General features: G+C 56.0%; 48 protein-coding genes and 1 tRNA gene (1 of these 49 running past the window's edge). 20 read left to right on the forward strand and 29 right to left on the reverse strand.

Annotated features, from left to right (window positions below; all coding sequences use genetic code 11):
- Together ARC85_RS06895 and ARC85_RS06900 are read left to right on the forward strand one after the other, a co-directional pair.
- On the forward strand, positions 1-1033 hold the 3' portion of the coding sequence (locus ARC85_RS06895) for a uroporphyrinogen-III C-methyltransferase (RefSeq protein WP_206769614.1). Its footprint begins 83 nt before the window's first position; the window shows 1033 of its 1116 coding nt (coding positions 84-1116); the start codon falls outside the window, past its left edge; its stop codon occupies positions 1031-1033.
- Positions 1030-2271 (forward strand): heme biosynthesis HemY N-terminal domain-containing protein, encoded by a 1242-nt coding sequence (locus tag ARC85_RS06900; RefSeq protein WP_022992123.1) that lies wholly within the window; start codon positions 1030-1032, stop codon positions 2269-2271. The genes ARC85_RS06895 and ARC85_RS06900 overlap by 4 nt, the downstream gene beginning before the upstream one ends.
- 79 nt (positions 2272-2350) lie before the next feature.
- Here the strand turns inward: ARC85_RS06900 and ARC85_RS06905 are convergent, their stop codons facing one another.
- From ARC85_RS06905 to rho, 3 genes are all read right to left on the reverse strand, one after another.
- Positions 2351-3343, reverse strand: coding sequence for a 2Fe-2S iron-sulfur cluster-binding protein (locus ARC85_RS06905; RefSeq protein ID WP_272999260.1), 993 nt, complete (start codon positions 3341-3343; stop codon positions 2351-2353).
- Positions 3344-3357: 14 nt separating this feature from the next.
- Positions 3358-4845 carry a 4-hydroxy-3-polyprenylbenzoate decarboxylase gene (ubiD, locus tag ARC85_RS06910; protein WP_011784027.1) on the reverse strand — a complete coding sequence of 496 codons (1488 nt, stop codon included), beginning with the start codon at positions 4843-4845 and terminating at the stop codon, positions 3358-3360.
- A gap of 165 nt (positions 4846-5010) precedes the next feature.
- Positions 5011-6273 (reverse strand): transcription termination factor Rho, encoded by a 1263-nt coding sequence (rho, locus tag ARC85_RS06915; protein WP_023011768.1) that lies wholly within the window; start codon positions 6271-6273, stop codon positions 5011-5013.
- Between the two features lie 355 nt (positions 6274-6628).
- Between rho and moaB the strand changes: the two genes are divergently transcribed.
- From moaB to ARC85_RS06935, 4 genes are read left to right on the forward strand one after another with little or no spacing between them, the layout of a single operon-like run.
- On the forward strand, positions 6629-7201 hold the full coding sequence (gene moaB, locus ARC85_RS06920; protein WP_183580079.1) for a molybdenum cofactor biosynthesis protein B: 573 nt from the start codon (positions 6629-6631) through the stop codon (positions 7199-7201).
- Between the two features lie 12 nt (positions 7202-7213).
- Entirely contained in the window at positions 7214-8428 is a 1215-nt protein-coding gene (locus tag ARC85_RS06925; protein WP_022992120.1) for a molybdopterin molybdotransferase MoeA, read from the forward strand.
- 2 nt (positions 8429-8430) lie between these two features.
- Positions 8431-8691 carry a molybdopterin converting factor subunit 1 gene (gene moaD, locus ARC85_RS06930; RefSeq protein WP_022992119.1) on the forward strand — a complete coding sequence of 87 codons (261 nt, stop codon included), beginning with the start codon at positions 8431-8433 and terminating at the stop codon, positions 8689-8691.
- A 1-nt stretch (position 8692) separates the two neighbouring features.
- On the forward strand, positions 8693-9139 hold the full coding sequence (locus ARC85_RS06935; RefSeq protein WP_273031232.1) for a molybdenum cofactor biosynthesis protein MoaE: 447 nt from the start codon (positions 8693-8695) through the stop codon (positions 9137-9139).
- Between the two features lie 171 nt (positions 9140-9310).
- On the opposite strand, the gene mobA is transcribed toward ARC85_RS06935, so the two are convergent.
- Complete coding sequence (gene mobA, locus ARC85_RS06940) at positions 9311-9901, reverse strand: molybdenum cofactor guanylyltransferase MobA (RefSeq protein WP_273031234.1); 591 nt, start codon at positions 9899-9901, stop codon at positions 9311-9313.
- A 57-nt stretch (positions 9902-9958) separates the two neighbouring features.
- Positions 9959-10285: a thioredoxin TrxA gene (gene trxA, locus ARC85_RS06945; RefSeq protein WP_014420340.1), complete on the reverse strand. Its 327-nt coding sequence runs from the start codon at positions 10283-10285 to the stop codon at positions 9959-9961.
- Positions 10286-10603: 318 nt separating this feature from the next.
- Here trxA and ppx point away from each other — a divergent pair, with 318 nt between their 5' ends.
- Positions 10604-12085 carry an exopolyphosphatase gene (gene ppx / locus ARC85_RS06950; protein ID WP_286714622.1) on the forward strand — a complete coding sequence of 494 codons (1482 nt, stop codon included), beginning with the start codon at positions 10604-10606 and terminating at the stop codon, positions 12083-12085.
- A gap of 12 nt (positions 12086-12097) precedes the next feature.
- Here ppx and abc-f read toward each other — a convergent pair whose 3' ends face one another.
- Positions 12098-14044, reverse strand: coding sequence for a ribosomal protection-like ABC-F family protein (gene abc-f, locus ARC85_RS06955; protein WP_222197664.1), 1947 nt, complete (start codon positions 14042-14044; stop codon positions 12098-12100).
- A 42-nt stretch (positions 14045-14086) separates the two neighbouring features.
- On the opposite strand from abc-f, the gene ARC85_RS06960 reads away from it, so the two are divergent.
- The 3 genes from ARC85_RS06960 to bamJ all read left to right on the forward strand — a co-directional run bounded on the left by ARC85_RS06960 (position 14087) and on the right by bamJ (position 15868).
- On the forward strand, positions 14087-14629 hold the full coding sequence (locus ARC85_RS06960; RefSeq protein ID WP_286714579.1) for a DUF2390 domain-containing protein: 543 nt from the start codon (positions 14087-14089) through the stop codon (positions 14627-14629).
- Positions 14620-15000 carry a DUF4124 domain-containing protein gene (locus ARC85_RS06965; RefSeq protein ID WP_023011771.1) on the forward strand — a complete coding sequence of 127 codons (381 nt, stop codon included), beginning with the start codon at positions 14620-14622 and terminating at the stop codon, positions 14998-15000. The genes ARC85_RS06960 and ARC85_RS06965 overlap by 10 nt, the downstream gene beginning before the upstream one ends.
- 136 nt (positions 15001-15136) lie before the next feature.
- A complete protein-coding gene (gene bamJ / locus ARC85_RS06970; RefSeq protein ID WP_022992112.1) occupies positions 15137-15868 on the forward strand; it encodes a BamJ family beta-barrel-assembly machinery protein in 732 nt (243 codons plus the stop codon).
- A 93-nt stretch (positions 15869-15961) separates the two neighbouring features.
- On the opposite strand, the gene ARC85_RS06975 is transcribed toward bamJ, so the two are convergent.
- Complete coding sequence (locus ARC85_RS06975) at positions 15962-16441, reverse strand: Rsd/AlgQ family anti-sigma factor (RefSeq protein ID WP_014420335.1); 480 nt, start codon at positions 16439-16441, stop codon at positions 15962-15964.
- 105 nt (positions 16442-16546) lie between these two features.
- A complete protein-coding gene (locus ARC85_RS06980) occupies positions 16547-17053 on the reverse strand; it encodes a disulfide bond formation protein B (protein ID WP_011784013.1) in 507 nt (168 codons plus the stop codon).
- A 102-nt stretch (positions 17054-17155) separates the two neighbouring features.
- Here ARC85_RS06980 and ARC85_RS06985 point away from each other — a divergent pair, with 102 nt between their 5' ends.
- Positions 17156-17611: a flagellar basal body-associated FliL family protein gene (locus tag ARC85_RS06985; protein ID WP_011784012.1), complete on the forward strand. Its 456-nt coding sequence runs from the start codon at positions 17156-17158 to the stop codon at positions 17609-17611.
- Between the two features lie 30 nt (positions 17612-17641).
- On the opposite strand, the gene rmf is transcribed toward ARC85_RS06985, so the two are convergent.
- From rmf to ARC85_RS07005, 4 genes are all read right to left on the reverse strand, one after another.
- A complete protein-coding gene (gene rmf, locus ARC85_RS06990) occupies positions 17642-17857 on the reverse strand; it encodes a ribosome modulation factor (protein ID WP_011784011.1) in 216 nt (71 codons plus the stop codon).
- A gap of 111 nt (positions 17858-17968) precedes the next feature.
- Entirely contained in the window at positions 17969-19525 is a 1557-nt protein-coding gene (gene gshA / locus ARC85_RS06995; protein WP_278351183.1) for a glutamate--cysteine ligase, read from the reverse strand.
- Between the two features lie 65 nt (positions 19526-19590).
- Positions 19591-21915: a Tex family protein gene (locus ARC85_RS07000; RefSeq protein ID WP_022992109.1), complete on the reverse strand. Its 2325-nt coding sequence runs from the start codon at positions 21913-21915 to the stop codon at positions 19591-19593.
- A gap of 52 nt (positions 21916-21967) precedes the next feature.
- A complete protein-coding gene (locus tag ARC85_RS07005) occupies positions 21968-23701 on the reverse strand; it encodes a GGDEF/EAL domain-containing response regulator (protein ID WP_286714580.1) in 1734 nt (577 codons plus the stop codon).
- A 146-nt stretch (positions 23702-23847) separates the two neighbouring features.
- On the opposite strand from ARC85_RS07005, the gene rep reads away from it, so the two are divergent.
- Complete coding sequence (gene rep, locus ARC85_RS07010; RefSeq protein WP_011784007.1) at positions 23848-25866, forward strand: DNA helicase Rep; 2019 nt, start codon at positions 23848-23850, stop codon at positions 25864-25866.
- 60 nt (positions 25867-25926) lie between these two features.
- Here the strand turns inward: rep and ARC85_RS07015 are convergent, their stop codons facing one another.
- Positions 25927-26340 carry a c-type cytochrome gene (locus ARC85_RS07015; protein WP_286714581.1) on the reverse strand — a complete coding sequence of 138 codons (414 nt, stop codon included), beginning with the start codon at positions 26338-26340 and terminating at the stop codon, positions 25927-25929.
- A gap of 197 nt (positions 26341-26537) precedes the next feature.
- Here ARC85_RS07015 and ARC85_RS07020 point away from each other — a divergent pair, with 197 nt between their 5' ends.
- Both ARC85_RS07020 and ARC85_RS07025 read left to right on the forward strand, forming a co-directional pair.
- Complete coding sequence (locus tag ARC85_RS07020; RefSeq protein ID WP_286714582.1) at positions 26538-26879, forward strand: hypothetical protein; 342 nt, start codon at positions 26538-26540, stop codon at positions 26877-26879.
- A 9-nt stretch (positions 26880-26888) separates the two neighbouring features.
- The gene (locus ARC85_RS07025; RefSeq protein ID WP_286714583.1) at positions 26889-27986 is read left to right on the forward strand and encodes a phospholipase A; all 1098 of its coding nucleotides are present in this window, start codon (positions 26889-26891) and stop codon (positions 27984-27986) included.
- A gap of 258 nt (positions 27987-28244) precedes the next feature.
- Here ARC85_RS07025 and ARC85_RS07030 read toward each other — a convergent pair whose 3' ends face one another.
- The 12 genes from ARC85_RS07030 to ARC85_RS07085 form a co-directional block, all read right to left on the reverse strand.
- Positions 28245-29597, reverse strand: a complete 1353-nt coding sequence (locus tag ARC85_RS07030; RefSeq protein ID WP_286714584.1) for a phosphohexomutase domain-containing protein — start codon at positions 29595-29597, stop codon at positions 28245-28247.
- 179 nt (positions 29598-29776) lie between these two features.
- Positions 29777-30253, reverse strand: coding sequence for a bacterioferritin (bfr, locus tag ARC85_RS07035; protein WP_014420324.1), 477 nt, complete (start codon positions 30251-30253; stop codon positions 29777-29779).
- A gap of 116 nt (positions 30254-30369) precedes the next feature.
- A complete protein-coding gene (locus ARC85_RS07040) occupies positions 30370-30576 on the reverse strand; it encodes a bacterioferritin-associated ferredoxin (protein ID WP_011784001.1) in 207 nt (68 codons plus the stop codon).
- Positions 30577-30675: 99 nt separating this feature from the next.
- Positions 30676-31965 (reverse strand): Xaa-Pro dipeptidase, encoded by a 1290-nt coding sequence (gene pepQ, locus ARC85_RS07045; protein WP_286714585.1) that lies wholly within the window; start codon positions 31963-31965, stop codon positions 30676-30678.
- 1 nt (position 31966) lies between these two features.
- Positions 31967-32752: a LysR family transcriptional regulator gene (locus ARC85_RS07050; RefSeq protein ID WP_273031250.1), complete on the reverse strand. Its 786-nt coding sequence runs from the start codon at positions 32750-32752 to the stop codon at positions 31967-31969.
- A gap of 75 nt (positions 32753-32827) precedes the next feature.
- Positions 32828-33838, reverse strand: coding sequence for an ABC transporter ATP-binding protein (locus ARC85_RS07055; RefSeq protein ID WP_113879518.1), 1011 nt, complete (start codon positions 33836-33838; stop codon positions 32828-32830).
- Positions 33835-34833 (reverse strand): ABC transporter ATP-binding protein, encoded by a 999-nt coding sequence (locus ARC85_RS07060; protein ID WP_278351177.1) that lies wholly within the window; start codon positions 34831-34833, stop codon positions 33835-33837. The genes ARC85_RS07055 and ARC85_RS07060 overlap by 4 nt, the downstream gene beginning before the upstream one ends.
- Before the next feature lie 4 nt (positions 34834-34837).
- The gene (locus ARC85_RS07065; RefSeq protein WP_011783996.1) at positions 34838-35770 is read right to left on the reverse strand and encodes an ABC transporter permease; all 933 of its coding nucleotides are present in this window, start codon (positions 35768-35770) and stop codon (positions 34838-34840) included.
- Positions 35767-36816 carry an ABC transporter permease gene (locus tag ARC85_RS07070; protein WP_011783995.1) on the reverse strand — a complete coding sequence of 350 codons (1050 nt, stop codon included), beginning with the start codon at positions 36814-36816 and terminating at the stop codon, positions 35767-35769. Before ARC85_RS07070 ends, ARC85_RS07065 begins: the two co-directional genes overlap by 4 nt.
- A gap of 81 nt (positions 36817-36897) precedes the next feature.
- Positions 36898-38460, reverse strand: coding sequence for an ABC transporter substrate-binding protein (locus ARC85_RS07075; RefSeq protein ID WP_011783994.1), 1563 nt, complete (start codon positions 38458-38460; stop codon positions 36898-36900).
- A gap of 156 nt (positions 38461-38616) precedes the next feature.
- Complete coding sequence (locus ARC85_RS07080) at positions 38617-39339, reverse strand: LrgB family protein (protein ID WP_286714586.1); 723 nt, start codon at positions 39337-39339, stop codon at positions 38617-38619.
- A complete protein-coding gene (locus ARC85_RS07085; protein ID WP_011783992.1) occupies positions 39332-39697 on the reverse strand; it encodes a CidA/LrgA family protein in 366 nt (121 codons plus the stop codon). The genes ARC85_RS07080 and ARC85_RS07085 overlap by 8 nt, the downstream gene beginning before the upstream one ends.
- A gap of 78 nt (positions 39698-39775) precedes the next feature.
- Here ARC85_RS07085 and ARC85_RS07090 point away from each other — a divergent pair, with 78 nt between their 5' ends.
- The 5 genes from ARC85_RS07090 (at position 39776) to ARC85_RS07110 (ending at position 49975) form a co-directional block, all read left to right on the forward strand.
- On the forward strand, positions 39776-40321 hold the full coding sequence (locus ARC85_RS07090) for a YaeQ family protein (protein WP_286714587.1): 546 nt from the start codon (positions 39776-39778) through the stop codon (positions 40319-40321).
- A 194-nt stretch (positions 40322-40515) separates the two neighbouring features.
- Positions 40516-40592 (forward strand) — tRNA-Arg (locus ARC85_RS07095).
- Between the two features lie 673 nt (positions 40593-41265).
- Positions 41266-43098 carry a hypothetical protein gene (locus ARC85_RS07100; RefSeq protein WP_286714588.1) on the forward strand — a complete coding sequence of 611 codons (1833 nt, stop codon included), beginning with the start codon at positions 41266-41268 and terminating at the stop codon, positions 43096-43098.
- Positions 43095-44627 carry a hypothetical protein gene (locus tag ARC85_RS07105; RefSeq protein ID WP_286714589.1) on the forward strand — a complete coding sequence of 511 codons (1533 nt, stop codon included), beginning with the start codon at positions 43095-43097 and terminating at the stop codon, positions 44625-44627. The genes ARC85_RS07100 and ARC85_RS07105 overlap by 4 nt, the downstream gene beginning before the upstream one ends.
- Positions 44624-49975 carry an FtsK/SpoIIIE domain-containing protein gene (locus ARC85_RS07110; RefSeq protein WP_286714590.1) on the forward strand — a complete coding sequence of 1784 codons (5352 nt, stop codon included), beginning with the start codon at positions 44624-44626 and terminating at the stop codon, positions 49973-49975. The genes ARC85_RS07105 and ARC85_RS07110 overlap by 4 nt, the downstream gene beginning before the upstream one ends.
- Here ARC85_RS07110 and ARC85_RS07115 read toward each other — a convergent pair whose 3' ends face one another.
- Genes ARC85_RS07115 through ARC85_RS07130 form a run of 4 tightly spaced genes read right to left on the reverse strand, consistent with a single transcriptional unit; the run spans position 49976 to position 56302 of the window.
- A complete protein-coding gene (locus tag ARC85_RS07115; RefSeq protein ID WP_286714591.1) occupies positions 49976-51079 on the reverse strand; it encodes a TIR domain-containing protein in 1104 nt (367 codons plus the stop codon).
- A 36-nt stretch (positions 51080-51115) separates the two neighbouring features.
- Positions 51116-51952: a phosphoadenosine phosphosulfate reductase family protein gene (locus tag ARC85_RS07120; protein WP_008940479.1), complete on the reverse strand. Its 837-nt coding sequence runs from the start codon at positions 51950-51952 to the stop codon at positions 51116-51118.
- 4 nt (positions 51953-51956) lie between these two features.
- Positions 51957-55352, reverse strand: a complete 3396-nt coding sequence (locus ARC85_RS07125) for an ATP-binding protein (protein WP_286714592.1) — start codon at positions 55350-55352, stop codon at positions 51957-51959.
- Positions 55352-56302 (reverse strand): DUF4007 family protein, encoded by a 951-nt coding sequence (locus tag ARC85_RS07130; RefSeq protein WP_286714593.1) that lies wholly within the window; start codon positions 56300-56302, stop codon positions 55352-55354. Before ARC85_RS07130 ends, ARC85_RS07125 begins: the two co-directional genes overlap by 1 nt.
- 162 nt (positions 56303-56464) lie before the next feature.
- On the opposite strand from ARC85_RS07130, the gene ARC85_RS07135 reads away from it, so the two are divergent.
- Positions 56465-57646, forward strand: coding sequence for a cysteine desulfurase family protein (locus ARC85_RS07135; RefSeq protein WP_286714594.1), 1182 nt, complete (start codon positions 56465-56467; stop codon positions 57644-57646).
- Positions 57647-57671: the final 25 nt, after the last annotated feature.

Consider the following 57671-nt stretch of genomic DNA (forward strand, 5'->3'; position numbering starts at 1 on the left):
GATTGTGGCGGTTCTCGCGCTGATTCTGGCGATTGCCCTTGGGCTCTGGAACTGGCAACAGTGGCAGAAGCACCAGGCCACCCTGCAGGTGGTTCAGGACCTCCGGCAGGATACCAACCAGCTGGAAAGCCTTTACGGCAACCGCGGCAGCGAACAGAGCGAGCGGCTTCAGGCACTGGAAAACCGCGTGGCGGAACAGCGGGAGCTGATTGCCACCCAGCAACGCCAGATCGATCACACCGCCCGCGAATTGCTGGAAGCCGGCAACCGCACCCGCACCGACTGGCTGCTGGCGGAAGCCGAATATCTGCTGCGTATTGCCAACCAGCGCCTGCTGATTGAAAAAGACATCCGCGGTTCACTGTCCGCCTTGGAATCGGCCGACGAGGTGTTGCGGGAATCCGACGATATCGGGGTTTATCCGGTACGCCAGCAACTGGCACGGGAAATCCAGTCCTTGAGAGGCATTCAGGGTGTCGACCGCACCGGGCTATACCTGAGACTGGAGGCTGCCATCGCCAGCGTCAACGATCTCACCGACCAGGCCCTGATCAGTGATCAGGCGCCGGGATTCGACATGGTCGAAGACCAGAATGCGCCGTCTGACGGCAGCAACATGTTCACCAGAGGCTGGAACCGGTTCCTGGGCACCCTCAAGGAAGTCGTTGTGATCCGCCGGATGGACGAACCGGTAAAACCCCTGTTGTCTCCGGACCAGAGCGCCTGGGCCCGTCTCAACCTGCAACTGATGCTGGAAGAAGCTGAAATGGCGGTCTTGCGGGGCAATCAGCCACTGTATGAACGCGCTCTGAACAAGGCCATCACCACCATCAACGACTGGTATGACGGCACCAACCCGGCCATTCGCGGGCTCAACGAGACCCTGAACGAACTGGCCGAGCGCAACGTAGACCCCGAACTGCCGGATATCAGCCAGTCCCTGAGCCTGCTGAAGGAGCGGTTGGCGGGGCGCCTGGCCACAGGCGACAACGATGCCGACAGCAAGGCGGCCAACGGGGGCGATGAGTCATGATCCGCGTATTGCTGATCCTGCTGCTTGCCCTTCTGGTGGGCACCGGGCTTTCCCTGGGGTTGACCTACGACCTGGGCTATATCCGCATCAGCCTGGGCAACTACCTGATTGAAACCAATTTCTGGGTCGGGTTGGGGCTGATTCTGGTGATCATCCTGCTGACCGTCACCCTCATCAACACGGTGCGCCGCTTCCGCCAGGGCACCGGTGTGATGGCGGGTTGGATTGCCCGCGGTAATGAGCGCCGGGCCCGGCGCCGGACCACACGAGGCCTCCTGGCTCTGGCCGAAGGCAACTGGCCCCGCGCCCGTAAGCTACTGTCCAGCTCTGCCAGCCATGCCGACACCCCCCTGATCAACTATCTCGCGGCGGCCCAGGCCGCGTTCGAGTCCGGCGACCATGAAGCGGTCGATGAACTGCTGCGCAAGGCCTTTGAAAGCACACCTGGCTCCAGCATGGCGGTGGGGTTGACCCAGGCCCAGCTGCAACTGGCCGGCAACCGGCCCGAGCAGGCTTTGGCGACCCTGCTGCGCCTACGCAAGGAATCTCCACATCACCCGTTTGTCCTCAAGCTGCTGAAGAACGCCTATCTGCGTCTGGAGGACTGGCGCGAGCTGTCCCGTCTTATTCCGGAACTGCGCAAGCGCAGTGTGGTGCCAGAGAGCGAACTGAACGAACTGGAACGTCAGGTCTGGCAAAACCTGCTGGAACAGGCCGCCGAGGAATGCCAACGCAGCCGCAAGGAAAACCCCGAAGCCAGCCTGGAACCGCTGACTCGCCTGTGGGACGAACTGCCGGGCTTTGTGCGCCGGGATGAGTACACCATCCGCGACTACGCCCGACTGCTGGCGGGACTGGGTGATGAGGCCCAGGCAGAAACGCTGCTGAGAAAGGTACTGCGTAACCACTGGAGCGACGAGCTGATCAACCTGTATGGCCGGATTCAGGGTCAGGATCCGGAGGAACAGCTATTGATTGCCGAACAGTGGCTGAAACATCGCACCAACAACCCCGAGCTGTTGCTGGCACTGGGCCGGCTCAGCCTGCGTAATGAGCTGTGGGGAAAAGCACGGGAGTACTTTGAAACCAGTCTGAAATTACGCCGTAATCGTGAAACCCTCGCGGAGCTGAGCCGGCTGAATGCCCATATGGGCGAGGAAGAAGCCAGCATCAAGCTTCTGATGCAGGGGCTGGAAACCGACCATGGCCTGCCCGACCTGCCCATGCCCCGGGCCTGAGACTTCGCAGTCTTTGATTCAGACAATCAACAAGGGCCGGCAAATTGCCGGCCCTTGTTGATAGCGCCCACTGAAACTGTCAGCTGCGGGGAGCATACTCCAGAACATCCGAGAAAAAGGCCTGCTCCGGAAGGCCAGCCTCCACCAGCGCATCCATCAGGGTATACACCATGGTGGGCGAGCCACTGGCATGAACTTCCACGTCCTGCCAATCGAACCCTGAAGCCAGCACAGCCCTGACCAGTTGGTCGTGGTGACCGCCCCAGTCATTGTCTTCATCGTCTCCCACCACCGGCAAAAAGCTGAACGGCGCCCACTCCTCCTGCCACTGCTGCGCGAGAGAACGCAGGTACATGTCCTCGTGCTTGCGCACGCCCCAGAACAGTTTGACTGGCTTCTGGTAACGGGTTTCCCGCAGGTAATCCACCAGGCTTTTCATCTGGGCAAAACCGGTACCTGCCGCCACCAGCAGCAGGGGTTTGTCCGGCATACTGGCCAGGCAGGCCTTGCCATGGGGCAGTTCCACCGTCACATCCTGGCCGGAAGTCAGCGCATCGATGACTTTCTGGGCCGAGATCCAGTCGGGCGACGCCTGGATGTGCAGTTCGATCTGCTCTGCTGAGGGGCTGCTGGCAATCGAGAAATAGCAGGGGTCAGCTCCGGGCAGAATCACCGACAGATACTGCCCGGCATGGAAAGCCACATCCCTCCGCCGGGGAAGCTGCAAGGCCACCCGGTACACATCGTGACTGATGGAACGTACGTCGATTACCTTCGCCTGGTACTGGCGGGGCTGGTAATTTCCTGATGCCATAACGGCGGGTATCTCCAGTTCAAGGTCGGCGAGCGACCGTGTCCGACACATCATCAGTGGCTCGCCAACCGCGATAGAATGTTGATTTCGGGTATTCAGCGCCCGACCTTTCAGCAACCGGGCCTCACAGATTTCGCACACGCCGTTTCGGCAGGCTGCCGGCACCCGTATTCCGGCTGCGGTCGCTGCAGACAACAGGTCTTCAGCCTGATCCGCACCATAACCAAGCCCCGATGGCTGCAGGCGTATCCGAAACACTCTCTGCCCCCTTGTCAGTCGGGGCGGGCACCGGGAATTTCAATCCCCAGGCTGTCCCAGATGTCATCCACCCGCTGTTTAACCTCATCGGTCATGGCGATGGCAGTGCCCCACTCCCGGTCGGTCTCTCCGGGCCACTTGTTGGTGGCGTCCATCCCCATCTTCGAGCCGAGCCCAGACACCGGCGAGGCAAAGTCCAGATAGTCAATCGGGGTGTTTTCCACCAGGGTGGTGTCCCGGGCCGGATCCATCCGCGTAGTAATGGCCCAGATCACGTCTTCCCAGTTACGGGCATTGACGTCGTCATCGGTGACAATCACAAACTTGGTGTACATGAATTGCCGCAGAAATGACCATACCCCCATCATCACCCGTTTGGCATGGCCGGGATACTGCTTCTTCATGGTGACGACGGCAAGCCGGTAGGAACAGCCTTCCGGCGGCAGATAGAAATCGACAATTTCCGGAAACTGCTTCTGCAGGATTGGAATGAACACCTCGTTCAGCGCCACTCCGAGAATCGCCGGCTCGTCCGGTGGCCGGCCAGTATAGGTGCTGTGATAGATCGGATCCCGGCGGTGGGTAATGCGTTCCACGGTAAACACCGGGAACTGATCCACTTCGTTGTAATACCCGGTGTGATCACCAAACGGCCCTTCCGGCGCCATATCGTCCGGGTAGATAAAGCCTTCCAGTACAATCTCGGCACTGGCCGGTACCTGAAGATCGCTCAGGCCCGCATTCACCAGTTCCGTTCGACTCCCTCGCAGCAATCCTGCAAAAGCATATTCAGACAGCGTATCCGGCACCGGGGTAACGGCACCCAGAATGGTGGCCGGATCAGCACCCAGTGCGACCGCAACCGGATAGGGCTTGTCCGGGTTGGCCTTACGGAACTCCTGGTAATCCAGGGCGCCCCCCCGATGGCTGAGCCAGCGCATAATCAGACGGTTACGACCAATCACCTGCTGCCGGTAGATACCCAGGTTCTGACGTTCCTTGTTGGGGCCACGGGTAATCACCAGCGGCCAGGTCACCAGAGGACCGGCGTCACCCGGCCAGCAGTGCTGGACCGGTATCTGGTACAGATCCACCTTGTCTTTTTCAATCACTACATCCTGGCAGGGTGCCGAGCGCAACACCTTGGGGCTCATGCGCATGACCTGCCGGAATAATGGCAGTTTTTCAATGGCGTCCTTGAAGCCCTTGGGGGGATCCGGCTCTTTCAGAAACGCCAGCAGCTTGCCAATCTCCCGCAACGCTGCCACATCGTCCTGCCCCATGCCCAGTGCCACCCGTTTCGGTGTTCCGAACAGGTTGGCCAACACCGGCATATCGTAGCCTTTCGGATTCTCGAACAACAACGCCGGACCACCGGCACGCAGGGTGCGGTCGCAGATTTCGGTCATTTCCAGGTGGGGGTCAACTTCGGCAGTAATGCGCTTGAGCTCACCCAGCTTTTCCAGCTGGCTGACAAAGTCCCGAAGGTCGTTGTATTTCATGGTGTGCTCCGTTTCTGGTCTACGGTACTACGGAGTTTTTTCTGGTCTGGATTCAGACCTGAGTTCAGGTATTGGCCTGAGCAGCTTGAATGCTGGGGAGGGAATCCGCCCCGACCAGCCGGACATTCCATAAGAATGCCCGCCGGTCGGAAATCGGAGTCAGTATCACCGACGCTTCATGGACTGGAAGAACTCGTCGTTGGTCTTGGTGTCCCTGAGTTTATCCAGCAGGAACTCGATGGCGGCGGTATCGTCGTCCATGGAGTGCAGTAGTTTGCGCAGAATCCACACACGCTGGATGTCGGCTTCGGACATCAACAGGTCTTCGCGGCGAGTGCCGGAGCTGCGGATGTTGATGGCCGGGTATGTCCGTTTTTCGGCAATCTTGCGATCCAGATGGATCTCCATGTTGCCGGTGCCCTTGAACTCCTCGTAGATCACCTCGTCCATCTTGGAACCGGTATTCACCAGCGCGGTCGCAAGAATGGTCAGGCTGCCACCTTCTTCCACATTACGGGCAGCACCGAAGAAACGCTTGGGCTTTTCCAGGGCGTGGGCATCAACACCACCGGTCAACACCTTACCGGAGGAAGGAATGACCGTATTGTAGGCACGGGCCAGACGGGTTATGGAGTCCAGCAGAATAACCACATCTTTCTTGTGCTCGACCAGGCGCTTGGCCTTTTCGATCACCATCTCGGCCACCTGCACGTGACGGGCCGGCGGCTCGTCAAAAGTGGAGGCGATGACTTCGCCGCGCACAGTGCGCTGCATCTCGGTCACTTCCTCTGGCCGCTCGTCAATCAGCAGAACCATTACATGGCACTCTGGATTGTTACGGGTGATGGACTGGGCAATGCTCTGCATCAGCAGCGTCTTACCGGCCTTGGGCGGGGATACGATCAGGCCTCGCTGCCCCTTACCAATGGGCGCCACCAGGTCCAGAACCCGTGAGGAGAGATCCTCAGTGCTGCCGTTACCAGCTTCAAGCGTCAGACGCTCATCCGGGAACAGCGGCGTCAGGTTCTCGAACAGAATCTTGTTGCGGGCGTTATCCGGCTTGTCAAAGTTGATCTCGTTGACTTTCAGCAGGGCAAAGTAACGCTCACCGTCTTTCGGGGGCCGGATCTTGCCCGAGATGGTGTCACCGGTGCGCAGGTTGAACCGGCGGATCTGGCTGGGGGAAACGTAAATATCGTCCGGCCCGGCCAGGTATGAGGCATCGGCGGAGCGGAGGAAGCCGAAACCATCCTGCAGAATCTCCAGTACACCGTCACCGTATATGTCTTCGCCGCTTTTGGCGTGTTTTTTCAGGATGGTGAAGATCACATCCTGTTTGCGCGAACGAGCCAGGTTGTCGAGGCCCATTTCTTGCGCGATATCGAGCAATTCGGGCACGGATTTCTGCTTGAGTTCAGTAAGATTCATAGTTTGTTGGATTTTCAGGAATGGAAGTAAACGACTGTTGGAATGACAGGGGCGCCCCTGAACGTGTTGATCGAATCAAAAATGAAACAAAGGTGCTGGCAGATGGAGCAACCGGTGTAGATGGAAGCCGGATATTAAATGCCGAAGCCAGAGAGTGGGAACAACTGTTCGCCGGGCAACGGCATCATCGGCCACCTTTAGCGCGAATGTCAAGCCCCTGAACAAAATTAAGCCGGTTTTTGGCATGGGGTTCACTCGTTCTGGGGCTCCCTCTGATGGGTTACTCCCTTCCCAACCACGCAGCAGATCAGGATACTGAGCCTATGATTGATGACAGACTTCCGGAGCCTACCCCATGAGCAGTGATCGCACCAGCGAACTGAAGCCCCTGAACATCGCCCTTCTGACCGTCTCGGACACCCGAGGCCCGGATGAAGACACGTCTGGCCAGTTTCTTGAGGACAGTGTTGTCGAGGCCGGTCACCGGCTGGTCGCCCGCCGCATCCTGCCGGATGACATCTACCTGGTCCGGGCCCTGATGTCACAATGGATTGCTGATCCGGAGATTCACGCCGCCATTATTACCGGCGGCACCGGCTTCCACGAACGTGACAGTACGCCGGAGGCGGTAGCGCCCCTGCTGGATAAAACCATCGACGGATTTGGTGAGGAGTTCCGGCGACTGTCCGCGTCTGAAATCGGCACCTCCACCATCCAGTCCCGGGCCTTTGGCGGCCTGGCCAACCATACGGTTATTTTCTGCCTGCCCGGCTCAACCGGGGCTTGCCGAACCGGCTGGAACGGCATTCTGGCAACCCAACTGGACAGTCGCCATGGCCCCTGTAACTTCTCTGCTCTGGCCCTGCGCAAGCCGGACCGCCCCTACCAGCGGGTTCAGGAAGTGATTGGCAAGCGTGCCGAGCGATAAACAGGAGGACACATGGTGGCTAACGATCTGACATCGGTTGACGATGCACTGCAACATATTCTTGACCGGGCGCCGGCCATCACCCGGACCGAAGCCGTTGCCTTAACGGACAGCCTCGGCCGGGTTCTGGCGGAGAACCAGTATGTTCCCGCGGATGTGCCGCCAGCGGATAACAGCGCCGTGGACGGCTATGCGGTATGTCTGGCCGATGTCGCCGCCGGCAAACCGATGTCCGTATCCGCCAGAATCCCGGCCGGCGTTGCCCCCGGAACACTGGCACCCGGCACAGCGGCACGGATTTTTACCGGCTCCGAGATTCCCGAAGGGGCCGATGCGGTCGTGATGCAGGAACGGGTGGAACGCACCGACGACATGATTCTGATCCAGGCCGAGGTTTCAGAGGGCCAGAACATTCGCAGGCAGGGCCAGGATCTTGCCCGGGGCGATCTGGCGCTGGCGAAGGGCAAGCGCATTCGCCCCCAGGAAATGGGCCTGCTGGCCTCCATGGGAATCAGCCAGGTTCCGGTCATGGGCCGGCTAAGAGTCGCGGTATTGACCACCGGTGATGAACTGGTGGAGCCGGGCCAGCCACTTGATTCTGGCCAGATATACAACACCAACCGATTTACCCTCATGGGCCTGTTGGCCGAGGCTGGCTGCGAGCTGGTTCTGTGCGAAACCCTTGAAGATACCCGGGAAGCTACCCGCAGCACGCTCGAGTCTGCTGCTGCCAAGGCCGACCTGATCATCACCAGCGGCGGCGTATCGGTCGGTGAGGAGGACCACGTTCGCGCGGTACTGGAGAAATCCGGCAAGCTGTCACTTTGGCGCATGGCAATCAAGCCCGGCAAACCACTGGCGTTTGGCGAAGTGGCAGGCATACCGGTACTCGGTTTGCCGGGCAATCCGGCAGCGGTCCTGGTCACTTTTCTGGTGGTGGCGATGCCTTACATTCGCAAACGCCAGGGCCGGCAGGACCTCCTTCCCGTGGGCGAATCTCTGCCCGCTGGGTTTGACGTAACCTCCACATCTGTCCGCCGCGAGTTTGTACGGGCCCGGAAGCAGGGTTCAGCAGCGGGTCTGGAGGTTGTCGCCTACCCCAACCAGAGCTCCGGCGTCCTGAGTTCCGCCTGCTGGGGCGACGGCCTGGCTGTGGTGCCGGAACACACGGCCATCCGCGCCGGCGATTTGATTACATACTATCCGTTCACCGAATTACTGAGTTAACGATGACAGAACCAACACTGACCGTGCGTTTTTTCGCCCGACTAAGAGAAGAGCTGGGTACCGAAAGCCTGACCCTGCCGGCATCAGAGCACCAGACGGTCGCGGACCTGCTTACCCACCTGGCCAGCCGGGGCGGTGCCTGGGCCCAGCTGACCGGTGGCCAACCGGTGATGGTGGCCATCAATCAGTCCATGGCAAAGCCGTCCAGCCCGGTACAGCCAGGGGATGAGGTAGCCTTTTTCCCACCGGTCACCGGAGGTTGAGATGATTTCAATCCAGACCGACGATTTCGATGCGGGTGCAGAATATGAGGCGCTTCGCGGGACCGGACCGGGCACCGGGGCCATTGTGACCTTCTCGGGTCTGGTGAGGGATTCCGGGGATCTGTCCGGGGTGACGGGGCTGTTTCTCGAGCATTATCCGGGGATGACCGAGCAGGTGATTCAGGGGCTGATTGATGAGGCGGGCCGGCGCTGGGATGTGCAGCGGGCCCGGGTGATTCACCGGGTCGGACGCTTGGCACTGGCTGACCAGATTGTGTTTGTAGGGGTTTGCAGTGCCCACCGGGGCGATGCGTTTGCGGCCTGTGAGTTCATTATGGACGCCTTGAAGACGTCGGCGCCGTTCTGGAAGAAGGAGATTACCCGCGAGGGTGAGCATTGGGTGGAGCAGAAAGAGTCTGATGTTGCCCGGAGTCGGAACTGGGAGTGAGGCGCTTATTGGAGTTTGCCGCCCGGCCACTGGTCTGGTGGGGCCTCCGAAAACCGCTGTGAATACGTCCCTGTACGCTTGCTCTCCGCCATCCATGGCTCCGAGCATTTTCGGAGGCCCCACCAGACCAGCGCCCTACGTATGCAGTCAGTTGATCCTGCAGCGATCGGATTAGCGTTCCAAATCCCTAAAATTGTTGCGATTCTTGAACACTTCGTCAGCTTCCGGACAATCTACCGCCACCGCCCCCACCGATTCGGCAAATCCCATCACCCGGCGGTTGTCCAACGCCAGCCAGCGGTCCAGCTCCACCATTACATTTACCGGATACACACCGTGCAACGGGTGCAGGCGGCCGTTATGTTCGGCAATAGCCGGGCGGTCGGGTTGGGTTTGCCAGGCGGTGACCAGGGCGCTGAGGGTTGCCGGGGTGATTCCCGGGGTGTCACAGGGGCAAACCAGCACGGCTTCGGCGCCCTGGACTTCCGCGGCTTTCAGGCCCGTGAGCAGGCCCGCCAGAGGGCCCTGGTCGCGTAGTTCAGGAGGATCCTCAAGGATACGGCCGGGAGCCAGGCGTTCGTAGTCCGGCAGCGAGCGGTTGGCGCTGACGAAGACGGCCGGGGTGATGGTCCTAAGGGCCTGCAGCACCCATTCGGCCATGGCTTTGCCTTGCCAGGGTACGAGGCCTTTGTCCTGGCCGCCCATGCGGGTGCCTTTGCCGCCTGCCAGGAGCAGGCCGATGATTCTGTCGGGTCGGGTCATGGCATAAAAAAACCGCCCGTGAAGCGTTGTTCAGGGGCGGTTTCCTTCAACAGCGGATCAGAGGTTGCTGTCGAGGAAGGCAGCCAGCTGCGATTTGGACAGCGCGCCTACTTTGGTGGCATCCACGTTGCCGTTCTTGAACAGCATCAGGGTCGGGATACCACGGATGTTGAACTTGGGCGGGGTCTGTTCGTTTTCGTCGATGTTGAGTTTGCAGACCTTAAGCTTGCCTTCGTATTCGTCAGCGATTTCTTCCAGAACCGGAGCAATCATTTTGCACGGGCCACACCACTCGGCCCAGTAGTCTACCAGTACCGGAACGTCGGACTTCAGTACATCCTGCTCGAAGGAAGCGTCGGTGACATTAACGATATTTCCGCTCATTACCTTTTCCTGATTCAGGCGCTCCGGGGCTTGGATTCCGGCCCTTCGGGAGTCGCTGTTGACTGTAGTGGACGGTGTTCTCTTTACGGACCGGCCGCCCACCCGGATTAAGACAGACTATTACTTTACGCGATTGCCGGCCCTGATGTGAAGCCGGTTGTATCTACCCTCGGGTTGATCCGTGTCAGTAATGTCCGCAGCGAGTTACTGACACGGCCGGGAAGTTTCACTTATAGTACGGCCAAGTTCATATCACACAGGACGCCTATCAACGTGACGGCCGCATCCCCTGCCGAGAAGCCTGAAACCTCCCCGGACATGCTGGCAGCCATCGATATGGGCTCCAACAGTTTTCATATGGTCGTCGCCCGTCTGGTGCATGGCGAAATACGCACGGTTGAGAAGATGGGCGAGAAAGTCCAGCTTGGCGCGGGGCTGGATCAGTATAATCGGCTGACCGAAGAAACCCAGCAGCGGGCCCTCGAATGTCTGAGCCGGTTTGCCCAGCGCCTTCAGGGCATGCCCCGGGAAGCCGTCCAGATCGTCGGCACCAATGCCCTCCGGGTCGCCCGCAATGCTCACGATTTCATTGCCCGTGCCGAGGAAGTGCTGGGCTATCCGGTAGAAATCATCGCCGGGCGTGAGGAAGCGCGGTTAATCTATCTCGGTGTCTCCCATACCCTGTCGGACGATTCCGGTCGGCGGCTGGTGATTGATATTGGCGGCGGCAGCACGGAATTCATCATCGGGCAGCGTTTCGAACCCCAGGAGCTGGAAAGCCTGCACATGGGGTGCGTGTCGTTCCGCAACCGCTACTTTCCCGATGGCAAGATTACCCGGCGCCAGATGGACAAGGCCATTACCCATGCCGAGCAGGAACTGTTGAATATCCGGCAGCACTATCGCTCGGTGGGCTGGCAGAGCGCGGTGGGCTCTTCCGGCTCGATCAAGGCGATTGCCAACGTGCTGGCAACCCTTAAGATTACCGACGGCTCCATTAACCGCGACGCCATGGAAGAGCTGCGCAAGCGCCTGGTGAGCATGGGCAAGGTGGAGAAACTGGCCGAACTGGGGGTAAGGGAAGATCGCCAGAGCATTTTCCCGGCCGGCTTTGCCATTCTGATGGCGGCGTTCCGTTCACTCGACATCCAGACCATGACTTTTGCCGACGGCGCCCTGCGTGAAGGCCTGCTGTACGACATTGTCGGACGCATCCAGCACGAGGACGTTCGTGAACGTACGATTGCGGCGCTGCAGGAGCGTTACCACGTAGACCAGGCTCACGGCGCAGCGGTCGAGAAAACCGCGATTGCCGCTTGGGAACAGGTGGCAGGGCAATGGGGCCTGCGCACCGCCGCCGATGAAGACGTGCTGCGCTGGGCCTGCCGGCTGCACGAGATCGGCCTGACTATTTCCCACAGCCAGTACCACAAGCACGGCGCCTACCTGTTGCGCTATTCCGATTTACCCGGCTTCAGTCAACCGTTCCAGAAGGATCTGGCCACTCTGGTTCGGGGCCATCGCCGGAAGTTCTCGGCGGCAGTTTTCGAGGGTATCGAGCCCGAGGACAAACCCCGCCTGACCTACCTTTGCGTGCTGGTGCGGCTGGCGGTGCTGATCCAACACCCACGCAACCTGGAAGAACCCCCCGCCTTCACCCTTCACGGCCACGATAACCGCCTGGTAATCGAGTTCCCCGAGGGCTGGCTGGACAACCGCCCGCTGACCCTCGCAGACCTGGAGAACGAACGGGACTACCTGGCACGCCAGGACTTTACCCTGGAGATCTCGGGCCGGTAACACTGGCTGGCCTCAGCCAGCCAGTTCCGCCTCCAGGCTCTCCACCGTTTCGCTCACCTCCAGCCACTCAGCTTCAACGTCTTCCAGCTCTCGCTTCAGTTCGGCCTGCTCCGCCAGCAGTTCCTTGAGTCGAACCTTTTGCTGGTCATCGTAAAGCCCTGGGTCGGCCAGGTTTTGCTCCACCGTGGCGAGCTTTTGCTGCAACTGCTCCATACGGATCTCAAGCGTTCCCTGTTTTTTTCGCCACGGGCTGAGTTTCTGTCGCAGTTCAGCTTCCTGGCGCTTGCGGGCCTTGCGTTCGTCCGCCGTCAGGGTCGCGGGTCCGGCGGTATTAACCGACTTTTCCTGCCCCCCGACCACTTCACGCCGGGGTGGCGATTCCTCATCTTTCCGACGTTCCGCCAGCCAGCGTTCGTAATCCTCCAGGTCGCCCTCGTACTCGCCAACAGCGCCGTCGCATACCAACCAGAATTCATCCACCGTGTTGCGCAGCAAGTGGCGGTCGTGGGATACCACCACGATGGCGCCATCGAAGTTCTGGAGCGCCATGGTCAGGGCCTGTCGCATTTCCAGGTCCAGATGGTTCGTGGGCTCATCCAGCAGCAGCAGATTGGGTTTCTGCCAGGCGATAACGGCAAGCGCAACCCGGGCCTTCTCACCGCCCGAAAACGAGCGAATGGGCGCAAGTGCTTCGTCGCCGTGAAAATCGAAGCCGCCCAGGAAGTCCCGGACTTTCTGCTCCGATGCGGTTGGCGCCAGACGCTGCAGATGCAGGAACGGGCTGGCGTCGAGATCCAGGGACTCCAGCTGATGCTGGGCGAAATAGCCGATGGCCAGATGTTCGCCACAGGTGCGCTCACCACTGAGCAGGGTTCCGGTGCCGCGAAGGGCATCCATAAAGGTGGACTTACCGGCCCCGTTCGGCCCCAGCAAACCAACCCGGGTGCCGGGCAACAGGGTGACATTGATGTTCTTCAGAATGGGCACATCCCCATGGCCCGCGACCCCGTGGCGAATGGACAGCAATGGATTGGAGACCTTGTCCGCGACCGGGAACTCGAAACTGAAGGGTGAGTCCACGTGCGCCGGCGCAATCTTTTCCATCCGTTCCAGTGCCTTGACGCGGCTCTGGGCCTGCCGGGCTTTGGTGGCTTTGGCCTTGAAGCGATCAATAAAGCGCTGGATTTCGGCAATTCTGGCTTGCTGGCGTTCGAAACTGGCCTGCTGCTGGGCCAGTCGCTCGGCGCGCTGACGCTCGAAGGCTGAGTAATTTCCCGTATACAGCACCAATTGCTTCTGATCGAAATGCACCAGATGAGTAGCCACCCGGTCCATGAAGTCCCTGTCGTGAGAAATAAACAGCAAGGTACCCGGATACTTTCTGAGCCAGTTCTCCAGCCACAGACAGGCATCCAGGTCCAGGTGGTTGGTGGGCTCATCCAGCAACAGGAGATCGGATGGACGCATCAGTGCCTGGGCCAGGTTCAGTCGAATACGCCAGCCACCGGAAAATGCGGAAACCGGGCGCTCGGCATCGCTGTCGGCGAAGCCCAGGCCCCTGAGCAGTGTCTCTGCCCGGCGCGGTGCGGACCAGGCTTCGTGAATATCCAGCTCCCCGTGCAGACGGGCAATGGCATGGTCATCACCACCCGCTTCCGCCTCGGCCAGCGCCCGCTCCATTCGCCGCAACTCGGTGTCGCCATCCAGCACAAAATCCCGGGCGGATCTGGACGAAGCCGCGACTTCCTGAGCCATATGGGCAATCCGGCAGCCACCGGGCAACGCCACGCTGCCTTGCTCGGGTGCAAGCTGCCCCAGCAAGAGCTGGAAAAGACTGGATTTGCCGGCACCATTGGCACCAACAATGGCAACGCGCTGCCCCGGTTGCACGGTCAGGTTCACGTTTTCTAGCAACCAGACGCCGCCCCGTTGTAAACTGAGATCGGTTATCGTTAACATAGATTTAATCTATCCATGGATTACTGCCAGGGAAGCGCCAACATGACCGTTCAACAAGCGGAGCCGCTGGAACTTCCAGAACACATGGAACCAGACAATCCGTTATGGCGTTATGCCCTAGCCCAATGGCAGGATCCGCAGGTGGCTGAGGCCTGTCTTGAGCTGCAATCCGAGGGATGGAGCGTAAGTCGCATCCTCTGTGCCGGCTGGCTCGCCACGCAGGGTCAGTCGTTCTCTGGCGTTGAGGACGCTAAGGTAACAGAGTGGCGAAGCCGTGTAACCGGTTGCCTTCGCTCCGCCCGCAAGTCTGTTCCCCGAGCCAATGATCATGGCGTGGAGCTGCGGGACACTCTGGCCAAGGCAGAGTTGCTGGCCGAACAGCTGGAGCTGGCTCTGATCTGGCAAACGTTGAAAGTATCCGAAGCGGAGCGCGGAAACATGCAGAAATCAGGCACCATCATCGGGCAGAATCTTGTCGCTGCCGCGCCGTCCGACAACATTCCCACGCGGGTAAAATCTCATCTTGAACTTCTGGCCAGCCGGCTTGCAGGCCAGACCACCAGAGGCGGCCCATCATGTTCATGAAATGGCTGATCCGGCTTTCGTTTCCGGCGCTCGGCCTTCTGCTGCTGCTGATTTTCTTCGGCCTCGGCGATCCCGACCAGGTCTCTGAACCGGTGAAAACCGAGCAGGCGACGACGATTCCCTCCTTTGAGGGATTGCTGCCATCGCCGATTCCCACCGAAGGCCCGGATATCGTTTTCAAGTGGCAGGACACCGATGGCAACTGGCACTATGCCGATCAGCCGCCGGCCCAGGGCCCCTGGAATGCCCTGGCCATTGAGCGCCCAGACCCGGTGCCCCGGAAGCCGCAGACCATCAGCCCGGAAGATGACTGGCAGTCCCCCTACCAGGCCCCCTATTCGCTCAATGGCTCACCCGCCAGCGGTTCCTGACACGGGCTGGGCATTGCCGCGAAATGAGTCTCTGATTAACACATGTTCAGTGGCATCCTGCTGCTGAACCCGTTACCTTGTTGACTTTCAGAATCCAGGGCCAGAGAGCCCAGAAACACGTGAAAAGGATGAAATGATGAAGAAAACGCTTTTGGCTATCGCCGTTACCGGCCTGATTGCCGGTTGCTCAACAGCCCAGGAGCCGGCAAACGACCCGGCCCTTGAAACCACCCCTGAGAAAGTCAGCTATGGCATGGGATTGGTGCTGGGTGAGCGCATGAGCAATGACTTGCCGGATCTCCAGATGGACCAGTTCCTTCAGGGCATCCAGCATGGCCATGCCGGTGACGAAGACAGCAAGCGACTGACCCGCGAGCAGATCCAGGAAGCGCTGATGGCCTACCAGCAGGAGCTCCAGCAAAAGCAGGAGCAGCAACTGGAAGAACTCGCGCAGAAGAACAAGGATGCCGGCGAGGCTTTCCTGGCAGAAAACGCCGAACGTGAAGGCGTTGAGACCACAGAATCCGGTCTCCAGTACGAAGTGATTGAAGAAGGTAACGGTGAGCGCCCAACCGCCGAAGATCAGGTGGAAGTCCACTACACCGGCGAACTGATCAACGGTGAGGTATTCGACAGCTCCCGTGAGCGCGGGCAAACCGTGACCTTTGGCCTGAACCAGGTGATTCCTGGCTGGACAGAAGGCCTGCAGCTGATGAGCGAAGGTGCTCGTTACAAGCTTTATATCCCGTCTGACCTGGCCTACGGCCCGGGCGGCAACCAGGCTATTGGCCCCAACGAGACCCTGGTATTTGATGTCGAGCTGATCGCCGTGAATCCGGGGCAGGACGACGCTGGTTCAGACGAATAAGCTCTGGCCAGCACTCCGGCAGGCAATAAAAAACCGGCGCCATTTCTGGGGCCGGTTTTTTATTGCGGGTAATGCGGTTCCGGGTAGAGGCAATCAGGCCGAAGCCACCTTGCCCGCATGGGCGTTATGCAGATTCTCAATCAGGAAATCTTCCATCTCAAAGCGCGACTCCAGCACTTCTCCAAGCCGTGACAGCTCGTTGAACAATTCCCTGACGTCGACCTCGGACAGCTCCCGGCCATCCAGACGATCATTAAAGTTCAATGCCACTTCCGTGGTTTGCTCGATCCGGGGATAGAGCTTTGCTGCCAGTTCGAGGCCGCCGTCGTTGAACTCACGGGCCTCCTGAATCAGCTGTTCGTAGACTTCAAAGTGACCGGCCGAAACATAATCCACCAGCACTTCGCACAGGCGGACAAATTTTTCGCGGAGGGCATCAGTCTGGGAAAAATCGCTTTCTCCAGACAACTCGCAATACTGAACCAGAAGCTCCTGGCGCTCTTTCAGCCAGCGATCAATCAGCTCGCTGACACCACCCCAACGTTCCCTGGCATTCCGGCAATTCTCCAACATGACGCCTGTCTCCCCTCGGTCAATCCGCCAGCTCTCTGGATCTAGTCTTGATAATTATTATGTTGGATTCAAGTTACCCCATGGTCATGGTCAGCCGCAACTGTTTCAGCTCTGCAACCAGTCCCGGGGAGAATAGCGTCGCAGCATCACAAACAGCCCCAGCACAATCAGCAGGCTGAAAAAGACCGCGGTCCATCCGGGGATACTCAGACCGAGAAAACGCCAGACCACTTCGGCGCAATCACCAGTGCCTTTCAATGCGGTTTGCAGCACTTCAAACCAGGGTAGTACCTCGAGCATGTAATCAACCGAAGGGCCACAGGCAGGCACCTGGTCCGCCGGCAGACTCTGTAACCATAGCTGACGCCCCGCCACCGCCAGACCAGCGCCAGCGGCAACAATCAGTAACAGCCCGTAGACCCGGTTGCCGAACCCGCGGGGTCCGTGCAGAAACGCCAACAGACTGACCAGCCCCGCACCCATAAATCCGAAACGCTGCAACCAGCACAACGGGCAAGGCTCCAGACCCATCACGTGCTCCATGTAAAAGGCCACCGCCAGCAACCCGGCGCACACCAGAAATACCAACCCGAATATCCATCTGCTTGTCAAAACGCTACCCCGGAATCATGATGTGGACTGCACAAGCTTCCATGGCCTGATATTCTCAGAGAAAAACCAGCGTGCCATGAAACACTGAACCAATCCTAACCCATGACTAACGCCAAGCCTATGACCATTCTCAGAAAACTGACGCCGGCCCTGTTACTGACCCTGTGCGCACTGATGCCTTCCCTGCCCACCATGGCCGAGGAAGCTGATGAAGAAACCGAAGTGAAGGGGGTAACCGACTATATCGCCATGGAACCGGCATTCGTCACCCATGTCGGCAAACCGGATGCGAAAGTGGCCTATCTCAAAGCCTCCGTAACCATTCGGGCCTCCCGCGAAACCACCCGGCCGGCGGTAGAAGCGCACATGCCCAGATTACGGCACGAACTGGTGATGCTGTTTGGTGAGCAGACGGATCTTGACCAATTGTCTTCCATGGACGGCCAGCAGGCGCTGCGGGAAGAAGCAACCAAACGGATAAACGGAGTGCTGGAGGAGCAGCAAACCGGTGAGACCATTACCGGAGTGCTGTTTACCGAGTTTGTGGTTCAGCGCTAGTTGCCGCATCCACCGGGCGGTGGCACCGGATCAGGCGATGCGTGAGAACAGATCATCATCCTGTTGCGGGCGCTGTTTCCGGGCCTGACCGGCATCATCCCAACCGGCTTCCCAGGCGGCAATAATGACCTCACCACGGTATGGACAGCGGGTTTTGTCCATGCCCATCTCTCCGGCCATGTATCCCTGCCGGTAGGCCTTGTTCAATGCTTCTACATCCCAGCCGAGCTTGATATCCGTTGCCATGGGCCACCTCCTTACCTGATGTAATAGAAAGTAACAGCAGGTAACAGATCCAGCAAACCGGACAGCCGGTTCTGTGCGTCACGTCCCTTTCCGGACGTGACGCAAGCGGCGTCAGGATTTCAGGTAGGCCTCCAGAAACTCCGGAAATGGCTGACTGTCCGCAGCTTCCTGCTCTTTCTGCTCGACCAGGGACTGCGCACTCATGGCACGGAAGTCCGCCAGCACCTCCGGTGCCAGTGGCTCCGAATTCAGGGTTTGCTGGTGTTCACGGGATATCGCCTGTACCCAGTCGCGATGGCCCAGGCCTGACTGCCCCATGGCCTCAAGCACTCGGGCGGAAGGCACCGCCCAATCATTGCCCTCGAGTTTCGACCGTTGAGCCGCCAGCGCCGACCTGTAGGTATCGCTATGATTCCAGCCATCCAGCAGCTCTGCTAGGGGCTGCAAGCGCTCCAGCCATTCAATGGCGGCCTCGCCCACAGGCACACGCTGTCCACCCCGGCACAGACTGAGTGAATGCAGGCGACCGCTGGCGACGACGTCCTTGTAATTGTCATCAAGCCGTTCGCACTCATCGTCTTCAATACGGGGAGAATCGGTGAGCAGGCAATCCAGCAGGAACAGGTCGAGGAAATCGATCTGCTCGCGGTTCACGCCCACCGGCGAGAACGGATCCAGGTCCAGACAACGCACCTCAATGTATTCCACACCCCGGGCATCCAGAGCCTGGATCGGCTTTTCACCCCGCTCGGTGGTGCGCTTGGGACGTACCGCGCTGTAGTACTCGTTCTCAATCTGAAGCACATTGGTATTGATCTGGACAAACTCGCCATTGCGCCGGGTGCCAATGGCTTCATACGCTGGCCAGTTGGTGTGGATGGCGCGATCCAGTGTCCGGGTATAAGTGCTCAGCTCATTGAAGCAGATATTCAGCGAGGCCTGGGCATTGTTGTGGTAACCCAGATCCCCCATGCGCAGAGACGTGGCGTGCTGGCCAAACCAGGTGCGATCATCGAACCGTGCCAGGTCGTGCCGGACGCCGGCCACAAAACTGGCATCCAGTGCCGGCGAGGCGCCAAACAGCAGCATCAGCAACCAGCTGCGGCGGCGGAAATTCCGGATCAGCCAGAAGTACTGGTCTGATTTGAAATCCCTGAGGCTATCCTTGTTGCCCACCAGTTCCTGCCATTTGCGCCAGAAACTGTCCGGCAGGGAAAGATTGTAATGGGCGCCGGCAATACTCTGCATAATCCGGCCATAACGCACCGCCAGACCCTGACGATACACATGCTTGAGCCGGCCAGTGTTGGAGCTGCCGTACTCGGCAATGGGAATGCTGGCATCGCCGTCAATCTCGCAGGGCATGCTCGCGGCCCAGAACACTTCGTTATCCAGGTTCTGCTGGACGAACCGATGTATATCCCGCAACGAGGCCAGCATAGCTTCAGTATTGTCGAAGACCGGCGTGATCAGTTCCAGCAGGGCTTCCGAGTAGTCGGTCGTGATACGGGGGTGGGTCAGTGCGGAGCCCAGGGCTTCCGGATGTGGTGTCTGGGCAATGAAGCCATTGGCATCGACGCGCAGGCCTTCCTTTTCGACCCCTTTGAGGAAACCGTCCCAGTCACTGGCGGCAAACTGTTGGAACAGGGAGTGGCGGGATTGTGCCATGTTGAGCTCCTGTTGCAGCCGTTACGCCCTTGTGAGACGTAACGGCTGTGAATCAGTGGAAGGGGTTAACGGCCGTTCTTACGGGCAGAGGCCATAGCCTGGGCCAGAGCGCCAGCCATGGCACCTTGAGGTGCGCCCTGGCCGGCCTGAGGTTTGCGCCCTGCACTGCGGCCAGAGTTCCGGTCTGCGCCCCGGGCTGGCTTGTTGTCCGCCCCCGGCTGGTCATCCATACGCATGGACAGGCCAATCCGCTTACGGGGAATGTCCACTTCCATCACTTTGACCTTGACGATGTCACCGGCCTTGACCACTTCTCTCGGATCTTTCACGAAAGTATGGGACAAGGCCGAGATGTGCACCAGGCCATCCTGGTGAACGCCGATATCCACAAAGGCACCGAAGTTGGTGACGTTGGTTACCGAGCCCTCCAGCACCATACCGGGTTTGAGGTCGTTGAGGGTTTCCACCCCTTCCTCGAAATGGGCAAAGCGGAATTCCGGTCGCGGGTCCCGGCCCGGTTTTTCCAGCTCGGAGATAATGTCCTTGATGGTCGGCAGGCCGAACTGCTCGGTTACGTAGTCCTGTGGGTTAAGACTGCGCAGGAACGCGGAATCGCCAAGGATATCCTCCACCCTCTTGCCATTTCGCTCAGCAATGGCCTCAACCACACCGTAGGCTTCCGGATGCACGGATGACCGGTCCAGAGGGTTTTCGCCCCCGGCGATACGCAGGAAGCCCGCAGCCTGTTCAAAGGTGCGATCACCCAATCGAGACACCTTCAGCAGCTGTTTGCGACTGGTGAACTTGCCGTTCTGGTTCCGGAAATCCACGATGTTCTGGGCAATGCTCGGATTCAGGCCAGACACCCGGGTGAGCAGCGGTACCGACGCGGTATTCAGATCCACGCCCACGCCGTTTACACAGTCCTCAACGACCGCATCCAGGCTACGGGACAGCTGTACCTGGGACACATCGTGCTGGTACTGCCCCACGCCGATAGACTTGGGCTCGATTTTCACCAGCTCGGCCAGCGGATCCTGCAAACGGCGGGCAATGGACACCGCACCACGGATGGTGACATCCAGATCCGGCAGTTCCCGGGAGGCAAATTCCGAGGCGGAATAGATTGATGCCCCGGACTCATTCACCACAATGCGGGCCAGCTTCAGTTCGGGGTAACGTTTGCAGAGGTCGCCCACCAGTTTCTCGGTTTCCCGGGAGGCGGTACCGTTGCCGATAGCCACCAGTTCAATTTTGTACTTCTGACACCAGGCTGCCATCTGGGCAATGGACTGATCCCATTTGTTCTGGGGCGCATGGGGAAAAATGGCGCCGTGATCCACTACCTGGCCGGTGCCGTCGATTACCGCCACCTTGACCCCGGTACGCAGGCCGGGATCGAGCCCCAGCGTTGGCCGCGGACCTGCCGGAGCGAGCAGGAGCAGATCTTTCAGGTTGGCAGCAAAAACGTTGATGGCTTCGGTTTCAGCCGCTTCACGCACCTGGGCGATCAGATCGGTTTCAATCTGTGTCGACAACTTCACGCGCCAGGTCCAGCGCACCACATCCGACAACCATTTGTCGGCGGCCCGGCCGTTATCCCGAATGCGCCAGTGGGCGGCAATTCGCTGCTCGGCGGGATGGGGCTGACGGCGATCCTCCTCAGCATCGCCCATAACAATCGAATAGGCCAGAATGCCCTCATTGCGGCCCCGAAGAATGGCCAGCGCCCGGTGCGACGGAACTTTTCTCAGCGGTTCAACGTGGTCGAAGTAATCCCGGAACTTGGCGCCTTCGTTTTCCTTGCCTTCCACCACAGTGACTTTCAGCTGGCCTTCCTGCCAGACGAAATCGCGCAGGGCACCAAGCAGCTCGGCATCTTCGGCAAAACGCTCCATCAGAATGTAGCGGGCACCGTCCAGAGCGGCTTTGACATCCTCAACGCCGGCTTCCGGATTGAGGTAACCGGCAGCGACGGTTTCCGGATCCTGGGTGGGATCGTCGTAGAGGGTATCGGCCAGCGGCTCCAAGCCTGCTTCCCGGGCAATCTGCGCCTTGGTGCGGCGCTTGGGTTTGTAGGGCAGGTAAAGGTCTTCCAGGCGGTTCTTGGTGTCGGCAGCTTCGATGGAGGCCCGCAGCTCGTCGGTCAGCTTGCCCTGTTCCTCAATGCTGTTGAGGATGGTGCCCCGGCGGTCTTCCAGCTCACGCAGATAGCGCAACCGCTCTTCCAGAGTCCGCAGCTGGCTGTCGTCCAGGGAACCCGTTACTTCTTTTCGGTAGCGTGCAATAAAGGGAACGGTAGCGCCTTCATCAAGAAGGGTAACGGTGGCATTAACCTGCTGTTCACGTACGCCGAGCTCTTCGGCAATGCGCCGGGAAATACTGTTCATGCTGCCTCGATCTGGTATCGCATTCGGAATTAATGCGCAAAGGTACAGCGGCTTACTTCTGCAGGCAAGCGGACTGGTTCTGGCGGTTCATGAATTGCACCAGATCGTTCCAGGGCATCGGGCGGGCGTAATAGTAGCCCTGGATTTCGTCGCAGTGTTGCTGGCGCAGGAATTCCAGCTGGCCTTCGGTTTCCACCCCTTCGGCCACCACGCTGATCTGCAGGCTGTGGGCGAGACTGATAATGGCCCGGATAATGTGCTCGGCATCGGCAGACTGGCCCAGTTCCTGGACAAAGGACTTGTCGATCTTCACCAGCGAGATCGGCAGGTGTTGAAGATTACTCAGGGAGGAGAAACCGGTGCCAAAATCGTCCAGCGCAAAACTGATACCCAGCTGGTTGAGTTCCCGCAGGCAGCGCTGGGCGTATTCCGGATCGTGCATCATGGCACTTTCGGTCAGCTCCAGTTCCAGCAGGCTGGTATCGACGTTGGCATTGAAGATGATACGGAAGATGGTTTCGGTCATCTTGCGATCATGGAACTGCCGGAACGACAGGTTGACCGCAAATACCAGCCCGGGGAAACCCAGCTCAGTAGACTCCTGCAAGCGCTTGCAGGCCTGTTCGATGACCCAGTAGCCGATGGGCACAATCAGGCCACTGCGCTCGGCCACCGGGATAAACTCGTCGGGGCCCACCAGGCCGCGCTCCGGATGATTCCAGCGTAACAGGCACTCAACCCCGCGCACCTCCTCGGTCGCCAGGTCAATCCGCGGCTGATAATACAGCTCCAGTTCCTTGCCCCTCAGGGCATTGCGAAGGTCGGCTTCGAGCCTGAGCTGATAGCCAGCGGAAATGTGCAGCTGCCGGTCGTAAAACCGGTAACTGGTCCCCGGATCGCGTTTGGCCTCGAACATCGCCCGGTTGGCCCGGCGGAGCAGCTCTTCCGGGCTGTCACCGGCCTCCGGATAGGTGGCCACGCCCAGGCTGGCACTGACCACCACATTCTGGCCATCCACCGTCACCGGCTCATCCAGTGCCGAGACCACCTTGCGGATGATCTGGGTAACATCCAGCGAGTCTTCCACCTTCTCGACTATGATGGCCAGCTCATCACCACCGATGCGCATCAACGAATCCACCCGTCGCAGCTTCTGCCTCAGCCGCTCGGCCAGCCGCAGCATTAAATGATCGCTTTTCTGGTAACCAAAGGATTCGTTGATGTTACGGAAATCATCGATATTCAGGTGCAACAGGGCCAGGCGATGATTCGCCCGCTCTGCCCTCAACAAGGCCTGCTGTAACCGATCGAAGAACAGATCCCGGTTGATAAACCCGGTGGCCACTTCGCGGCCGAGCTGGCCATTTGCCGATTGCGTAAGCTGGGAGCGATACCACAGGCATTTGATAGAGCGACGGAAATTCCACGGGTCCAGGTCGCGGCGGCTCAGATAATCCGACGCACCATTTTCAACCAGATCCCTGGCTTTTTCCCCGCAGGATTCGGCACTCATGGCGAGGATGGGCTTATCCTCACTGGATACCGACAGATATTGCAGAAATGAGGCTTCCGAACCGCCATGGAACACGCAGTCCCAGACGATCACATCAAAGCTGGCATTGGAAATCAGATCATCACAGTCCACCAGATCCGGGCACCAGGTGGCATCGCTGCAGATTTCGGGATCATCCGCGAGCATGGCGCTGAACCAGAGATAATCGGCATATTCCGGTGTCAGCACCAGAAGGCGCAAACAATCAGGCCTGGTGTCGATGGGCAGTGTCATCTGGCGAGATCCATATGTCGGTACAGAACAGCGTAGTCCATTACAGAAAGAATAGCTGATAGATCGGCAAGGTACAGCATGCCGGCCTGGTGTAGAATAGCCAGACGCTAAAAACCCATGCCCCGTTCCCCTTTGGCACCAACACTGTGAACAAGCTCAATCCCAGACAACATGAAGCGGTACGCTACGCCGACGGCCCCCTGCTGGTGCTGGCCGGTGCCGGCAGCGGCAAAACCAGCGTGATTACCCGCAAGATTGCCTATCTGATTGAGGAACTGGGCATCCCGGGGCGACACATTGCCGCCGTCACCTTTACCAACAAAGCCGCCCGGGAGATGAAAGAGCGCGTGGGCCGCATTGTCGACCGGGGCAAAACCCGGGGCCTGATCGTATCAACATTTCACAATCTTGGCCTGAACATGATCCGGGAGGAGCACACCCACCTGGGCTACCACCCAGGCTTCTCCATTTTCGACGCCGAAGATGCCAAGGCGCTGCTGCAGGATCTGATGATGCGCGAAGCCAGCGCCGAGGCCGGCGACGAGCTGAACGATGTGCAGATGACCATCTCGTCCTGGAAGAATGCCATGCGCAGCCCCGCGGAGGCCTACAGCAAGGCGGCAGACGAGCGTGAGCAGCGCATTGCCATCGTCTACAAGCACTACAACGAATACCTGAAAGCCTACAACGCGGTGGATTTTGACGACCTGATCCTGCTGCCGGTGCAGCTGTTCCGGGACAACCCGGAGGTGCTGGCCAAGTGGCGCCGGAAAATCCGCTACATGCTGGTGGATGAGTACCAGGACACCAACGTGTGCCAGTACGAGCTGGTGAAACAGCTGGTGGCCGAACGCGCAGCGTTTACCGTGGTGGGTGATGATGACCAGTCCATCTACGCCTGGCGCGGCGCCCGTCCGGAGAACCTGGCCCAGTTGAAGGACGACTTCCCGAGCCTGAAAATCGTCAAGCTGGAGCAGAACTACCGCTCCACCAGCCGCATCCTGCGCTGCGCCAACACGGTGATTGCCAACAACCCCCACGTGTTCGAGAAGGCCCTTTGGAGTGACCACACCATCGGCGAGGAAATCCGCATCATCCGCTGCCGCAACGAAGACGCGGAAACCGAGCGGGTGGCCACCGAAATCCTCGACCAGAAGTTGAAGAACGGCCTCGACTTCAGGGACTTCGCGGTCCTTTACCGGGGCAACCACCAGGCCCGGCTGCTGGAAATGAAGCTACAGGCCTACCAGATTCCCTACCGCATCTCCGGTGGTCAGTCGTTTTTCTCCAAGAACGAGATCAAGGATGCGATGTCGTACCTGCGGCTGATGATCAACCCGGACGACGATGCGGCCTTCCTGCGGGTGGTGAACGTGCCGCGCCGGGAGATTGGCCCGCGCACGCTGGAACAGCTCAGTCACTATGCCCGCTCGCGCAATGTCAGCCTGTTCAAGGCCCTGGGGGATATGGGGGCGGAAACCCACGTCACCGAGAAAGGTCTGGACCGACTGAGACGGTTCGCCCACTGGGTCGACAAAACCTGCGAGCGCCTGTTCTCGGAAGACCCGATCCCGGTCATCAAACAGTTATTCACAGACATCGAGTACGAAGAGTGGCTGCACCAGCATTCCGGTAGCCCGAAACAGGCCGAACGCCGGATGGAGAACATCTGGTACCTGGTGGAGTCGATCCAGCGCATGCTGGACGACGGCAAGGGCACCGCCGACGAAATCGGCATTGAGGACGCCATCGCCAAGCTGGTACTGCGCGATATGATGGAGCAACGGGAAGAGGAAGACGACAGCGACAAGGTTCAGTTGCTGACTCTGCACGCTTCCAAGGGGCTGGAGTTTCCCCATGTGTTCATTATGGGCCTGGAGGAAGAGATTCTGCCGCACCGCAGCAGCATCGAGGAAGGCAACATTGAGGAAGAGCGCCGCCTGATGTACGTGGGCATTACCCGGGCCCGGGAAACCCTGGCGCTGACTTACGCGGCCTCCCGAAAACAGTACGGGGAAAAACTGGAGACCATTCCCAGCCGCTTTCTGGATGAGTTGCCGGAAGAGGATGTGAAATGGGAGGGACTGGGCGACCAGGACAAAGAAGCGAACCAGAAAAAGGGCAAGGCGACTCTCAGCGCCCTGATTGGCGATCTTGGTCTGTAGAAACAAGTAGAAACAACAAGCCCCGCACGGGGCGGGGCTTGTCAGGTCATTACAGGCCGATTACTGGCTCTGCTCAACCATATGCTCAACGGCAGCGGTAATTTCCTCATCCGGGCAGTTGGCGCAGCCACCTTTGGCAGGCATGGCGTTGAAGCCGTTGATGGCGTGGTCAATCAGGGTATCGATACCCTTCTCAATACGCGGAGCCCAGGCAGCGGTATCGCCGATGACCGGAGCGCCGGCAGCACCGGTGGTATGACACGCCATACATACGGCGTCGTAGACTTCACTGCCAGAACGCGGGCCAGAGCTGGCTGTCTCAGCAGGTGCAGCAGCCTCGCCACACTCTTCACCCTGCAGACACACCTCACCCACCGGCTTGATGCGCTCGCGGATTTCGTCTTCAACACTTGCCACTGCAGCGCCGGCGGCCAGGCCAAAACCAAGCAGAACAACAGCCAGGACTCTCTTCATCTTCACAATGCACCTCGCATTTGAGCGTTATAATCTTTCGGTCGCCGCATTATAGCGATTGAGCCCCCGCAAAAAAACCAGAGAGCAAAATCAGAATTTGATTTCAACCATTTTAATGACAGTTTCGTAGGTTGTAGCTCCTTTGCCATCGATTCCGGTTACCATAGCGTTCATTCATTCCAACCCAGAGTCGCCTTATGAACCAACAGCAACAGACGACCCCGGACAAGCGCCGAAAAGCCTTACTGATTCTGGAATTTTCCAGCCTGGCGGTACTGCTGATCTCAATGGCCTGGTTCAGTAACCAGTCAACAGACAGCGCCCCGCTCTCGGCCGGCTGGCTGCTGATTCCGGCGCTTGCCAGCCTGGGCGTCTTTCTGAGTTTTATCGGATTGATGTATCTGCGCTGGGTAGCCTCGGTGAGTGACCAGCGCCGCACCCGCCATCGTGTGATTTTTGCCCTGCTGACCCTCACCCTGCTTGGGGTCTGGATTTACGGTATTGCCAACACCTGGATAAGCCTGAGTACCGGCCAATAAGGAGCGCCCATGCCCCCCAGCCTCAAGCTGCTACCCCTGATTCTGTTGAGCACAGCCAATCTGGCTGTCGCCCAGGATCGGCCAGAGGAACCCGATGTTAACTGCGCCCTGATCAAGGACGGCGTACAGCGACTGGCCTGCTATGACTCCAAGTACAATCCTCAGGCCGAGCGTAAGCAAGCCAGCGAGGAACAGCTGGAAAAGGCCGAAGCGGATGCAGAGGAGCTGGTGGCCGACAAGAAAACCCGGGAGAAGATCGTGGGTAATGCCCTGGAAGATGACCCGGATGAGGGAGTGATGGCCGCGCTGGTGGATAACTATCTTTCTGCCGAGCGGGCCATCTTTTCGTTTACCGGCAGTTTCGTGACCCATCGGCCCAATTACATTCTGCCGATTACCTGGGTGGACGACCCCAATGCCTTGCCCTCAAGCCCGCGACTGGGGGCTATTGATTATGATTACAACCTGGAAAACGAGGAAGCCAAATACCAGATCAGCTTCAAGGTTCCGTTGCTGACCGGCATTTTCGACGACCGCACAACCTTCTGGTTTGGCTACACTCAGAAATCCTTCTGGCAGGTCTACAATCAGGATGAGTCAGCGCCTTTCCGGGAAACCAACTACGAGCCGGAGCTATTTTTCCGACATGCCCTGAACTGGGATCTCGGCCCCGGAACGCTGAGTGCGGTGTCGGTAGGCTTTAATCACCAGTCAAACGGGCAGTCTGACCCCCGGTCCCGGAGCTGGAACCGGATTATGGGTTCAGTGGGTTACAGCTACGATCGCTGGCTGTTTATGGTGAAACCCTGGTACCGGCTGCCGGAAAACAGCAGCAATGATGACAACGAGGATATCGAGAGCTATCTGGGCCACGCCAGTTATCATGCGGTTTATAAGCTGACGGAAGACAGGACGTTTTCTTTGAAGCTGATGAACAATCTGCGGTCGGATAACCGGACGTCGGTGGAGTTCGGGTACAGTTTTCCGATGGGGGATACGCTTAAAGGGTTCTTCCAGTATTACAACGGGTATGGGGAGAGCCTGATTGACTATAACGAGCGGATTGAGCGGGTCGGGTTTGGCATTATGCTGAATGACTGGCTTTAGTAATATCTTCCAACATGCTCTGACTTTGGTGCAAGGCCAAGTGGGGTGGAGGGCCTCCGTAAACACGCTCCTTCGGCCCCCCTGCGGGGTCCGGCCCACAATCATAGATTGTGGTCGTTCGGCTGTCGCATGAAGCTTTGCTTCATAGGCGCTCGGCCAAACCCCTGGGGCGCTTGAGCTCCGCCATCCCTGGCTCCGCACAGTTTCCGGAGGCCCTCCACCCCACTTGTCCCCAAACTCAGTTCGGGGTTTCAGGGGTTAGGCGTTCAAACGCTCCATTTCCGCCAGTAGTTCTTCGGTTTTCGCTTCCATCAACGCTTTATCTCCACGGGCCTCAACATTCAGGCGAACCACCGGTTCGGTGTTGGACATGCGCAGGTTGAAGCGCCAGTTGTCGAATTCCACGCTCAGGCCGTCAACATGGCTGACGGATTTCGCGCCCACGCCGTACTTGGCTTCGATGGCGGCGATAACTTTCGGGGGGGCGCTGATGGTGCGGTTGATTTCACCGCTGGCCGGGTAGGCTTCGATGCGGGCGTCGATCAGGGATGACAGGGTCTGGCCGCTCTGGCACAGGCGTTCGGCCACCAGCAGCCAGGGGATCATGCCGCTGTCGCAGTAGGCGAAGTCGCGGAAGTAGTGGTGGGCGCTCATTTCGCCACCATAAACGGCGTCTTCGTCGCGCATTCTCTGTTTGATGAAGGCGTGGCCAGTCTTGCTTTCGATGGCTTCGCCGCCAGCAGCTTCGACCAGATCCAGGGTGTTCCAGGTCAGGCGGGGATCGTGAATGACTTTGCCACCACCGGTCTTGCGCAGGAACTGGTCCGCCAGCAGGCCGACGATGTAGTAGCCTTCGATGAAGCGGCCGGTTTCGTCGAAGAAGAAGCAGCGGTCGTAGTCGCCGTCCCAGGCGATGCCCATGGCGGCGCCATTCTGGAGCACGGCATCGGCAGTCGCGGAGCGGTTTTCCGGCAGGATCGGGTTGGGCACACCATTCGGGAAGTGACCATCGGCTTCGTGATGAACCTTGATGAAGTCGAACGGCAGATGCTGTTCCAGTTTGTCGATCACCAGGCCAGCACCACCGTTGCCGGCATTGCAGACGATGGTCATGGGCTTCAGTGAGCCAGCATCAATATAGCCCAGCAGATGGTCAACGTACGCGCTCATTACTTCCAGGGTTTCGTATTTGCCCTGCTCTGCGGCGTCAGAGAACGGCTCCAGCACCCGGTCCCGGATGTCGTTCAGGCCGTTGTCCGAACTGATCGGCCGGGATTCCGGGCCCACCATTTTCATGCCGTTGTGGTCTTTGGGGTTGTGGCTGGCCGTCACCATGATACCGCCGTCCATCTGGTAGTGACTGGTGGCAAAGTACACCTGTTCGGTGCCGCACAGGCCAATATCAAACACATCGGCGCCGGCCGCCATCAGGCCGGAGCTCAACGCTTCTGCTATTTCAGGGCTGGACAGCCGGATGTCGTAACCGACGATGACTTTTTTGGCGCCGGTGATTTCAACGTAGGCGCGGCCGATTTTCTCAGCCAGGATTGGGTTTAGCTGGTCAGGTACTCGGCCACGCAGGTCGTAGGCTTTGAAGCAGGACAGGTCCATTTCAGTCTCCGGAGTGGTTTATTAACCGCGTTGGGCCAGAATATCTGGCCGATCTGGGCGACTATTCTACCTGTTTCGACAGGCAATCGGGGAAGCACCCGGAAAAAGGCAGGGGGAACAGAGTGAGAGAGCGCGCCACCGGCCCGCAGAGTGCGCCGGTGGCCGGAAAGCCGGGGAGTTTACTCAGCAGCCGCGGACTGCAGCTGGATATAGTTCTGGATGCCCATCTGGGAAATCATTTCCAGCTGGGTTTCGAGCCAGTCGATGTGTTCTTCCTCGCTGTCGAGGATGCTCCGGAACAGTTCACGGCTGGTAAAGTCCTGAACCTGCTCGCAGTAGATGATGGCTTCTTTCAGGTCTGTATGCGCGGTGTGCTCGAGCTTGAGATCGCACTCGATCATTTCCTGAACATTCTCGCCAATCAGCAATTTGTTCAGATCCTGCAGATTTGGCAGGCCCTCAAGGAAGAGAATTCGCTCGATCAGCTGATCGGCGTGTTTCATTTCATCGATGGATTCTTCGTATTCTTTCGCCGCGAGCTTGGTGATACCCCAGTCTTTGTACATTCTCGAATGCAGGAAGTACTGGTTAATGGCCGTCAGCTCGTTGGCGAGGACCTTGTTCAGATGCTGGATGACTTTTTTGTCGCCTTTCATAACCGGATTCCTTGTGTCGCGAAAGCGTTAACTCACAAGGATAGTCGGTTTAACGGCAATAAAAAATCACGGATGTGAAAGAGGTGCAATTGCAATATGTGGACAGGCCCGCCTGGTCAGGCGGGTTGCGCCAGCATGTTGGCGAGCGCCATATAATCCGGTGACCGGGACTCTTTCAGAATTTCCCGGGCAGTGCAGGCGCAACGACCACACTGACGGCCGACGCCAAGTTCCTTGCCGAGCTGGCGCATGGAACTGACACCGCTTTCAGCGGCTTCGCGGATTTCTCTGTCTGTTACCCCGTAACACAGGCAAACGTACATAGGGCGCTCTCACTAACAGCACTAAAGTTAGTGATAATTATTGTTATTAACAAACAGGATTGCAACCCTTTTGCAGTCAGTTTTTGTAGTAAAAAGTGACTATTCGCATTCTCGCGTTAAGTTCCGGGCCCCGGCCGCTGTGACCACCACATTATCTTCAATCCGGATTCCACCACAGCTCTTCAGTTCATCAATCAGCGCCCGGTTCAGATACTGGGCTTCAGGCCCGTTCAGCAAAGGGTCCAGCAGCGACGGAATAAAATAGAGCCCCGGCTCGATGGTGACCACCATGCCGGCTTCCAGGGTGCGGGTCAGGCGCAGGAACGGCGCATCTTCCGGGGACGGCGTCGGTTTGCCGGCGACATCGTGCACCTGAATGCCCAGAAAATGCCCTATGCCATGGGGAAAGAACGCCCGGGTAATGCCCTGCTCCACCATGGCTTCATCCGCTAAACCGGACACCAGCCCCGAAGCTGACAGCAGGGCCGCAATGCCCAGGTGAGCCTTGCGGTGAATGTCCACGTAGTCCACGCCGGGCGACACCATCTCGCACAGCCGCAGCTGCAGTTTCTCCAGCCCGTGAACCAGCGCGGTGAATCTCGGCTCATCCGGCCCGGCGGTGGTGCGGGTTATATCTGAACAGTAGCCACGGTAGCGCACCCCGGCATCAATCAGCAGACTGCGGGGCCGGCGGGGTGGCTGCAGGTCGTAGTACTGGTAGTGCAGTGTGCCGGCATGTTCGTTCAAACCGATGATGCTGTGATAGGGTGCCTCCACTTCCCGCTGGCCGGTGGCCTGCTGGTAGGCGAGACTGATACCGAATTCGCTGTCGCCGGCCAGAAACGCCTCTCTGGCCGCCCTGTGACCAGCCAGGGCGATCCGGTTAGCGTGTGCCAGGCATTCAATTTCGTAAGGAGTTTTGCGCACGCGGGCTTCTTCCACGGCTGCCACCAGTGCCGCCGGGTTATGATCTCCCGGCACGCCATCCAGCACCAGCGGATCACCGATTACCACCAGCCGCCCCGGGCTATCGAGCTCCGGGGCGCCAGATTGCTGCCGGCTGCGCACGTCTACAACCTCTAGCCAGGGTTCTTCAGCCATCACCGGGTTGGCGTGCCAGAAGTCCACCGGCTGGTATAGCCAGAGCACCGGTTTCTGGCCGGGCCGAACCAACAGCCAGCTGTGCTCCTGGCCAGCCAGCCCGGTCCAGTGCAAAAACGGGCCGAAGCCCTGAAATACATAGGCCTGATCATCCCGATACCGGTAGGGCGCCGCGCCCGAGGCAATCAGCAGGCTGTCATAACCGTGATCAGCCATGGCCCGTTCGTACCGGTTCTGCAGCTCACGGATGTGGGCAGGCTGCAGGTCGAGGATGTCGTGATTTGGCATATCAGGTTTCCAGTTGTTTCCAGAGATTCAGTATGTCGTCTGAGCGGGCGTCACTCAGGCGGATCAAACGTATTTCCAGCGGCACGTCCCAGCGCTCATCACCAGCCCGTACCAGGCGCCCGAACTGTTCGCTTTTTTCCGTCATCCGCTTGGGCAACCAGCCCATGCCGAAGCCCTGTTTCACCAGGGCCTTGATGCTCGCGGACTGGGTATTCTCGTTCAGTGGCAAAAGATTCGCCGGCAGCTTGCCGCGTTGCAGATGCCCGTCGATAGCCGACTGCAAAAAACCACGACTGTGGTAGGCAATCAGAGGCACAGGCTGTTCATCGGTGCCCGGCAACCGGTAACGGGGCTCGCCCTGTTCGTTGGCGATACTTACCGGTACCAGCGTCTCCTGGCCGATGGTCTGCCAATGGAACTTGTCACCGGTCAGGCGCTCGGCAATGCCCATCTCCGTCGCCCAACCCTGATAGAAATGCGAAAACAGCCCCTGGGTAGAACCAACGCTGATGCGGGCAGACGCTTCCGCATCCAGAGCGGCTATCCGGTCCCGGGTGTCCCGGACATCCCGGGTGATGCGTTCACACAGTTCCTGAAACACTTCTCCGGCCGGGGTCAGGGACAATGGCAGAGTCTGCCGATTGATCAGGGTGGTGCCCATGGATTCCTCCAGCAGCTTGATGCGCCGGCTGAACGTAGGCTGGCTCACGTGCTGCTGTTCGGCAGCCCGTGAGAAGTGGCGCGTGCGGGCAAGCGCCAGAAAGTCTTCCAGCCAGCGTATTTCCATGGGAACCCCTGAGGTTTGGCAATGATCACAACCGGTACGTTGCTGCAGGCATGATAGCCTATGCGCGCCCGGCTGTTACAAACGCCCTTCCTCAACGGCGTGACAGGCCACCTGCGCCCCGCCGTCGGTGGCGATCAGCTGTGGAACTTCCTGCCGGCAACGCTCATTGGCATAGGGGCAGCGACCGTGGAACACGCACCCCGAGGGCAGATTCACCGGCGTGGGCACCTCGCCCTGAAGGCGAATGTGATTGGGCCGGTCATCCTCGAGTTTCGGGATGGCCGACAGCAACGCCTGGGTATAGGGATGCCGGGGCGTGGCGAACAGGGTTTTGGTGTCTGCCAGCTCACACACCCGGCCCAGGTACATGACGGCCACCCGGGTACCGAAGTGTTCTACCACCGCGAGATCGTGGGTAATGAACAGGTAGGTCAGACCGCGGCTTTCCTGGGCATCCATCAACAGATTCAGCACCTGGGCCTGGATAGACACATCCAGGGCCGAGATGGGCTCATCGGCAACGATAAATTCAGGGTCCACCGCCAGGGCGCGGGCAATGGCAATCCGTTGGCGCTGACCACCGGAAAACTCGTGGCCAAAGCGACTGCCCCAGTCCGGGTCGATACCCACCGAATGCATGACTTCGTGAATCTTGTCCCGTACCTGAACCGGTGACCAGTCCGGATGGTGGAACCGGATCGGCTCTTCCAGGGTCTGCTGAATCGTCATTCGCGGGTTCAGGGAGGCATAGGGATTCTGGAAGATCATCTGCATCTTGCGGCGGTAGGGCAGCGCAGCCTTACCTTCCAGATTATCAATCCGCTGGCCGCCATAGTGGATCTCTCCGGCGCTCGGCGAGAGCAACCCCATTACGGTGCGGGCGACGGTGGATTTGCCACAACCGGACTCGCCGACCACACACAGGGCCTCGCCCTTCTGCACCTCCAGGTTCACACCGTTGATGGCGTGCACCGCTTCCTGTTTGCGGCGCAAACGCCCACCTTCAAACCGGAGCTGTTCAAGGAAGCTGCCAGAGAGGTCAAAACGTTTTTCCAGACCGCGGATACTTACCAGAGGGGAGGTCATGATTCGGCCTCCTGCATGCGTTTCTCCTGCTCAATCAGGTTGGCAACTTCGTAACAGGCGACATCAACGTTGCCGGAACGCACATATTCCGGCATGGCGCGCTTGCACTGGTCGGTGGCGAAGTTGCAGCGGGGATGGAACGGGCAACCCGAAGGCACATTCTTCAGGGATGGCATGGAGCCCGGTATCTGGAACAGCCGCGCTCCCGGTTCACCCATCTGGGGCAGCGCGTTGATCAGCCCCTGGGTGTAGGGATGCTGGGCATCGTTGATGATTTCCCGGGTCGGGCCCTGTTCGATGGTCCGGCCGGAGTACATGACCAGCATGCGCTGGGTCACCTGCGAGACCACACCCAGATCGTGGGTAATCAGCATCAGCGCCACGTTTTCCTGCTCACACAGGTTCAGCAGCAGGTCCATGATCTCGGCCTGGATGGTCACATCCAGGGCGGTCGTGGGCTCATCGGCAATAATGATTTCCGGGTCCAACAGCAGGGCGATGGCAATGATCACTCGCTGGCGCATGCCCCCCGACAATTCATGGGGATACTGGTCCAGCCGCTTTTCCGGCGAGGGAATCTGCACTTTCTGCAGGCGATCCAGAGCAATGGCCCTCGCCTCTTTCTTGCTGATCTTCCGGTGTGCCAGGATCGCCTCCACCATCTGGGTGCCGATGGTGAGCACCGGGTTCAGGGTCATCATCGGATCCTGGAAAATCATGGCGATGCGGTTGCCACGGATTTTGCGCAGCTCCCGCTCGCTCATGGCGGCCAGATCTTTGCCTTCAAACAGAATCTGGCCACCGGCGATATAACCGGGCTTGGCAATCAGGTTCAGGATAGAGAAGGCCGCCACTGATTTGCCGGCACCGGATTCACCCACCAGGCCCAGCCGCTCGCCCTTGTCCAGGCTGAAACTAATACGACGCAGGGCGGTCAGATCGCCACCGCGCACCGCGAAACGTACATCCAGGTTTTTCACTTCCAACAGTGCCATGGTGTTACCCCTTATACAGCCGTGGGTTCATCACATCCCGCAACCAGTCACCCAACAGATTGATGACCAGCACGAGCACCACCAGCACCAGGCCGGGGATCAGGGTGATCCACCAGGAACCGCTCTGGATGTAGTCAAAACCGGATTTGATCAACGAACCCAGTGACGGCTGGGTTTCCGGCATGCCAAGGCCGAGGAACGACAGCGCCGCTTCGGAGATAATGGCATTGGCAATCTGTACCGTGGCAATCACAAAAATGGGCGACAGGGTATTGGGCAGGATGTGCCGGAACATGATGCGTGGCGTACCGAACCCCATCACCTTGGCCGCGTCCACATACTCCTTTTTCTTCTCCGCCAGCACCGAGGCCCGCACGGTACGGGCAATCTGCGGCCATTCCGCCACGCCGATGATGAAGATCAGCATGTAGATGGCAATCTCACCGAACATCAGGTTGCCAAAACTGGCCTTGAACACCGCGCCGACAATGATCGCCACCATCAGGGTAGAGAACGACAGCTGCACGTCGGCAATGCGCATCAGGATGGCATCAACCTTACCGCCCAGATAGCCGGCCAGCAGGCCAAACAGGATACCCAGCGCCGCCTGCAACACCACGGCACCAAAGCCAATCATCAGCGACACCCGGGTGCCGTAAAGTATGGTGGAGAGCAGATCCCGGCCCTGGGCATCCGTTCCCAGCGGGAACGCGGGATCAGCGCCGTCCAGGCCCACCGGTGGAAGCTCGGAGTTCATGATGTTGATCTGCGCCAGATCATAGGGATCGGCGGGCGCCAGCCAGGGCGCAAACACCGCCGCCAGCACCATGGCCAGCAGCACCAGAAAGCTCGCAATCGCTACCTTGTCGCGTTTGAAGCTGTACCAGAAAAAGGACTCGCGGAAGCGGTCCCAGCGGGAAACCGTTGCCGTTGTCATGCTTTCTTACCTGTCAGTTTGACGGTGGGATTGACCAGTCCGTAGATCAGGTCCACCAGTGTGTTGGTCACCACAAAGATCAGGCCCACTACCATCAGGTAAGCCACAATCAGGGGAATATCGCTGCGGGTGATGGCCTCCAGGAACATCAGGCCCAGACCCGGCCACTGAAACACCGTCTCGGTCAGGATGGTGTAGGCCACCATAATGCCGATCTGTACGCCACCCACGGTAATCACCGGCAGCATGGTGTTCTTCAGGGCATGCAGGAAATTGATACGGCCCGCGCTCAAACCCTTGGCCCGGGCATAGCGGATGTAATCGCTTTGCAGAACTTCCATCATCTCCGCCCGGATCAGGCGGATAAACAGAGGCAGCATGATGGACGCCAGCGACACGCAGGGCAGCACCAGATGGGCCAGGCCTTCGCTCGTAAACAGGCCGGATTCCCAGGTGCCGAACAAGTGCACCAGGTCATCACCACGGCCATAGGACGGCAGCCCACCTTCGGTGGTAAAGAAATCGTTGAGCCACTGGCCCCAACCGGTATCGGCCGGAAACCAGTTGACCGTCACACCAATGGAGAACAACTGAATCAGAACAATGGCCGTGAGAAACACCGGTATGGAAATACCGACCGTACTCACGCCCATGAAGAATTTGGACAGCCAGGCCTGGGGCCGGATGGCGGCGTACACGCCAATGGGTACCGACAGGAAGATGATGATCAGACTGGCGCCGATCACCAGCTCCAGGGTGGCTGGCAGATGTTCGGCAATCACTTCCAGCGCCGGCTTGCTGTAAAAATAGGAATTGCCCAGGTCGCCCTGTATGGCATTACCCGCAAACCGCAGGTACTGGACCAGGAAGGGGTCGTTCAGCCCCAGCTCCTCACGAATGGCTTCCCGCTCTTCGGCAGAGACGGACATGCCCACCATTTCCTGAAGCGGGTCCCCGAGGCCATCCTGAATGGCAAAGGCGATGATGCTGATCACAAACATGACCAGCAGCGCCTGGGATATCCGCTGAACCAAAAACGCTAGCATGAAGGATTTACCGTTGATGAATACGTGAAAGCCTCTCTCCCGCACCGGGAGAGAGGTTGGGTCTCAGGGAGCACGCTCCCCTTATTCGATAACCAGATCGCCCAGGTAGGGGAAGTTCATGACATTGAGCACCGGCTCGATGTTCACGCCCTTGCGAGAGGCCCAGGCCAGGTCCTGCCAGTGCAGCGGTACGAAAGCTGCGTCGTCGTACAGACGCTGCTCCACTTCCTGCAGCATGGCCGCACGCTTGTCCAGGTCGGTCTCCACGTTGGCTTTTTCCACCAGGGCATCGATTTCCGGGTTGCAGTAGTTGCCGGCGTTGTACTGGCCATCACCGCTGTCAGCATCCGGGCAGAAGGTGAGGAATTCGTAGAAGTTGGCCGAATCCTCGGTGTCTGCGTGCCAGCCAATCAGCATCATATCGGCGGCACGGTTGTCATACTCCGGCCAGTACTGGGCTTTCGGCAGGGTTTTCAGATCCACCTTGATGTTGATGCGCGCCAGCATGGCCGCCGCTGCCTGCGCGATCTTGTCGTCGTTCACGTAGCGGTTGTTGGGGGCCATCATGGTGATGGTAAAGCCGTCCTCATAGCCGGCTTCTTTCATCAGCTGCTTGGCTTTCTCAACATCGAAGCGAGGCTTCAGGTTTTCGTTATGGCCCTGGTAACCCGCTGGCGACATCTGTGCTGCCGGCGTGGCAAAGCCTTTCATGATCTTGGCAGCAATACCTTCCTGGTTGATGGCGTAGGCGATGGCCTGGCGAACCTTCGGGTTCTTGAAGGCTTCAACCCGCTCCTGATTCATATGGAACAGGATGATACGGGTGCCGCTCATGGTCACCAGTTCGCTGTTGCGGTCGCGCTTGATGCGGTCCAGATCATTGGGCGGAACCGGAGCGATGAAGTCGACACCACCGGACAGCAGAGCGGATACCCGGGTGGCGTTTTCCTTGATCGGAGTCAGCACGATCTTGCCAACGTTGCCCGGAGACTCAGTATCCCAGTAATCATCGAAACGCTCGAACTCGACACGCACGCCCTGTTTACGCTCGGTTACCGTGTAAGGACCGGTGCCGGACAGGTTCTCGGAAGCGAAGGAGTTACCGTGCTTGAGGATGGCGTCCTTGTCTTTGCCATCCTCGGTCTGGCCGGAATAGAACTCACTGTCCAGCGGGAAAATGTAGGTGGCGGTGTTCAGCAGCAGAGGGTAAGGCTCGCTGGTGACCAGCTCGAAGGTGTAATCGTCGATCACGTTGATGGCGCTGAAGGGTTTGAAAATCGCCTTGAAGTCCTGGCTTTCCTTCAGTCGCTCAAAGGTGAACTTCACATCGGCCGTGGTCAGTTCGTTACCGGAATGGAACTTCACACCCTCGCGCAGCTTGAAGCGCATGGTCTTGTCGTCCACACGCTCCCAGCTTTCTGCCAGGCGCGGCTCGAAACCCAGATCTTTGGTCCAGCGCAACAGCGGATCAAAGGTCATGTGGGACAACTGCAGAATGCCGCCAGACAACTGCTCATGAATATCGAGGGTTACGGGATCGGCGTCGTACGCCATTTTCAGTTCTTTGGTCGCGTCGGCTGCCAGGGCCAGAGGCGCAGACGCCAGGGCCATGGAGCCAACAAAAGCTGCCAGTATCTTTTTCATCGCGTTTTCCGTCGCTGTTTTAGGAATTTTCACGGAACATCGGTGCAGGACGGCACCGATTGCCTGGCAAACAAGCTAGTCTCGGAAAACCCTTACGGCAATCGAAATTGCAACATGGACCTATTCGTATGGTGAATGACCCAAAAAGCAGCAGCCTCAGAACGGAAAGACAAAGGGCAAAAACAGCGCCGTAAACACACCCGTCAATCCCATCCCCAGGGAGGCAAAAGCGCCCGCCGTGGGGCTGATCTCAAACGCCCGGGCAGTGCCAATGGCATGGCCATTAAGCCCCAGGGCAAAACCCACCATCCGGTCATCGGAAATCTTCATCCATTTGGCACCCCAGTCCACAAACACCGAGGCCAGTACGCCGGTAATCAGCAGACCGCCGAGGGTGAGCGCAACCGAGCCACCCAGCTGCTCTGCAATACCCATGGCAATGGGCGCGGTAACCGACTTCGGCGCCAGCGACGCCAGTATGGAAAGCGGAGCGTCCATCAGCCAGGCAATACCCACCGCATAGACAGCCGCCAGACTGGCCGCCAGTGGCAAGGTGCACAGAATTGGCCGCCAGAGCGCGCGAATATGGTGCATCTGCTGATACAAAGGCACACCCAGGGCCACCGTCGCCGGGCCCAACAATACCGTTAACCAGCGCGCCCCCTGCTGATAGGTTTCATAGCCAATACCACTGGCCGCCACCGCCGCCGCCAGAATCACCGCCGCCATCAATACCGGCGGCATCCACAGGGGGCGTCCCACCTTCGCGAACAACCAGTTTGCCGCCATAAACGCCGCCAGCGTCAGGGCAATGGAAAGCATCGGGCCTGTGGTCCAGACCAACAGCAATTCCTGCATTCGTCCGTCGAACTCAGTCATGACTGTGCCCCCGGGTGCGATCTCCCGCTGTTTTCTTCATCAGCCACAGCGTGGTCACGGAACTCAGCAAGGTACCCGCAACCAAAGCCACTGCAACGGAAAACCAGTGGCCCGCAAAGCGATCGGCAATAAAGAACACCCCGACAACACCCGGTGAAATCAGCAGCACCAGCACCGAGATCAGCCCGCGACTGGCTTCCGCCAACTGATCACTGACCCGCCCCCTCAACATCAGAGTGGCCGTGACCATCACCATCCCCAGCACGCCACCACTGATGGGCAGGCCGACCAGTACCCGCAATGCCTCACCCAGCAGAAAAAACACCACCAGAACCAGAAAACCCCGCAACAACACCATGCTGCTATGCCCCGCCACGCTCAATATGCTCTACACTAACGCCCTGACCCGCCCAAAGACCACAGGACTATTCATTCAATGGCACTGAAAGCCACCATCTTCAAAGCCACCCTCCATATCGCCGATATGGACCGGCACTACTACGCCGACCACCATCTGACCGTTGCCCGCCATCCCTCTGAAACCGACGAGCGGATGATGATCCGGCTGCTGGCCTTCGCCCTCAACGCCAACGATAACCTGGAATTTACCAAAGGCCTGAGCACAGACGACGAGCCGGAACTCTGGCAAAAATCCCTGACCGGAGACATCGAACTCTGGGTGGAACTGGGCCTGCCCGAGGAAGACCGCCTGCGCAAGGCCTGCAACAAGGCCAACCAGGTCGTTCTCTATACCTACGGCGGGCGTGCGGTGCCGGTGTGGTGGGACAAGCACCATAACAAGCTGGAAAGATTTAGCAACCTTACTATTGTCGACCTTCCCGCAGAAGGAACAGCCGCACTGGCGGCCCTGGCAGAACGGTCCATGACCTTGCAGGTAAGCATCCAGGATAGCGAAGTGACCATCAGCAACGAGCAGAATCTGGTCAACCTGACGCCAGGCCAGCGGTTACCTCGAATCTGAACGAAACGGTTGATGGCCGGGGCTGGACAGAAGCCGCCGGCACACGTAAGATTGCGCACTCGAAATTGACGAGCACTCGTTATTTCGAATGCGCCCGTAGCTCAGCTGGATAGAGCGTTGCCCTCCGGAGGCAAGGGTCAGAGAAAAAATCCGGAACCGAAGGCAACGGTCAAACATGCCAAACTTGTTGAAATCCGCCCGTAGCTCAGCTGGATAGAGCGTCGCCCTCCGGAGGCGAAGGTCTCAGGTTCGAATCCTGACGGGCGGGCCATTTTCATGGCGAATCAACACGTTACGCTCCTCGATCTTACCTTCTATAGTTGTTTCGCGAAACTGCAATCGCTCAAGCTTCGAAAAGGGTAATGACCTCTGCCCTGCTTTCATAATTGCCTTGTCCGGCACACGAAATTGAGCCTGTGTCCAAATTGTGTCCACTGTGCGTCCACGACTTTAGGTCGACATTTCGAGAGCTGAAAACTTTGACCATTGCACGAAAAACGTATCATCCCAGTCTGGACACAGAACACTGACGATCCGAGTCGCCAGAATCTCACTCGCTCCATCAGCTTTCTCGATCAGCTAATTGCCCCCTTCACGTCCTTTAAAACTAGATTTCACGATTACAGATCGATGGATCTTGGTCGCAAGCTAGAGTCCCAGAAGGCAATGCCTTCACATACCCGGGCCACCATTCACCAACTAGCGCAATGAAGCGAGCTGAAGCTCTGGACTTTTAACGTATTCATAACTAACGTCTTGATTTTGGAATAGCTGTAATTTTGCGTAAGGGTTGAACCCTAGCATTGCTGTCAGGGAGAAAATGAAGTGATCGTTAAAAATAAGACAATTATCCAATCACTTTCGCATCTCCAATCGCCTCAGTTCCACATTACATCGTCAGCTTTCTATCTCAGCAACCACTGCCGCACAGGGAGTCCGCAGCGATGAGCCAATCAAATGGCCTGATTTCCTTCCTTCGCCATTACGGTCCAATCCCGGCTGGGGACAACATGTACGACGAGCTGATCCAGGCGGAAATCGAGCGTCATGAAATTGATCCCGTGATTCACATCAGTCCTGCGAAGCTGGAAGAGGTTAAGGAAAATTTTGAATCTGCCGAGCCCCGGAACGTCGTTCTTACGGGGACTGCAGGCGATGGCAAAACGTTCCATTGTCGGCAAATTTGGATTGCTTTTGGTGGTGACCCAGGTCATTGGAATGCAGGCGAAAAGGTCGTTTCGTTAACGCTCCCTGTATCTAGAAAAACACTGATCATCGTGAAAGACTTGAGCGAGCTTACTCAGGATGAGAAAACAAATGTCCTCAGCGGGCTTGCAGGTGCGGTAACAGACGCATCTGCTGAGAATGTATATCTTGTCGCTGCTAACGATGGCCAACTTCTCGCAAGCTGGCGTGATTGGTCAGATAACCAAGGGGAGCAAGAGCATCGGATATTCAAGACTGTGGAGGATATGCTGGTAGAGGAGCGAATTGAAGACGAGTCATTGAACCTCTACCTTTTTAATCTCAGCCGCCTAGACGCTTCAAATCACTTCCACGAAATCATAGAACAAATTGTTGAGCACCCCCAATGGTCAAACTGCGAAGGCTGTGACTTATTAGGAGACGACGGTTCGACAACATGCCCAATTCGGCTAAATCGCGAACGAATCCGTAAAAGCGGTGACGGAGCGGTATTTCGCAAAAGACTTGGAGAGTTGATGACTCTGGCTCGGGCCAACCGCATGCACGTGCCAATCCGTGACCTTCTACTTCTTAGCGTCAATATTCTTCTAGGGGACCGGCAGAGTGGCCGCATTCTCTTAACATGCCGCTCGGCCAAGAATCGCGCAGAAAAAGAGGATTATCGCTTAACCAACCCTTATGCCAACGTCTTCGGCATGAACCTTCCTGAGCGGCAGAGACAACAATACCAAGTTTTCAACATCCTCGAAGCCTTCGGCATTGGGCGCGAAACCGACAACAAATTTGATAACCTATTGATTTACGGACCATATAGTGGCTCAGATGCGTACACCCAATTCGTATCCAATGACATCTATTATGGAGCTGCAGCCTACAAACGATATTTGCAGGACTATCTGGAAGGAGCCCGCGACGATATAGAAGAATTTATGCAGGCGCTTTCACGGCAGAGACAAAGGCTTTTTTTCTCACTTCCCTCCACCAGCCCCCTAGATCCCTGGCGCTTGACCGTCTACCAGGCTTCTGGCCAATTTTTAGAGTTTGTTGAGGGCTTGAAAGACGATGGTGACACGTCCCGAACAGAAGAGCTGTTGGTCCGCGGACTCAATAGAACATTTTGCGGGATGATGATTGATGAAGGGACCAAACTCTATCTTGCCTCCTCTGGCGGAGATGGCCGCGGCAGAATTGCTTCCCTTCTAAACTACGATTTGCCGACATCGAGGCACAGAAGAGATCCCTATCTTAGCTTTGTTTTAGATAAAGATGGCGCAACGCCTTGCATGCAGATAGTTGATCCTGCGGCAGATGGCGACGGCATTATTGACACTCTAACCCTTCAGCTTACCCATTTCGAGTACTTGGTGAGAGTAGCAAGTGGGAGCTTGCCCGCCAGCTTTTCTCGGCAATGCAACGAAGATTTTTTGGACTTCAAGCTCAGACTCATAACCCGCTTAGACGGGTTGATTGGCGAAGAACCAACTCGCGACGAGATAAACTTAGAGGCTCTTACTGTAGATAACGAAGGGCGAGTGCACCCCGAAAATATTCGAATAAGGCTAGACTCATGAAGGCACGCCTTGAGGCTCCGGCGAAATACAGAAAAGATGTCAATGTGTGGGTTGATGAAGCTATATGGGGCCATCGCCTGTACAACGACCAAACGCCCTGGCTCGTATTTTTAGAGTTCCTAGCAATATTTCAATCCCGCCAGGAGCAGGCGAAGGCTCTGAAGGAACACTGGGGAGAGGATGCTCATGAAGCCTTTACGTACCACATTCCACGACTCCTTCCTCTCAGGCAGCTAATCTTTAACAACCCACACCTTCGGTTTGTAGAAGACAGCTATCAAACCGACCCGGAGCGATGGAAGGAATGGTTCAAAGCGTTTTCTTCTGACGACGACTTCAGGTATCTCCAAGACCGTTTTGGCTCGTTTGCTCGTCTCTCCCGAGTGGTTGAGCTTTTTCAAACAACTGCAGTCGAGCCACATCGGAAGCGCAGATGGACGTCACGCTTTCTTTTTCCTTATGGCCCGAACTGCCTTTACGCTGACTTGCCTGCAAACGCCAATAACAGCCCAGACAGGCGCTTCTTTGCTAGGAGCGGCGAACTTCTTTACCTCATGCTCAATCGCAGTGGCAACGGCGAGCTTCTCGCTAATCTAATTTCTCAAAAACTGCTACGCCACGACGAAACATGGAACCGTGTCGTTCGAGCCTTACTCCCTGAAGGATACAGAATCGACTCGAATCCCGTATCAAGCACGATCGGGTATCTACCTTTCGCCAAACGAAGGGAGTACGGCGATCTTTCTCAGACTTGGCTGACGCTACTTAATTTAGATCTCACTGGTGAGGCCCTACTTGATCCTTTGATGCGCCTCTCATCTCTTCACATGCTCATTTACATGCTTAGAAGAGCGAATGAGGAAGTTGGAGATTCCAGCGAACCGAAGTTCGTTCTGGAGATAGCTTCTCCAAAGAGAACAACACTGTTCGAACTTTCAAAAGAGAACTTCGGGGCGAACAGAATGCTACCCATAAGGGCTGTGCGCGCTTATATCGAGGCAGCTAAAAACGATGAGCGATGGCATGAGGCTTTGCAGGCAAGAGATCCTGCTGACGCAGTGCGGGAATATCTCGCTCAGCGATACGATTGGCAGCCTGCCGACGGCATCCCTTCCGGTGACCCAGAGACTATATTTGAAGCCTTAAGGGAATACGCAGAAAGCCGTCACCAACAACACGTTGGAAAGGTCCACCTGGAATGGGCGAAACAAATTGGGTTGGCAGTATCGCGTAGAGGGTCTGGAACCTGGTACTCACCCGATGATTCTCTACTTAAAGCACTTGTCATGTGCGTTGTGGACGAGGGACGAGAGGAATATCACCGCTTTCTTTCCAAACTCTATGAAAAATTCCGGTTAATAATCGGCCCGAATGAGGCAGAAAGAGCTTTCGGAACACTGCCTACCGATCAAAATGCTTTTTTACAAAATACCCAACGCTTGGAACAACGCTTAAGGACTCTGGGGTTGCTACGCCGCCTCTCTGATGATTGCGCCTATGTCGAGAACCCTTTTAGGAGCAACAAATGACACGAAACGAACTAATCTCGGCCGTCGCTCAAGATTTCATTCGGGCTCAGCTCGACCAAGAGGCGGATGGTTCGATGCGTTTTTGTATGCTCGGATTGGAACCTTCAATCATTCGCTCTATCGCACAGTCGGTGCTATCCGAGCCCACCACCGCATCAACTGTCTTGGTCCGGATAGCTAATCTATTCGACCCAAACGACGACCTTCCCGATTCTGCGAGAAGTAACCAGTCCATTACTCACTGGCGCCACTGTCGGCTGCCGAATGAATTCCGAGCTGTTCTCTTTGCTGCCTCGCAAGAAGAGCTCCAACGCAACGACAAAAGTGTTGAGAAGGTCACCAAGATCGAGACTGATACGCTTCGAAGTCGCTACGCAGCCTGGATCGATCAGGCAGGATTAACCTCTGCCTATCTAGATGAAACCAAACGGGAACATCTAATTACCGCCCTGAAGGCAGCGAATCAATCTCACGCTGCTCGCACAATTGAAACGTTTGCAGATTTCGTGCTTTCGATTGCTCGCGGAATCACCGCGGATGGCCTCCCCCTGCAAAAGGCTGTTGATAACGCGCTGCCTAGCCTGAAACTGCCCAAGTTTTCGGGCTACTTTGACCGCATCCCGGAGAAAAAGCGAGACAACACTGGTGAATGGAGCAAGATATTCAGAGGCCTCCACACTAAAGTCCGCCCTCTGCTGGTACAAGAAACGGAAAAAGGCGAGCCAATTCCTCGCGAGCATCTCCGCACTAATTTTGAAGAAATTTCTGATCGCCTCGAAGCATCAGAACAAGAGGTGATTAAAGCATTCCTCGATTCTGACTTACGAATTGATAGCTGGTCACCCTCACAGGAAAGCTTGGTGAATTTAGATTGGAGATCGATCTCTGAGCTTTTCGAAGGTGTAAATAAAAGCTCCTCTCAGCCCCTCGGTGAAGAAACAATTAAATTCTTTGACGACGAATTCGATGACCTGCTTGAAGAGGAGGAGCGTGAGCTTCTTGCGAGTTCTTTCCCGAAAGATCCCTCAGAAGACCTACAGGCCTTTTTCGAGACGCATCGGGAGCACCTGGCTAGAGACAAAAAACTGTCTGGCAAGTGGGAGCGCTATGTTTATCGTAACCCACAAACCTACCAAGATTTCTTAGTGGGACTAATTGAAACATTGGACAGCTTACGTCGTCGGGTTAATGACGAGGAACTGAAAAAGAAGAAACTAACCATTCGTATCCCTAGCAGTAGAGAGAAGAGTTTTTGGCGTACGAAAAATCCCAAAGTCGCACGCTACTTCGCATTCCGATACCGCGGCCTGGAAGCAATCCTGGGAGAAAAAGTTGAAGTTGATTTCGGAAAGCTAGAGGAGTTTTACTTTCCACGCGTCGAATCAGATCTCGCCAAATCTAATTCCGGCTCTAAAGAAGCTCGCTCAATTAAATTCGAAGTTGTCCTTGATCCTGAAGGCGCTAATACAAAACTGGTGTTTCATTGGGAAATGCCGGTCGACGCTATTGCGACAGCACTGCCTGAAGACCTTTTGAGCGTCGCAAACGAGACGGAACAATATGCTTTGTTACCCACGGCGGATATCACCAGGCAATCAGTGAGCGCCAAGGGAAGCATACAACGGATCGATTTAAACGACATCAACACAATTCGCGATGTCTCAAACTCAAACACGGGTAAGCTTGTTGCCCCGAATAGTAGTAGCGGCGATCGAAGTGCATATTTTCGAGAACAGCTAACTGAATTATCGAACCTATTGGGGCTAGTCAGTGTTGAGGAGATACAGACACGTTTCAATAGTTTCTTAACCGCATATTCGACAGCAATCCGTGCATGGGTTACGCAAGAAGGCGCTGGCATCGGATCAAAAGCCTTTATCATGCAAGCTGAAGCTTACAATGAGTTACTTGCCTCACTTCTATACAGGGCAAACAACGATCTTGCCCGCGAAAAGTTATGCAAGGAAGTTCTGCGGCTGGGCGTCGCCAATGTAGGCGCAGGCAACCTCGCTGCGATCATTGCCCCCTGGCATCCATTACGTCTCGCTGAGATTAGCGTAAAGGCACATCAGGCAGCCAAACTAGTGAACGATGTTTTGGATGCTGAAGAGAATGATATTTTTCGCGCGGATCTCCTCTTCTCTCAAATCCAAACGGAACTCCGCACAAACTATTATCCAGAAGTTTGCATTGGGTTTGATCACGACCAAACGCAACTGCTTTCTGCTGCAGATACATCGTTTGATTACACACTGGCTGAGCCACCACTAAGAAAGTCTCAACACAGTGATGATGCACTCGATATTGAACCAGGTGTTGCCGCAAAAGCCTTTAGTGATGTCGGAGAACAATATCTAAAGTTGCTGCCTCACGAACGCAGTAACTTCTCTGTGGTTCTTTACAACGCTGAATCCAAAGCCTTGCCGAGCGCCCTCGCTTCGGAACTCTCCAGCAAGGTTGAGCAAGAGAATCAGCTCCAATGTGATCTTTTGCTTACCCACTCAGAGCCTAAACGTATCAGACGAATATATGAGCAACAGAATGTATCTGTAAGCGAAGAATCTGGCTCCGTTATGGCCAGCGAGGCGGCGAGGAACTTCCTGTCTCGATTGCGGGTTGGATTCTTGGATGCGGCCAAGATTCCGGATGACGATTCTGATCGAGCCGCAGATCTTGTAGCGCTGCAAGATGTCGTGGCCAGAAACGCCCAATTGGTTTGGAAAAGGGCTCCGGGGGACAGAAACCCCGAGATGACTACACATGTGCCCGCGAGGTGGTCGCGACGTCGACCAATTAACTTGGCGGATACATCAACTTCAGTCTATTTGGCCTGCCCAGTTCAACCCCGAGCCGGGCAAAATTACCTTAACCTCATCAACGAATTTCTTAACGGAGATAACGCTCTTCCAGGTGATGTTATACCTGCCCGGGAGGTAAATTTCCGCGATGGCGATATCGGCAACATCTTCACTCAAACCCATAAAATCGGTGAATGGGTAGTGAACTTCGATGAGCTCGTGGATCGGCGCCTACTCAGCAATAACGGTGTTCGGGTTATTCGCCACATACGAGATCGGCGCATGGATCGGAACATCGTTGTATCGACAACATCGAAGCCGAAGCTTCTGCGAGTGCTTCTCAAAGAGCGCCTAGATAGGATCGATCCATCAATTACGAAAGGCAATGAGGCTGTCATTGATAAGCTGATTGACCAAGCGAATACATTGTCCGGACAAGTCGTAATGCGTGCAGCTCGATATGGCCACTATGCGAATGAACTGCTTGGTATCGTGTTATCGATGGAAAAAATTCAACGTAGCCTTGGCGGTCGGAATCAACCAATAGGTTGGTATTTTCTGGATGATTTTGCTTCCTGGTTTGGCCAGCGTGAGGAGCAAATAGCCGATATTATGGCGATCGCACCACGCATCATCGATGGCAAGCCGGTTCTAAAGGTGGCCATATCAGAAGCAAAGTTTGTTACCTCCAGCGGTTACCGAGCGCAGGCAAAGAAATCCGCAAAGCAACTAGAAGAGACCGTCGCGCGCCTAGGGCGAGCCATTGAGCCGAAGCACACGCGCATAGATCGCGATATATGGCTTAATCGCATCGGTGATTTCATGATTGAGGGCATGGACCCCTTTGACGCTGCTTCTATGAATGATTGGGACCTGCATAGATGGTCAGATGAGGTGAGGCTTGATGGAGTACCGATACAGCTCGCGGGCTTTTCTCATGTTTTCGTCCACGACAATGACGAATATGTTGATGCCGGCGGTGCTACTCCTTTGAAGGGAATGCCACACTGCTCTCAGCAAGTCTTTGACAAGGCCAGCGTTGCGGAAATGTTCCGGGCTTTCGCCGAAATCAACAGGGCTGCCGGTACAGAAGGCGATACTGACTCTGAGATTTGGAATGATGCCTTAACGTCCAGAAACGCATCGACAGAAACCATATCAACCACCTCAGAATCCGAAACACCTGCTCAGCCCATAGAACCTGAAAGCGGCAGGAGTGATGCCGATAGCAACTTTGAATCGGAAGTGTCAGGCGAGCGCGGTACACCTATCTCCAGTTCACACGAGGAACCCGAACGGCCCCAGCAAGCTCAAGAGCCAGAAGTCGCCGATTCTGATATTCCTGATCAATTGTTGGATCTGTGGCCTTCTCGTCAACTTGCAGAATGGGTCAGTGGTGGCAGCGCTTCAGAAGACGATGATGAGGAAACAAATACTTGGCTCGACACAACTGTAAAAGCTTTACAGCGGGCTTTACGCGGTTACGACATGACGGCCGAACTTCTCGGAGCGAGGCTCACACCCAACGCAGCGCTTATACGCTTCAGAGGATCCGATGATCTTACGATTCCCAAGGTCGAGAAAAAACGCCAAGAATTGCTAACCTCCCACGCCGTTGATGTTATTAACGTGATGGCCGCTCCGATGGAAGTCATCATTATGGTAAAGCGACCACATAGGGCGATACTGCGGCTGAGGGATCTCTGGCGAAGAAGGCAGCTTCCCTCAACCGCACCTGAATCAAATACCAGCTTGCTTCTCGGAGCAAAAGAATCCGATGGTGAGTTGCTGTACCTTAATGTTGGCAATGAATTCGCCGGACTCCAGCCGCATGGCCCTCATACCTTGATCGCGGGTGAGACTGGCAGTGGTAAAGGTGTTTTAGTCCAGTCTCTACTATTGGACATTTGTGCGACCAACTCCCCCCAGAAGGCTCGCATTCGCATGATTGACCCTAAGGCGGGGATAGACTTTCCTTGGCTTCGCAACATGCCGCACCTTGATGGCGACCTTATAACCGAGCAAGGCGAAGCCACCCAAGCCCTGGAAGAGCTGGTTGCAGAGATGGAACGCAGAAACCGGCTACTAGCTGAGAAAGGTGTGACCAAGCTGGATAATTACAACCGGAAGGTTCCGCCCTCCGAACAACTTCCAAGGATTTGGCTGTTCCACGACGAGTTAGCCGACTGGATGATGATCAATGAATACAGAGATGCCGTTGATCTGAATGCCAGCCGGCTAGGCGTAAAAGCTAGAGCAGCTGGTATCAACCTCGTGCTTATCACGCAACGACCAGATAAAGACGCCCTGCCAATGCAGTTAAGAGCGAATCTCACTAACCGGCTCGTGCTGAAAATGGCAGACAAGAAAAACTCGATACTAGTTCTCGACGAAGCCGGTGCAGAAAGACTACTTGGTAGAGGCCACTTAGCGGCGAAGCTTTCCGGAGAAGGCCATGTGATTCTTGCACAGGTTCCGTTCGCTTCTGAGGAGGAGATTGAAGAACTCGCCACCCTGGTCAAAAATGCTTGGCTCAATCGTGCTCAATAGCTATGGCAACGACTTTAGATAATTGACACCTTCATCTATCGACTCAAAAACAGCGTCTGAAGCCTCTCTGATTATCTTTATATACTTAGAGAGGTTTTGGTCACTTTCCGATTTCTCATCGACAAAGATAACGTGTTTCCCCTTCGCGGCCGCGTATCCAACCTCCAATGCAAGACCGTAACCACTAGGGTTAGTGGACTCAAAATAGGCGAAAACAATATCGCATTTATCAATCGAATATAAATCCCAGCTCGTGTAGGCCTTAGAATCAGAAAGACCGTTTTTACTTGGATCTATAAATTCAAATCGACCGGCACTTCTCACAATAAAATCTTGCCATCCGGATCTATGCCCTCCCGACAGATAAATAACCTTGCGGAAATCTTGAGATATACTCTCGCTTTCCGCGGAAGATTCTAAAGTCGCGATATAGCAGTCAAGAGGCAACCTCCGAGCTCTAGCAAAAAACTCACGCTCTCGAAGTACAAAAGGCAGAGCGAGCGCTACACCCAAAAGCAAAATAAGAACAGATGCTAGGATCGCTCCAAAAATAGGATAGATCTCATCAATCCAAATGGAAACAACAGAAACCACTGTCAATATTAGGATGCTAGTTGCAACGCCCTGCGACAAAAGGCTGATGAACATCAATCTAACAGTCGTTTCTTTATCGGCTCCATCGATCGAGGACATTGCGACGTTCCTCAAAGTCCGTAGAGACCGCACTCCTTTGAATCGATTACTTATTATTTTATAGGAATCCTCATTCTCTAATTTTTTATTAAGACCTTTGTTACTAACCAAGAGCTTTTTAATCTCGGATTCATCAATTTCTTCTTTTTTGAAAAAACGGTTAAAAATAACCTGAGCGCTTTTTGTATATACCGGAATAAAAAAATACTGACCGAGTGCCGCCAGCGCTGCACCAAAGCAGTATGACACCGCAAGGAAGACCCAAATCTCGAATTGCCCGGTAGGCCTGAATTCCTCAGCGAAATCACCTGGAAGCACGAAGAATAAGCCAACAAGCAAAAACATCCCAGGCAAGAGCTGGCCGATAACTTCGTAGAAAAACTTTTCTAAAGCCGTTACGAAATTTTCCATCTAATCGTGCTCTTGGGAATGTGGACAGATAACATCTTATTTATGACAAGCAAGACAGACCTTCGCTTTCCCATAAAGGTCATCAATATCCAAAGGCTCACTGTCACTGCGAAGAGGGTTTTGTTGAGATTTACTCTTCTGCCTAGCCAAACGTGCCTCGTGGTCCTCTTTTATCTGTTGTACTCGGGCAGGCTTTTCTAGGTCTTCCAGAGACTCGCCTTGGCTCCAAGTAAACGGTGAGCCGTGTTCAACAGCATTTTTTTCGTAGGCTTTGGCTTCTTCGAAAGCTTCTGGGTGGCGCTCCATCAAGCGAACCCATTCAATCTTCTGCTGATAGAAGCAGAACGTACAGCCACTTCGAGTACGCCACTCATAATATTTCGGTAGCCCCAGGCCAGCTCCCTCTAGAATATCTAGGACATCGGCCTTGTCGATACCGGCATCTTTGAAGGGAAGCTTTACTATAAGGTTGTCGTCTTTCGACGCGTATCCCTCGCGATACTCCTCATCCCCGCGAATAGCTACGTAGCTGTATATGGTCATACCCTCATCCAGCATGGGCCGAACCCATTGCTCGAACGGTCGGAGTTTCAGTTGACGCGTGCACCATCTTGTTTGGGCAGAAGGCAAAAAATCATTGTATTGCTTTAACCAAAAATCGAAATCGCGATCGGGATTCAAACGTTGGATTGGCTTACCAAGAAATCCTTCAAGGCGGCCAAGATACTCATATACCTCGGGCAACTCTTTACCAGTATCGGTAAAGAAATACTCGATATCGATTTCAGGATGGTGTTGCCGCATGTACACAGCCAGGGCAGCACTATCCCTTCCCCCGGACAAACCTAAAACATGCCTTTCTTTGGTTGCCATATCGCTACGCGACCTCACCATTTTCTGAATTGGACTTCTTTAACTTCGGGTCTTCGATGTATCGTGCACTCAATTGTGCTAACGCAGCGAGAACAATATTTTTGTTCATCGTTCCAGCCCCATCCAAGGTCTCCGTGACCCTATCAACGAGATGCTCAATCTCTTCCCGGTCGGAGTCAGTAACTTCAAACTCTTGCAGAAGTGGTGTTGGCCTTCCATCTTTACCAACAAGTACTGCCATTGCATGCCGTTTCTCAGGCCGGCCCTTTATCCTTGTGAAGGTTTCTGCTTTGAGGAACTTTTGCGCCATAGAAGCGAGCTCTATTGACGCTCGATCCATATCCGGATCAACCCAATCTCGCGGTGGTTTGTTTGCTGCAAGGCTGGCAATAGATTCGAAGCCTTGGTCGCTGCCATCAAATTCTGCAAGCCGCCCCACAAATGCGTCCAAACGGAAATCACCAGCGAGTTCCTTCACGTTCTCCGCGCGATCGCGTAATTCAATGAGCGATTGAGGTGAGAGATTGGGGACTTGCAACTCAGCAAGAAGCATGTCCCTAAGTCGATTTACCATCGCTGGGTATGCTTGCACCAACTCTTGAAGCCCCTCGCGCACGACAGAAACGACATTGTGAACATCAAATTGCTCTGACATGTCCGCACTCTGTGGATCGACAAAAGCTGGAATATCATCGAATAGAAACTTATTCGGATCGTTTGCACGCTTGAACATATCTCGAACCTGGACGGCTCTAGAGGACAGTCGCATGGTTCGCTTCGTCCAGTTTGGGAGCTTTTCATAAATAGCAACTAACCCCCGCGCAACGTCGATGGGCTGGAGATGGATGAGCTCATTTTTTCCGTCAAGCTCCCGCACGAGATCGACCATTTCTGAGAGCAAGCTACGCGAAACCTTATCGAGATCCATCCAACGTAATTGGATCGTCTCCGCATCCTTTGCCAGGTAATCCACGTCCACATCATCAAATGTGGCCCGGAATAAACCTTGCCTATATATAGCGAGGTGATCTCGTTGACTGAGGATGAACGCAACGGATAACACGGGCATCAGCCCCGGCTTGATACCGAACGGCTTTCTCGCCCAACAGTTATCAAATACTTCCGCAATTGTTACGGGCCGATCCTTACGATCTTTAATATATTGAATTGCAGCATTCCAGGCTGGAGCTAGGTTATGCTGCTCGTCATTCTCAGACGGCGCAACAAAACGCCAACCATTTTCGGTTTCAGCATGAAGACCTGTGGCTTGCAAGAGCGAAGCATACAAGCCTCCCTCTACGGGGAAACCGTTAATGCCTAAGCGTGGCTCGGCTTCTCGCATAATCATGCGTTTGAGAAGCGCATTCTGGCCCGCTATGGCGCTGCCTGAGGGCTTTTGACGATTCAGAAGCTCGTTGTGAAGTGTCGGACACTGACTATAACGATTGCCAGCAAGCTCCGAAGCCAAACCATTCAAGCCGGTCTGACTGTATTGCTTTGCGACCTCTCCTTTTCGGCACCAGATAGCATTGGCAACAAACTTGCTCAATTCCATTTCTAACTGCGCCTGCATCTCAGCAATTCTTGCCGATACTTCTCGCCTCGCTACCGGATCACCAGCAAGCTCGGGGTGATCGTTGCTAACTTTGTGGAGCGCCAACAACTCCTTCGCCAGCACTACGACCGACCAGGCTTGCTGTGAGTAGCCCGCCACGATATCCCATTCTTCACTTAAGTCGGCCGCCTGTTGGCAAAGGTCGTGAATCTGTTCTTCATCTTCGCCTTTGGTGGGAACAACGAGCAGAAACTCTCCAATGACCCCATTCTTTGGTTTAAACCCCTCAGCCACCCTCAGCACGTCCTTTGCGGGCGTGATATTCATATCAAACCATCGCATGGCGCCTGTCTCATGGTAATGTCGCTTGGCGAGAACAGGCTGTAAACCAGCCAAGGATTCAAGCTTTTTGTAATCCAGCTCTGCAATATCCTCCAACGCCGTGCCGAGGGCCTGATCAATATTGAAATCACTGCCGGCAAAGATGGCATGGGCGCCCTGAAACTTCTTAAATATGGTCAGTGACCATTTACCCAGGAGCGCGAGCGCATCTTTCAATGAGCCTTCGCTATGATCAGGGAAGCAGGTTTGAAGCAGCTCGAAGCTTGGCACAAGCCCCGATCGTTCCTTAAACAGATCTACAAGTGCTATATTTTTTAGAACCTTAACTAAGAAATCATCCCCGCCATTACCCTCACACCGGTCTAAAGCTTCAGCTGCAATCGCCCATCGATGACCATCTGGAGACGCCAGAATCGAAGGCTCAAGATTGGCGCGCAGATAGTCCCATAACCTATCCAGCGTGTAGACATCAGCTTCATCCGCCAAGCGGAGAAAATCTTGAAATCCATTTGGCTCAGAAGAGTTGAGGAAGCCGAAAATGCTACGTTGGTTTTGCCCAAATCTGCGGCGAGAAATGGGACCCAAAAGGCAAGCTACAACAGGGTGCAGAGGCCAACACCTAGCCAACATCTCGGCCAATCGCCCCGCACTCTCTGGACGCTCCTTACGCGCAATGTTCGCAACAGTTTGCACCTGATTTCCAGGCTTCGGCTTGCCTCCGTCCACCTCAATCGCACGAGAAATGAGGTCAATCTGTTCTTCGCCCATCGTATTAACGGGCAAATCAACGAAACGTCCTTGAATTTTCGACCACTCATTTCGCAGTTCATGTGAAAGCCGATGGGCATATTCGTCAAACGCTTGATGTAGGACGCCTACGAAAAGAAGTCGACCGTTACTCCGCGATGCAGCTTCTGCTATTCGCTGGAAAAGATAAACATCAGATCCGTCCTGAGCAGCAGCTTCTAGGAACTTCCCCATCTCGTCGACAAATAAGAGGAGACCACCATGCGCAGATGCATCGCTAATAGCCAGAGAAACAAGACTTTCCACTATGCTATCTTCTGTCCAGTTCAGCTCCGAGCTTGGAGATGCATAACCGCCCCTCTCTAAAGCTTCTCCCAGGACACTAACCGGATCACCTCGTCTTCCAACAACCGGCAGGATTCGCCATCCTAGTTCACCAGTCGGAAAAGCCTCTCGCATTTTTTGGGTGAGTTCATTTCCGAAGACAGACGCCGCTTGCTCTTGTAACTCAGCGTTCCCATCCAGCAAAGCGCTTAGAGCAATTGCCAAGCTTGACTTGCCACTACCGTATGGCCCTGTCCAGGTAAATGCACCCTGCCCGGTTTCGGAGCTGTGCCGAGCCATCGAAATAAGAACATCAGCTGACGACTGAGGGCATACAAATCCATCCAGGGCTTCTTTACTTCCTAGATCCGTGTCAATTTGTATAGATTTTTGGAAACGCCGAGCAATGCTGACGCGATCAATCAAAGCCACTAGGCTGCCTCTCTATCATCTGAGCTTTCGAAATCTTTCTTAACAAAATCAAGCGCATTATCGAAGTCCAGATCTGAGGTCCGAATAACCTGCTTCAAGCCCGCGGTTTCTGACCAACGAAGAGCACTATTAGTAAAGCCGTCGAGTTTAAACAAACGATCAGCAACATCATTCTCATCCAACAGAAAGACTCTCCCTGGAGACCCGGGCTCGTGGGCAATCGCCTCGAACGCAAGCGTTGAAGACTGTGGAGAGAATTCCTGCCAGAATTTCATGAGGGCAAAAACAAAGACACCGTCGCCTAGCGTGTTTTTCTGACCACGGACGAACCGGTACTCATCTTGTCGCGATACGTGCTTTATTAAACCAAGCTCGGTAAGAGGGCTTTCGAGAGAATCGTCTCGCCTACCTTTCGCAGACGAGGGCTGATCAGAATAGGTACGCAAAAAACACGCAACGTCGTTCTTAATCGTTGCATGAGCTGATGCAGGCCACTCTTCCTGCAATCTCTTGACGAGTTTGTCGCGCTCAAATGTGACGGCGGAGAAATAACTGAACGTCCAATACCATGTCGTTTTCTTTTCCCACTCTGTCGCCAAGTTCCAATGAATCAGCCATAGTGAGTTCGGATTTTCTAGATAAGGGTCCACCCCATCCTGCCCGAAAAGGAACTTACCGAGCGCGGTTGTAGTAACTTGGCTCGTTCCCGAAAGTTCCTTGATAACTCCTGCGACAGTTGCCCAATGCCGAATTGAGGCAACCATATTCTTACCAACTCCAAATATCGCAATAGCATCATGCCCCCAACACAGGGACTTATTAGCGGTCTCACCCTCAGTCTGAGCCACACGATCAAAGCATTTTTTTAACCACCCGTATCGGAGTGGAAACGTCTCATGCCCTGAAAATTGAGGTTTATAGTTCCGCTGATACAGTAATCCGCGTGCCATGCACTTTCTTCTCCTGGATGATCCGTCCAGGTGACTGTAATACACCCCTATGCTATGGTCAATTAGTCTCTGGAAGCTTCATCCAGAAGCCTGATCATTGATGATTATTTGCACGGAAAAGCTTCGCTTAGAACTAATTTCTTAATTGCTAGGGCAAAGGCTATGTATTTTGACTATCAATCAACAACTCCGGTTGCTGATCATGTTTTGAACGAAATGCGGCCACATTTCTCAGAAGCCTTCGCTAATCCCCACTCCTCGGACCATGCACTTGGCTGGCGCTCTGCCACTACAGTTGAAGCAGCAGCTCAGCGCGTAGCTGAACTAATCGGTTCAGACAGCGACGAAATCATTTTTTCTTCTGGAGCTACAGAGTCGAACAACCTAGCCATTCTTGGGCTGGGCAGGCGTGCTGCACTGAGAGGGTCATCAAAAACAAGAATTTTGCTGAGTGCAATTGAGCACAAGTGCATTTTGTCGGCTGGGCGCGCGCTTCAAGATCAATACGGCTTCGTCGTTGATATCATTCCGGTTGACCACAAAGGCCACATCGTCGTTTCCGAGCTAGAGCGCTTGATGGATGACGACGTACTGTTGGTCTCAATCATGGCCGTTAACAATGAGATTGGCACGATACAAGACATCGAAAAGCTGTCAGAGGTTGTGCGAAAACACGGTTCCATTTTTCACTGCGACGCGGCCCAAGCTCCCCTAGCCATGTCTGTGGCAGACTTCGCGTCTCATGTAGACATGCTCAGTCTATCTGGTCACAAAATGTATGGTCCAAAAGGCATAGGTGCACTCTACATAAACCGTGAACTTCAAGAGCAAATCGAACCTCTAGTATACGGCGGCGGCCAACAGAAAGGTATTCGCCCTGGCACTCTACCAACCCCATTATGCGTTGGACTGGCCTCAGCAAGTGATTATGTAAGCTCGTCCGAAGCGTCCCATAAACGTGAAGAACTCCGTACCCTTCGGGACAGATTTTTGAATAAGCTCCTGGCTCTACCTTATTCCGCAAGACTGTTTGGAGCGGAGCTGGAAAATCGGCATCCGGGCAACATATCAATTGGATTTGAAGGCTTGAATGCTCAAGACGTTCTGGGCGCACTACAACCGAGGCTAGCTGCTTCAACTGGCTCAGCTTGTACCTCAGGCATTCCTGAACCGTCTCACGTGCTGAAAGCCATCGGCTTAACGACGGAAGAGGCTGAATCTGCCATACGATTCAGCCTTGGTTTTGAGACCACGGAGAAGGAAGTCGATAACGCAGTGGAATTGCTCGAACATGCGCTACTCAGGCTCACCAATTCACTATCAACAACACTTTCTACAGCATAGCCAGCCGGGCGAGCACCCAATCACG

Origin of the sequence: Marinobacter sp. tcs-11 (assembly GCF_002049515.1) — a bacterium.
GTDB lineage: Bacteria > Pseudomonadota > Gammaproteobacteria > Pseudomonadales > Oleiphilaceae > Marinobacter > Marinobacter nauticus.

What these genes read in the sequence shown, in the direction of transcription:
- ARC85_RS06960 (WP_286714579.1), top strand. Translation starts at nt 14,087, where the DNA reads ATGACCGTTCAACAAGCGGAGCCGCTGGAACTTCCAGAACACATGGAA.
- ARC85_RS07005 (WP_286714580.1), bottom strand. Translation starts at nt 23,701, where the DNA reads ATGACACTGCCCATCGACACCAGGCCTGATTGTTTGCGCCTTCTGGTG.
- ARC85_RS07085 (WP_011783992.1), bottom strand. Translation starts at nt 39,697, where the DNA reads ATGGTGTTGTTGCGGGGTTTTCTGGTTCTGGTGGTGTTTTTTCTGCTG.
- ARC85_RS06985 (WP_011784012.1), top strand. Translation starts at nt 17,156, where the DNA reads ATGACTAACGCCAAGCCTATGACCATTCTCAGAAAACTGACGCCGGCC.
- bfr (WP_014420324.1), bottom strand. Translation starts at nt 30,253, where the DNA reads ATGAAAGGCGACAAAAAAGTCATCCAGCATCTGAACAAGGTCCTCGCC.
- ARC85_RS07130 (WP_286714593.1), bottom strand. Translation starts at nt 56,302, where the DNA reads ATGGCACGCGGATTACTGTATCAGCGGAACTATAAACCTCAATTTTCA.
- ARC85_RS07120 (WP_008940479.1), bottom strand. Translation starts at nt 51,952, where the DNA reads ATGGCAACCAAAGAAAGGCATGTTTTAGGTTTGTCCGGGGGAAGGGAT.
- trxA (WP_014420340.1), bottom strand. Translation starts at nt 10,285, where the DNA reads ATGAGCGGAAATATCGTTAATGTCACCGACGCTTCCTTCGAGCAGGAT.
- rmf (WP_011784011.1), bottom strand. Translation starts at nt 17,857, where the DNA reads ATGGCAACGGATATCAAGCTCGGCTGGGATGTAGAAGCATTGAACAAG.
- ARC85_RS06975 (WP_014420335.1), bottom strand. Translation starts at nt 16,441, where the DNA reads ATGTTGGAGAATTGCCGGAATGCCAGGGAACGTTGGGGTGGTGTCAGC.
- ARC85_RS07080 (WP_286714586.1), bottom strand. Translation starts at nt 39,339, where the DNA reads ATGACTGAGTTCGACGGACGAATGCAGGAATTGCTGTTGGTCTGGACC.
- rho (WP_023011768.1), bottom strand. Translation starts at nt 6,273, where the DNA reads ATGAATCTTACTGAACTCAAGCAGAAATCCGTGCCCGAATTGCTCGAT.
- ARC85_RS07070 (WP_011783995.1), bottom strand. Translation starts at nt 36,816, where the DNA reads ATGCTAGCGTTTTTGGTTCAGCGGATATCCCAGGCGCTGCTGGTCATG.
- ARC85_RS07020 (WP_286714582.1), top strand. Translation starts at nt 26,538, where the DNA reads ATGAACCAACAGCAACAGACGACCCCGGACAAGCGCCGAAAAGCCTTA.
- ARC85_RS07060 (WP_278351177.1), bottom strand. Translation starts at nt 34,833, where the DNA reads ATGGCACTGTTGGAAGTGAAAAACCTGGATGTACGTTTCGCGGTGCGC.
- ARC85_RS07090 (WP_286714587.1), top strand. Translation starts at nt 39,776, where the DNA reads ATGGCACTGAAAGCCACCATCTTCAAAGCCACCCTCCATATCGCCGAT.
- ARC85_RS07135 (WP_286714594.1), top strand. Translation starts at nt 56,465, where the DNA reads ATGTATTTTGACTATCAATCAACAACTCCGGTTGCTGATCATGTTTTG.
- ARC85_RS07030 (WP_286714584.1), bottom strand. Translation starts at nt 29,597, where the DNA reads ATGGACCTGTCCTGCTTCAAAGCCTACGACCTGCGTGGCCGAGTACCT.
- ARC85_RS07025 (WP_286714583.1), top strand. Translation starts at nt 26,889, where the DNA reads ATGCCCCCCAGCCTCAAGCTGCTACCCCTGATTCTGTTGAGCACAGCC.
- mobA (WP_273031234.1), bottom strand. Translation starts at nt 9,901, where the DNA reads ATGACCCGACCCGACAGAATCATCGGCCTGCTCCTGGCAGGCGGCAAA.
- abc-f (WP_222197664.1), bottom strand. Translation starts at nt 14,044, where the DNA reads ATGTTAACGATAACCGATCTCAGTTTACAACGGGGCGGCGTCTGGTTG.
- ARC85_RS07115 (WP_286714591.1), bottom strand. Translation starts at nt 51,079, where the DNA reads ATGGAAAATTTCGTAACGGCTTTAGAAAAGTTTTTCTACGAAGTTATC.
- ARC85_RS07040 (WP_011784001.1), bottom strand. Translation starts at nt 30,576, where the DNA reads ATGTACGTTTGCCTGTGTTACGGGGTAACAGACAGAGAAATCCGCGAA.
- ARC85_RS06935 (WP_273031232.1), top strand. Translation starts at nt 8,693, where the DNA reads ATGATTTCAATCCAGACCGACGATTTCGATGCGGGTGCAGAATATGAG.
- ppx (WP_286714622.1), top strand. Translation starts at nt 10,604, where the DNA reads ATGCTGGCAGCCATCGATATGGGCTCCAACAGTTTTCATATGGTCGTC.
- ARC85_RS07055 (WP_113879518.1), bottom strand. Translation starts at nt 33,838, where the DNA reads ATGACCTCCCCTCTGGTAAGTATCCGCGGTCTGGAAAAACGTTTTGAC.
- ARC85_RS07000 (WP_022992109.1), bottom strand. Translation starts at nt 21,915, where the DNA reads ATGAACAGTATTTCCCGGCGCATTGCCGAAGAGCTCGGCGTACGTGAA.
- ARC85_RS07110 (WP_286714590.1), top strand. Translation starts at nt 44,624, where the DNA reads ATGACACGAAACGAACTAATCTCGGCCGTCGCTCAAGATTTCATTCGG.
- ARC85_RS07075 (WP_011783994.1), bottom strand. Translation starts at nt 38,460, where the DNA reads ATGAAAAAGATACTGGCAGCTTTTGTTGGCTCCATGGCCCTGGCGTCT.
- ARC85_RS06925 (WP_022992120.1), top strand. Translation starts at nt 7,214, where the DNA reads ATGGTGGCTAACGATCTGACATCGGTTGACGATGCACTGCAACATATT.
- ARC85_RS07100 (WP_286714588.1), top strand. Translation starts at nt 41,266, where the DNA reads ATGAGCCAATCAAATGGCCTGATTTCCTTCCTTCGCCATTACGGTCCA.
- gshA (WP_278351183.1), bottom strand. Translation starts at nt 19,525, where the DNA reads ATGGCACAATCCCGCCACTCCCTGTTCCAACAGTTTGCCGCCAGTGAC.
- ARC85_RS06965 (WP_023011771.1), top strand. Translation starts at nt 14,620, where the DNA reads ATGTTCATGAAATGGCTGATCCGGCTTTCGTTTCCGGCGCTCGGCCTT.
- ARC85_RS07015 (WP_286714581.1), bottom strand. Translation starts at nt 26,340, where the DNA reads ATGAAGAGAGTCCTGGCTGTTGTTCTGCTTGGTTTTGGCCTGGCCGCC.
- moaD (WP_022992119.1), top strand. Translation starts at nt 8,431, where the DNA reads ATGACAGAACCAACACTGACCGTGCGTTTTTTCGCCCGACTAAGAGAA.
- bamJ (WP_022992112.1), top strand. Translation starts at nt 15,137, where the DNA reads ATGAAGAAAACGCTTTTGGCTATCGCCGTTACCGGCCTGATTGCCGGT.
- ARC85_RS06900 (WP_022992123.1), top strand. Translation starts at nt 1,030, where the DNA reads ATGATCCGCGTATTGCTGATCCTGCTGCTTGCCCTTCTGGTGGGCACC.
- ARC85_RS07105 (WP_286714589.1), top strand. Translation starts at nt 43,095, where the DNA reads ATGAAGGCACGCCTTGAGGCTCCGGCGAAATACAGAAAAGATGTCAAT.
- ubiD (WP_011784027.1), bottom strand. Translation starts at nt 4,845, where the DNA reads ATGAAATACAACGACCTTCGGGACTTTGTCAGCCAGCTGGAAAAGCTG.
- pepQ (WP_286714585.1), bottom strand. Translation starts at nt 31,965, where the DNA reads ATGCCAAATCACGACATCCTCGACCTGCAGCCTGCCCACATCCGTGAG.
- moaB (WP_183580079.1), top strand. Translation starts at nt 6,629, where the DNA reads ATGAGCAGTGATCGCACCAGCGAACTGAAGCCCCTGAACATCGCCCTT.
- ARC85_RS07050 (WP_273031250.1), bottom strand. Translation starts at nt 32,752, where the DNA reads ATGGAAATACGCTGGCTGGAAGACTTTCTGGCGCTTGCCCGCACGCGC.
- ARC85_RS07065 (WP_011783996.1), bottom strand. Translation starts at nt 35,770, where the DNA reads ATGACAACGGCAACGGTTTCCCGCTGGGACCGCTTCCGCGAGTCCTTT.